52 protein-coding genes, 2 tRNA genes and 1 riboswitch (1 of these 55 only partly in view) are annotated in these 55,561 nt (G+C 69.9%); of the genes, 35 read left to right on the top strand and 19 right to left on the bottom strand.

The genetic code is table 11. The annotated features are described in order from the left end of the window. Both OG446_RS13305 and OG446_RS13300 read left to right on the top strand, forming a co-directional pair. Nucleotides 1–2,141, top strand: the 3' portion of a protein-coding gene (locus OG446_RS13305) for an immune inhibitor A domain-containing protein (protein ID WP_328894237.1). It extends 259 nt beyond the left edge of the window; 2,141 of the gene's 2,400 nt are visible here — the last part of the coding sequence; its start codon lies off the left edge, out of view; it ends in the stop codon at nt 2,139–2,141. A gap of 126 nt (nt 2,142–2,267) precedes the next feature. Further along, nucleotides 2,268–2,600, top strand: coding sequence for a hypothetical protein (locus tag OG446_RS13300; protein WP_187285161.1), 333 nt, complete (start codon nt 2,268–2,270; stop codon nt 2,598–2,600). A gap of 49 nt (nt 2,601–2,649) precedes the next feature. Here the strand turns inward: OG446_RS13300 and OG446_RS13295 are convergent, their stop codons facing one another. Then, nucleotides 2,650–3,237, bottom strand: coding sequence for an isochorismatase family protein (locus OG446_RS13295; protein WP_328894236.1), 588 nt, complete (start codon nt 3,235–3,237; stop codon nt 2,650–2,652). 194 nt (nt 3,238–3,431) lie between these two features. Next, nucleotides 3,432–4,760 (bottom strand): nicotinate phosphoribosyltransferase, encoded by a 1,329-nt coding sequence (locus OG446_RS13290; protein WP_328894235.1) that lies wholly within the window; start codon nt 4,758–4,760, stop codon nt 3,432–3,434. A gap of 123 nt (nt 4,761–4,883) precedes the next feature. Between OG446_RS13290 and clpS the strand changes: the two genes are divergently transcribed. The 8 genes from clpS (at nt 4,884) to OG446_RS13250 (ending at nt 10,897) form a co-directional block, all read left to right on the top strand. Beyond that, a complete protein-coding gene (gene clpS, locus OG446_RS13285) occupies nt 4,884–5,189 on the top strand; it encodes an ATP-dependent Clp protease adapter ClpS (protein WP_018555894.1) in 306 nt (101 codons plus the stop codon). 49 nt (nt 5,190–5,238) lie between these two features. Next, nucleotides 5,239–5,823, top strand: a complete 585-nt coding sequence (locus OG446_RS13280; RefSeq protein WP_328894234.1) for a DUF2017 domain-containing protein — start codon at nt 5,239–5,241, stop codon at nt 5,821–5,823. A 309-nt stretch (nt 5,824–6,132) separates the two neighbouring features. Next, nucleotides 6,133–7,569, top strand: a complete 1,437-nt coding sequence (locus tag OG446_RS13275) for an amino acid permease (protein ID WP_328894233.1) — start codon at nt 6,133–6,135, stop codon at nt 7,567–7,569. Between the two features lie 91 nt (nt 7,570–7,660). Next, nucleotides 7,661–8,092, top strand: a complete 432-nt coding sequence (locus OG446_RS13270; protein ID WP_327171405.1) for a M67 family metallopeptidase — start codon at nt 7,661–7,663, stop codon at nt 8,090–8,092. Between the two features lie 133 nt (nt 8,093–8,225). Further along, nucleotides 8,226–8,351 (top strand): putative leader peptide, encoded by a 126-nt coding sequence (locus OG446_RS13265; protein ID WP_261991849.1) that lies wholly within the window; start codon nt 8,226–8,228, stop codon nt 8,349–8,351. Nucleotides 8,352–8,476: 125 nt separating this feature from the next. Further along, entirely contained in the window at nt 8,477–8,755 is a 279-nt protein-coding gene (locus OG446_RS13260) for a MoaD/ThiS family protein (RefSeq protein ID WP_326661759.1), read from the top strand. Beyond that, nucleotides 8,755–9,705: a PLP-dependent cysteine synthase family protein gene (locus OG446_RS13255; protein ID WP_328894232.1), complete on the top strand. Its 951-nt coding sequence runs from the start codon at nt 8,755–8,757 to the stop codon at nt 9,703–9,705. The genes OG446_RS13260 and OG446_RS13255 overlap by 1 nt, the downstream gene beginning before the upstream one ends. Before the next feature lie 439 nt (nt 9,706–10,144). Beyond that, on the top strand, nt 10,145–10,897 hold the full coding sequence (locus OG446_RS13250) for an MBL fold metallo-hydrolase (protein ID WP_328894231.1): 753 nt from the start codon (nt 10,145–10,147) through the stop codon (nt 10,895–10,897). Between the two features lie 108 nt (nt 10,898–11,005). Here OG446_RS13250 and OG446_RS13245 read toward each other — a convergent pair whose 3' ends face one another. Together OG446_RS13245 and OG446_RS13240 are read right to left on the bottom strand one after the other, a co-directional pair. Further along, entirely contained in the window at nt 11,006–12,253 is a 1,248-nt protein-coding gene (locus OG446_RS13245; RefSeq protein WP_328894230.1) for a PTS transporter subunit EIIC, read from the bottom strand. 266 nt (nt 12,254–12,519) lie between these two features. Further along, on the bottom strand, nt 12,520–13,830 hold the full coding sequence (locus tag OG446_RS13240) for a PTS transporter subunit EIIC (protein WP_328894229.1): 1,311 nt from the start codon (nt 13,828–13,830) through the stop codon (nt 12,520–12,522). Nucleotides 13,831–14,052: 222 nt separating this feature from the next. On the opposite strand from OG446_RS13240, the gene OG446_RS13235 reads away from it, so the two are divergent. The 4 genes from OG446_RS13235 to rdgB all read left to right on the top strand — a co-directional run bounded on the left by OG446_RS13235 (nt 14,053) and on the right by rdgB (nt 16,300). Next, nucleotides 14,053–14,286: a glucose PTS transporter subunit EIIB gene (locus OG446_RS13235; protein WP_018517946.1), complete on the top strand. Its 234-nt coding sequence runs from the start codon at nt 14,053–14,055 to the stop codon at nt 14,284–14,286. Between the two features lie 132 nt (nt 14,287–14,418). Beyond that, a complete protein-coding gene (gene rph, locus OG446_RS13230) occupies nt 14,419–15,156 on the top strand; it encodes a ribonuclease PH (RefSeq protein ID WP_328894228.1) in 738 nt (245 codons plus the stop codon). A 113-nt stretch (nt 15,157–15,269) separates the two neighbouring features. Continuing rightward, a complete protein-coding gene (locus OG446_RS13225; protein WP_328894227.1) occupies nt 15,270–15,665 on the top strand; it encodes a hypothetical protein in 396 nt (131 codons plus the stop codon). Between the two features lie 32 nt (nt 15,666–15,697). Continuing rightward, the gene (gene rdgB / locus OG446_RS13220) at nt 15,698–16,300 is read left to right on the top strand and encodes an RdgB/HAM1 family non-canonical purine NTP pyrophosphatase (RefSeq protein WP_328894226.1); all 603 of its coding nucleotides are present in this window, start codon (nt 15,698–15,700) and stop codon (nt 16,298–16,300) included. A 48-nt stretch (nt 16,301–16,348) separates the two neighbouring features. Here rdgB and OG446_RS13215 read toward each other — a convergent pair. The 5 genes from OG446_RS13215 to bcp all read right to left on the bottom strand — a co-directional run bounded on the left by OG446_RS13215 (nt 16,349) and on the right by bcp (nt 20,187). Beyond that, nucleotides 16,349–16,423: transfer RNA gene (locus tag OG446_RS13215), tRNA-Leu, on the bottom strand. A gap of 15 nt (nt 16,424–16,438) precedes the next feature. After that, on the bottom strand, nt 16,439–17,281 hold the full coding sequence (locus OG446_RS13210; RefSeq protein WP_328894225.1) for an HNH endonuclease signature motif containing protein: 843 nt from the start codon (nt 17,279–17,281) through the stop codon (nt 16,439–16,441). Beyond that, a complete protein-coding gene (locus tag OG446_RS13205; RefSeq protein ID WP_443050102.1) occupies nt 17,278–17,778 on the bottom strand; it encodes an HNH endonuclease signature motif containing protein in 501 nt (166 codons plus the stop codon). The genes OG446_RS13210 and OG446_RS13205 overlap by 4 nt, the downstream gene beginning before the upstream one ends. 281 nt (nt 17,779–18,059) lie before the next feature. Further along, entirely contained in the window at nt 18,060–19,556 is a 1,497-nt protein-coding gene (gene proP / locus OG446_RS13200) for a glycine betaine/L-proline transporter ProP (protein WP_328894223.1), read from the bottom strand. Between the two features lie 163 nt (nt 19,557–19,719). Beyond that, nucleotides 19,720–20,187, bottom strand: a complete 468-nt coding sequence (gene bcp / locus OG446_RS13195; RefSeq protein WP_328894222.1) for a thioredoxin-dependent thiol peroxidase — start codon at nt 20,185–20,187, stop codon at nt 19,720–19,722. Between the two features lie 127 nt (nt 20,188–20,314). Between bcp and OG446_RS13190 the strand changes: the two genes are divergently transcribed. The 3 genes from OG446_RS13190 (at nt 20,315) to OG446_RS13180 (ending at nt 21,500) form a co-directional block, all read left to right on the top strand. After that, entirely contained in the window at nt 20,315–20,635 is a 321-nt protein-coding gene (locus OG446_RS13190; RefSeq protein WP_328894221.1) for a DUF3618 domain-containing protein, read from the top strand. Nucleotides 20,636–20,681: 46 nt separating this feature from the next. Next, nucleotides 20,682–21,020: a GroES family chaperonin gene (locus OG446_RS13185; RefSeq protein WP_136325477.1), complete on the top strand. Its 339-nt coding sequence runs from the start codon at nt 20,682–20,684 to the stop codon at nt 21,018–21,020. Nucleotides 21,021–21,076: 56 nt separating this feature from the next. Continuing rightward, a riboswitch (guanidine-III (ykkC-III) riboswitch) is annotated at nt 21,077–21,142 on the top strand. Nucleotides 21,143–21,179: 37 nt separating this feature from the next. Beyond that, nucleotides 21,180–21,500, top strand: coding sequence for a DMT family transporter (locus tag OG446_RS13180; protein WP_018555875.1), 321 nt, complete (start codon nt 21,180–21,182; stop codon nt 21,498–21,500). A gap of 42 nt (nt 21,501–21,542) precedes the next feature. Here OG446_RS13180 and OG446_RS13175 read toward each other — a convergent pair whose 3' ends face one another. Further along, on the bottom strand, nt 21,543–23,948 hold the full coding sequence (locus OG446_RS13175; RefSeq protein ID WP_328894220.1) for a transglycosylase domain-containing protein: 2,406 nt from the start codon (nt 23,946–23,948) through the stop codon (nt 21,543–21,545). A gap of 172 nt (nt 23,949–24,120) precedes the next feature. Between OG446_RS13175 and OG446_RS13170 the strand changes: the two genes are divergently transcribed. The 4 genes from OG446_RS13170 to OG446_RS13155 all read left to right on the top strand — a co-directional run bounded on the left by OG446_RS13170 (nt 24,121) and on the right by OG446_RS13155 (nt 27,562). Continuing rightward, nucleotides 24,121–24,921 (top strand): ABC transporter permease, encoded by an 801-nt coding sequence (locus tag OG446_RS13170; RefSeq protein ID WP_328894219.1) that lies wholly within the window; start codon nt 24,121–24,123, stop codon nt 24,919–24,921. Continuing rightward, a complete protein-coding gene (locus OG446_RS13165; protein ID WP_328894218.1) occupies nt 24,914–25,789 on the top strand; it encodes an ABC transporter permease in 876 nt (291 codons plus the stop codon). Before OG446_RS13170 ends, OG446_RS13165 begins: the two co-directional genes overlap by 8 nt. Nucleotides 25,790–25,818: 29 nt before the next feature. Further along, nucleotides 25,819–26,811, top strand: coding sequence for an ABC transporter ATP-binding protein (locus tag OG446_RS13160; RefSeq protein ID WP_328894217.1), 993 nt, complete (start codon nt 25,819–25,821; stop codon nt 26,809–26,811). A 61-nt stretch (nt 26,812–26,872) separates the two neighbouring features. Then, entirely contained in the window at nt 26,873–27,562 is a 690-nt protein-coding gene (locus OG446_RS13155) for a DUF1707 domain-containing protein (RefSeq protein ID WP_443050269.1), read from the top strand. 15 nt (nt 27,563–27,577) lie between these two features. On the opposite strand, the gene OG446_RS13150 is transcribed toward OG446_RS13155, so the two are convergent. Continuing rightward, a complete protein-coding gene (locus OG446_RS13150; protein WP_328894215.1) occupies nt 27,578–28,822 on the bottom strand; it encodes an SGNH/GDSL hydrolase family protein in 1,245 nt (414 codons plus the stop codon). Between the two features lie 155 nt (nt 28,823–28,977). Here OG446_RS13150 and OG446_RS13145 point away from each other — a divergent pair, with 155 nt between their 5' ends. Beyond that, nucleotides 28,978–30,366: a DUF445 domain-containing protein gene (locus OG446_RS13145; RefSeq protein WP_328894214.1), complete on the top strand. Its 1,389-nt coding sequence runs from the start codon at nt 28,978–28,980 to the stop codon at nt 30,364–30,366. Nucleotides 30,367–30,639: 273 nt separating this feature from the next. Here OG446_RS13145 and OG446_RS13140 read toward each other — a convergent pair whose 3' ends face one another. Next, nucleotides 30,640–30,942 (bottom strand): hypothetical protein, encoded by a 303-nt coding sequence (locus tag OG446_RS13140; protein WP_018517962.1) that lies wholly within the window; start codon nt 30,940–30,942, stop codon nt 30,640–30,642. A gap of 200 nt (nt 30,943–31,142) precedes the next feature. On the opposite strand from OG446_RS13140, the gene OG446_RS13135 reads away from it, so the two are divergent. From OG446_RS13135 to OG446_RS13125, 3 genes are all read left to right on the top strand, one after another. Then, nucleotides 31,143–32,654, top strand: coding sequence for an MFS transporter (locus tag OG446_RS13135; RefSeq protein WP_328894213.1), 1,512 nt, complete (start codon nt 31,143–31,145; stop codon nt 32,652–32,654). Next, nucleotides 32,651–33,229, top strand: a complete 579-nt coding sequence (locus tag OG446_RS13130; RefSeq protein WP_328894212.1) for a TetR/AcrR family transcriptional regulator — start codon at nt 32,651–32,653, stop codon at nt 33,227–33,229. The genes OG446_RS13135 and OG446_RS13130 overlap by 4 nt, the downstream gene beginning before the upstream one ends. 65 nt (nt 33,230–33,294) lie before the next feature. After that, on the top strand, nt 33,295–33,861 hold the full coding sequence (locus OG446_RS13125; protein ID WP_328894211.1) for a hypothetical protein: 567 nt from the start codon (nt 33,295–33,297) through the stop codon (nt 33,859–33,861). Nucleotides 33,862–33,935: 74 nt separating this feature from the next. On the opposite strand, the gene OG446_RS13120 is transcribed toward OG446_RS13125, so the two are convergent. Then, the gene (locus tag OG446_RS13120; protein ID WP_328894210.1) at nt 33,936–34,406 is read right to left on the bottom strand and encodes a GNAT family N-acetyltransferase; all 471 of its coding nucleotides are present in this window, start codon (nt 34,404–34,406) and stop codon (nt 33,936–33,938) included. A 111-nt stretch (nt 34,407–34,517) separates the two neighbouring features. On the opposite strand from OG446_RS13120, the gene OG446_RS13115 reads away from it, so the two are divergent. Continuing rightward, on the top strand, nt 34,518–35,504 hold the full coding sequence (locus tag OG446_RS13115; protein ID WP_328894209.1) for an acetamidase/formamidase family protein: 987 nt from the start codon (nt 34,518–34,520) through the stop codon (nt 35,502–35,504). Between the two features lie 92 nt (nt 35,505–35,596). Here the strand turns inward: OG446_RS13115 and OG446_RS13110 are convergent, their stop codons facing one another. Then, nucleotides 35,597–37,483, bottom strand: coding sequence for a serine/threonine-protein kinase (locus OG446_RS13110; protein ID WP_328894208.1), 1,887 nt, complete (start codon nt 37,481–37,483; stop codon nt 35,597–35,599). Between the two features lie 453 nt (nt 37,484–37,936). Here OG446_RS13110 and OG446_RS13105 point away from each other — a divergent pair, with 453 nt between their 5' ends. Both OG446_RS13105 and OG446_RS13100 read left to right on the top strand, forming a co-directional pair. After that, on the top strand, nt 37,937–38,323 hold the full coding sequence (locus tag OG446_RS13105) for a hypothetical protein (protein WP_328894207.1): 387 nt from the start codon (nt 37,937–37,939) through the stop codon (nt 38,321–38,323). A 200-nt stretch (nt 38,324–38,523) separates the two neighbouring features. Next, on the top strand, nt 38,524–39,138 hold the full coding sequence (locus OG446_RS13100; RefSeq protein WP_328894206.1) for a dihydrofolate reductase family protein: 615 nt from the start codon (nt 38,524–38,526) through the stop codon (nt 39,136–39,138). A gap of 63 nt (nt 39,139–39,201) precedes the next feature. On the opposite strand, the gene OG446_RS13095 is transcribed toward OG446_RS13100, so the two are convergent. Beyond that, nucleotides 39,202–40,872 carry a cellulase family glycosylhydrolase gene (locus OG446_RS13095; protein WP_328894205.1) on the bottom strand — a complete coding sequence of 557 codons (1,671 nt, stop codon included), beginning with the start codon at nt 40,870–40,872 and terminating at the stop codon, nt 39,202–39,204. A gap of 330 nt (nt 40,873–41,202) precedes the next feature. On the opposite strand from OG446_RS13095, the gene OG446_RS13090 reads away from it, so the two are divergent. Both OG446_RS13090 and OG446_RS13085 read left to right on the top strand, forming a co-directional pair. Next, nucleotides 41,203–41,321: transfer RNA gene (locus OG446_RS13090), tRNA-OTHER, on the top strand. A 256-nt stretch (nt 41,322–41,577) separates the two neighbouring features. Then, on the top strand, nt 41,578–42,054 hold the full coding sequence (locus tag OG446_RS13085; RefSeq protein WP_328894204.1) for a cytidine deaminase family protein: 477 nt from the start codon (nt 41,578–41,580) through the stop codon (nt 42,052–42,054). 76 nt (nt 42,055–42,130) lie between these two features. Here OG446_RS13085 and OG446_RS13080 read toward each other — a convergent pair whose 3' ends face one another. The 3 genes from OG446_RS13080 to OG446_RS13070 all read right to left on the bottom strand — a co-directional run bounded on the left by OG446_RS13080 (nt 42,131) and on the right by OG446_RS13070 (nt 48,603). Beyond that, nucleotides 42,131–43,186, bottom strand: coding sequence for a hypothetical protein (locus OG446_RS13080; protein ID WP_328894203.1), 1,056 nt, complete (start codon nt 43,184–43,186; stop codon nt 42,131–42,133). Between the two features lie 31 nt (nt 43,187–43,217). Continuing rightward, nucleotides 43,218–45,134, bottom strand: a complete 1,917-nt coding sequence (locus OG446_RS13075) for a DNA/RNA non-specific endonuclease (protein WP_328894202.1) — start codon at nt 45,132–45,134, stop codon at nt 43,218–43,220. 82 nt (nt 45,135–45,216) lie between these two features. Continuing rightward, nucleotides 45,217–48,603, bottom strand: a complete 3,387-nt coding sequence (locus OG446_RS13070; protein ID WP_328894201.1) for an ALF repeat-containing protein — start codon at nt 48,601–48,603, stop codon at nt 45,217–45,219. Nucleotides 48,604–49,186: 583 nt separating this feature from the next. On the opposite strand from OG446_RS13070, the gene OG446_RS13065 reads away from it, so the two are divergent. The 3 genes from OG446_RS13065 to OG446_RS13055 all read left to right on the top strand — a co-directional run bounded on the left by OG446_RS13065 (nt 49,187) and on the right by OG446_RS13055 (nt 52,444). Next, nucleotides 49,187–49,630 carry a hypothetical protein gene (locus tag OG446_RS13065; protein ID WP_328894200.1) on the top strand — a complete coding sequence of 148 codons (444 nt, stop codon included), beginning with the start codon at nt 49,187–49,189 and terminating at the stop codon, nt 49,628–49,630. Nucleotides 49,631–49,709: 79 nt separating this feature from the next. Continuing rightward, complete coding sequence (locus OG446_RS13060) at nt 49,710–51,923, top strand: trypsin-like serine protease (protein WP_328894199.1); 2,214 nt, start codon at nt 49,710–49,712, stop codon at nt 51,921–51,923. A 365-nt stretch (nt 51,924–52,288) separates the two neighbouring features. Next, nucleotides 52,289–52,444 (top strand): hypothetical protein, encoded by a 156-nt coding sequence (locus OG446_RS13055; protein WP_328894198.1) that lies wholly within the window; start codon nt 52,289–52,291, stop codon nt 52,442–52,444. Nucleotides 52,445–52,678: 234 nt separating this feature from the next. Here OG446_RS13055 and OG446_RS13050 read toward each other — a convergent pair whose 3' ends face one another. Further along, nucleotides 52,679–53,302 carry a histidine phosphatase family protein gene (locus tag OG446_RS13050; RefSeq protein ID WP_328894197.1) on the bottom strand — a complete coding sequence of 208 codons (624 nt, stop codon included), beginning with the start codon at nt 53,300–53,302 and terminating at the stop codon, nt 52,679–52,681. 309 nt (nt 53,303–53,611) lie between these two features. Between OG446_RS13050 and OG446_RS13045 the strand changes: the two genes are divergently transcribed. Both OG446_RS13045 and OG446_RS13040 read left to right on the top strand, forming a co-directional pair. Next, a complete protein-coding gene (locus tag OG446_RS13045; RefSeq protein WP_328894196.1) occupies nt 53,612–54,181 on the top strand; it encodes a peroxiredoxin in 570 nt (189 codons plus the stop codon). 166 nt (nt 54,182–54,347) lie between these two features. After that, nucleotides 54,348–55,373: a tetratricopeptide repeat protein gene (locus tag OG446_RS13040; RefSeq protein WP_328894195.1), complete on the top strand. Its 1,026-nt coding sequence runs from the start codon at nt 54,348–54,350 to the stop codon at nt 55,371–55,373. Nucleotides 55,374–55,561 lie beyond the last annotated feature (188 nt).

Below are 55,561 nucleotides of genomic sequence, written 5' to 3'. Positions count from 1 at the left end.
CGCGCAACGGCTCGAAGGTCGTCAAGCTCGACGACAACAAGTACGTCGAGTTGCAGCGGCAGAAGACCGACAAGATCTTCACCATCCTGGTGGAGTTCGGCGACCAGGTCGACAACACGACCATGTTCGACCCGGACGGCGCGGGCCCCAAGCCCGCCGTGCCGAAGTACGGCGGCAAGCCCGGACCGGCGCACAACAAGATAGCCCAGCCGGACCCCGAGAAGGACAACAGCACCGCCTGGCAGGCCGACTACAACCAGGCCCACTTCCAGGACCTGTACTTCGGTACGGGTGCCGGCAAGGACTCGCTCAAGACGTACTACGAGAAGACGTCCTCCGGGCGCTACTCGGTCGACGGCGAGGTCTCCGACTGGGTCAAGGTCCCGTACAACGAGGCACGCTACGGCTCGAACTACTGCGGTTCGACCAACTGCGCCAACGCCTGGGACATGATCAAGGACGGCACCAACGCCTGGGCCGCCGACCAGAAGGCCAAGGGCCGTACGCCCGAGCAGATCAAGGCCGATCTCGCTGAGTACGACCAGTGGGACCGTTACGACTTCGACGGTGACGGCAACTTCAACGAGCCCGACGGCTACATCGATCACTTCCAGATCGTGCACGCCGGTGAGGACGAGTCCGCGGGCGGCGGTGCCGAGGGCACCAACGCCATCTGGGCGCACCGCTGGTACGCCTACGGCACCAACGCGGGCGCGACCGGCCCGGCCGACAACAAGGCCGGCGGCACTCAGATCGGTGACACCGGCATCTGGGTCGGCGACTACACCGCACAGCCCGAGAACGGCGGCCTGGGCGTCTTCGCCCACGAGTACGGCCACGACCTCGGTCTGCCGGACCTGTACGACACGACCAACACCGCCGAGAACTCGGTCGGTTTCTGGTCGCTGATGTCGGCCGGTTCCTGGCTCGGCACCGGTAAGAACAGCATCGGTGACCTGCCCGGCGACATGACCGCCTGGGACAAGTTCCAGCTGGGCTGGCTGAACTACGACAAGGCCAAGGCCGCGACGAAGTCCACCCACAAGCTGGGCGTCTCCGAGTACAACACCGAGAACAAGCAGGCGCTCGTCGTCGAGCTGCCCGCCAAGGCCGTCACCACCGCCGTCACGACGCCCGCCGAGGGCGCCAAGCAGTGGTGGAGCGACATGGGTGACAACCTCAGCAACACCCTGTCCCGTCCGGTCGACCTGACCGGCAAGTCCAAGGCGTCCCTGGACCTCGCGGGCTGGTGGGACATCGAGAAGGACTACGACTACCTCTACACCGAGGTGTCGGACAACGGTGGCACCAGCTGGACCGCGATCGACGGCACCGCCGACGGCGTGGCCATCCCGCGCGACGCCAGTGACAAGCCGTCCCTGACCGACGTCTCCGGCAAGTACCAGAAGCTCTCGTACTCGCTGGACGCCTACGCCGGCAAGAAGATCGACGTCCGGTTCCGCTACGCCACCGACGGTGGCGCGGGTGGCATCGGCTTCGCGGCCGACACCATCACGGTCAACGCCGACGGCGCCGTGCTCTTCACGGACAACGCCGAGGGCGACGACAACGGCTGGACCGCCAAGGGCTTCTCGCGCGTGGGTGCGTCCTTCACCAAGGACTACGAGCAGTACTACCTCGCGGAGAACCGCCAGTACGTCTCGTACGACCGGACCCTGAAGGTCGGCCCGTACAACTTCGGGTTCTCCAACAGCCGTCCGGACTGGGTCGAGCACTACCCGTACCAGAACGGCCTGCTCATCTGGCTGTGGGACACCTCCCAGAAGGACAACAACGTCTCGGCCCACCCGGGTCAGGGCCTGATCCTGCCGATCGACGCGCACGCCAAGCCGCTGAAGTGGTCGGACGGCACGGTCATCCGCAACAAGATCCAGCCCTTCGACGCTCCGTTCAGCTGGTACCCCACCGACGGCTTCACGCTGCACAACGGTGACGTGGCCACGAAGATCAAGCCGCAGCTCGGCGTTCCGGTCTTCGACGACCACAAGGGCACCTACTGGTACAAGGAGAACAAGACCGGAAGCGTGCAGGTTACTGACACGAACACCCGGATCTCGATCGTCAGCGAGCCGCTCAGCGGCTCGACGATGACCGTCAAGGTGGGTCCGTCGCACAAGTAGTTCGGTAAAACCGCAGGTCAAAGCATGATCGGCCGTCGCCCTCTAGCGGGCGGCGGCCGATCGTGTTTAGGTGCCTCTTGTTCGGATTCTTATTGACACACGACGTCTCACGGGGGAGCGCGGAGCATGGCAGGCGGAGGATTCAGCAAATTGCCGAACGGCAGTGTGGTCGTCGCGATCACCCTGCCGAGCCCGGCGGAGGGCGTGGGACCGGACACTCCGGTACGCGTCCTGGTACACGCGGCGAACCGGGCCCGGGCCCTGACCAGGCTGCGCAATCTGGGCCTGCGCGCGGTCTACCTCCGCGGCAACGCGGAGCCGCCCACGCCGGACGAGATCACCGCCGTCCTGCACCACCCCGACGGCCTCCTGTGGCGCGCGAGACCCGAGCGGGCCCAGGAGCTCTGGCACCCGATACGCGCCCTCCTGAGGCCCGCCCTCCCGGCCCGGCAGAGCTGAGCCTGTCGTCACGCTGCCGTGCGACGCAGCGTGACGGCATACCCTGCCCTCAGCCGACCGCCGGCTTGCCGGAGAGCACCACACCGGCATCCCGCAGCTCGGCCAGCGCCCGGTCCGTCGTCGCCTCGGCGACGCCCGCGGTCAGATCCAGCAGTACGTGCGTGGCGAAGCCCTCACGGACGGCGTCGAGCGCGGTGGCCCGGACGCAGTGGTCGGTCGCGATACCGACCACGTCGACCTCCGTGACCCCGCGCTCACGCAGCCATGCGGCCAGCCCCGTCCCGTTCTCGTCCTGGCCCTCGAAGCCGCTGTACGCGGCGGCGTACGCACCCTTGTCGAAGACGGTGTCGATCGCCCCGGAGGCGACCGCGGGCGCGAAATTGGGGTGGAAGCCCACGCCCTCCGTACCGGCGACGCAGTGCTCCGGCCAGGAGTGCTCGAAGTCCGGTGCCGCGGAGAAGTGGTCACCCGGGTCGACGTGGTGGTCACGGGTGGCCACCACGTGCCGGTATCCCGGCTGGGCCTCACCGATCAGATCGGTGATGGCGGCGGCGACATCGGCGCCCCCGGCGACCGCGAGGCTCCCGCCTTCGCAGAAGTCGTTCTGGACGTCCACGACGATCAAGGCGCGGTGCATGACGGGTGTCCTTCGGTGGGGGAGGGGAGCAAGGGGCGGTTACTGGGTGGTGCCGAGCCTAGGGAATCGGGCCTGCGTTAGGGAGGGGGCGCCCGCGCAATTCAAGCCCGTCCGGGAAAATCAAGCCCGTCCGGAGATTGAGGACAAAGCGACCGCCGGGCGCCCCCGGCCTCGCATCGCGTCGCGCCGCCCCCTCACACGTACTCCGTGGGCAGCACCGGCTCCCCCCGCGACAACTGCATCGCCGACATCGGCAGCCCCGCCCGCGCGGCGATATGCCGCTCCCGGGCCGCATCCAGCGGCTCGCGCGCCACGACCTCGCCGCCCCTGACCAGCTCCACCAGCAGCTGCCGGCCGGCCAGCTCGGCAGGGACCGGGCCCGTGCCGATCACCTCGGCGTCGGCCACCCCGTCCTCGTCCAGCCGGCGGGCCGCCCACTTGCGACCGCCCTTCGAGGACTTCGCGCCCATCGACTTCTTCGCCACCGGCCGCAGCTCGTCCGCCGGGTCCGCCGAGGAGGCGCGGGCGACCAGCTTGTAGACCATCGAGCACGTGGGGTGCCCGCTGCCGGTCACCAGCTGCGTGCCCACCCCGTACGCGTCCACCGGCGCCGCGGCCAGCGAGGCGATGGCGTACTCGTCCAGGTCCGACGTCACCACGATCTTCGTGCCCGTGGCGCCCAGCTCGTCCAGCTGCTGGCGCACCCGGTGCGCGACGAGCAGCAGGTCGCCCGAGTCGATGCGGACCGCTCCCAGTTCCGGCCCGGCCACCTCGACCGCCGTACGGACCGCCGCGGTGACGTCGTACGTGTCGACCAGCAGCGTCGTGTCCCGGCCCAGCGAGTCGACCTGCGCCCGGAACGCGTCGCGCTCGGAGTCGTGCAGCAGGGTGAACGCGTGGGCGCTCGTGCCGACGGTCGGGATGTTGTAGCGGAAGCCCGCGGCCAGGTCGGACGTGGTGTCGAAGCCGCCGATGTACGCGGCACGGGCCGAGGCCACCGCCGACAGCTCGTGCGTGCGCCGGGCACCCATCTCGATCAGCCCGCGCCCGCCCGCCGCCGCCGACATCCGCGAGGCCGCCGCGGCGATCGCCGAGTCGTGGTTGAGGATCGACAGGATCACCGTCTCCAGCAGCACGCACTCGGCGAAGGAGCCCTCGACCCGCAGGACGGGCGAGCCCGGGAAGTACACCTCGCCCTCCGGGTAGCCCCAGATGTCGCCGCTGAAGCGGTAATCGGCCAGGTAGTCGAGGGTCGGCCCGTCGACCACGTTCTGGTCACGCAGGAAGGCGAGCATCTCGTCGTCGAAGTGGAAGTTCTCCACCGCGTCCAGGACCCGCCCGATGCCTGCGACGACGCCGTAGCGCCGCCCCTCGGGCAGCCGGCGGGTGAACGCCTCGAAGACCGAGCGCCGGTCGGCGGTGCCGGCCTTCAACGCGGCCTGCACCATCGTGAGCTCGTACTGGTCGGTGAAGAGTGCGGTCGACGGCACACCGACCCGTCGCCCAAGGTCCGCTGAGTTCATGCCGGGGATGCTACCCCTATTTCGTCAAAGTGACGAGATGGGGGGTGCCGGGCCTGTGTCGGGCCCGCCGCGCCACCGGCCCCGTGTGTGCGATGGACCCTCCCGAGTGGCAGCATGGGGTAGGTGAGCGTCGCCCCCGTAGAGATCGAACGTCCCGAATCGGCCGAGGAGAACCTCGTCGTCCCCGAGCCCGACGTCCCCTGGGTGACGCTGGTCCACAACGACCCGGTCAACCTCATGAGCTACGTGACCTATGTCTTCCAGGCCTACTTCGGCTACTCCAAGGACAAGGCCCACAAGCTGATGCTGGACGTCCACCAGAAGGGCCGCGCCGTCGTCTCCAGCGGCAGCCGCGAAGAGATGGAGCGCGACGTCCAGGCCATGCACGGCTACGGACTGTGGGCCACCCTCACCCAGGACCGCAACTGACCCCCTGATTCCCCCGCCCCGCCCGCCCGAACACCATCGGAGTCAACCCATGGCCGGCCACTTCGAGGCCACCCCCGGCGGCGGCGCGGCCGTCGCGCTCGACGAGGTGGAGATCGCGATCCTGCGCTCCCTCGCCGTCCAGCTGCTCGAACTCATCGGACCCGGCGACGAACCCGCCGAGGGCGAGGACCCGCTCGCCGCCCTCTTCGCCGAGGGCCCCAGCGAACCGCCCTCCGACCCGGCCCTCGCCCGCCTCTTCCCGGAGGCCTACGGCGACGACGACACCGAACTGCGCGCCGCTTCCGCCGAGTTCCGCCGCTTCACCGAGAACGACCTGCGCACCCGCAAGCGCGAGGACGCACTCGTCGTCGTCCGCACCCTCGACGCGCTCACACCCGCCGGGGACGGCGCCGCCGTACTCGGCCTCACCGCCGACGAGTGCCGCAGCTGGCTGGGCTCCCTCAACGACCTCCGCCTCACCATCGGCACCCGCCTTGAGGTCTCCGACGAGGACGGCGGCGAGGACGGCTCCCTCTACCGGCTGCCGGACAGCGATCCGCGCAAGCCCATGGTCATGGCCTATCTCTGGCTGGGCGCGCTCCAGGAAACGCTCGTCGAAACGCTGATGCCGTAAGCGACCGGTGACCGGGCGTTCGCTCAACGGACGCTCAAATCCGAATAACGATCGCGTCACCTGATCGGTCTTTTTTGCAGCGCCTGAACACCGTTGTCCGCTTTTTCCTGTGGTGTGCGCCACATAATGTCCGGTGGATCACCGATGTGCCCGTGATAAATCTTCACGACCACTCGGGGACGCCACCCCTGTTCCCGGGTAGGCGCGACGAGTCCGGCAACCACCGGCAGCACTCCATCCATATCCGGGGGGATCAGGACCTGATCCGCAGCCGCAAGGCTCGGATCAGCGTGGAGAAAGGCGCAGCACATGACATCGGCGCAGGTCGACGACAAGGGACAGGGCCCGCACGGCGCAGCCGCGGATGCCACCACGTCCGCCGAGGGCTATCAGCGGGCACTCGGCGCCCGCCAGATCCAGATGATCGCGATCGGCGGGGCCATCGGCACCGGCCTCTTCCTCGGCGCGGGCAAAGCCATCGCCAAGGCCGGACCCAGCCTCATCCTGGCGTACGCCATCGCAGGCCTGGTGATCTTCTTCATCATGCGGGCCCTGGGCGAACTCCTCATGTACCGCCCGGTCTCGGGCTCCTTCTCGGAGTACGCCCGCGAATTCATCGGCCCCTTCGCAGGATTCGTCACCGGCTGGACCTACTGGCTGTTCTGGGTCGTCACCGGAATCACCGAAGTCACCGCGGCAGCCCAGTACATGACGTTCTGGTTCGACATTCCCCAATGGGTGTCCGCGCTGATCTTCACGATCATCCTGTACGGCGTGAACCTGATCTCCGTAAAGCTGTTCGGTGAACTCGAATTCTGGTTCTCGATGGTCAAGGTCACCGCCATCGTCGGCATGATCCTCATCTGCGCCGGAATCCTCACCCTCGGCTTCTCCGACGCCGGCGACACCGCGTCCGTCACCCACCTCTGGTCCGACGGCGGATTCTTCCCGCACGGCATCAAGGGCACCCTGATGACGCTGCAGATCGTGATGTTCGCCTTCCTCGCCGTCGAACTCGTCGGCGTCACCGCAGGCGAGTCCAAGGACCCCAAGACCGTCCTGCCCAAGGCCATCAACACCGTGCCGTGGCGCATCGCCGTCTTCTACGTCGGCGCCCTCATCATGATCCTCTCGGTCGTCCCCTGGACCGAGTTCTCGCCGGGCGTCTCCCCGTTCGTCGAGGCCTTCGAGAAGATGGGCCTCGGCGTCGGCGCGGGCATCGTCAACTTCGTCGTCCTGACCGCCGCGCTCTCCTCCTGCAACTCCGGGATGTACTCCACCGGCCGCATGCTGCGCGACCTCGCGCTCAACGGACAGGGCCCGAAGTTCTTCACCAAACTGACCAGGAGCGGCACCCCGCTGGTCGGCACCACCTTCTCCGCCGCCCTCATGCTCGTCGGCGTCTGGATCAACTACCAGTGGCCCGGTGACGCCTTCACCTACGTCGTCTCCTTCGCCACCATCTCCGGCATGTGGGCCTGGATCATGATCCTGATCAGCCAGATCCGCTACCGCCGCCTCGCCGACCGGGGCGTCCTCCCGCAGTCCACCTTCCGGGCCCCCGGAGCCCCGTACACCAGCGTCTTCGCCCTCGCCTTCATCGGCGTCGTCATCGTCATGATGGGCATCGACAAGGACACCAGGATCTCGCTCTACTGCGCCCCGCTCTGGGCCCTGATCCTGGGCGTCTCCTATCTGGTCCTCAAGGCCCGCAACCCCGAGAACAAGGCCTTCGCCGGCCGCTGAACCCCAGGCCTCGCAGAGGTCGCGTCCACGATGCGGGCCCCCGCGTACCACTCCTCGGTACGCGAGGGCCCGTCGTCCTATCCTGGGCGCCATGCTGACCATCACCCAGGCGCTGTACGACCAGATCGTCGCGCACTCCCGCGCCGACCACCCCGACGAGGCGTGCGGCGTGGTCGCCGGGCCCGCCGGAACCGGCCGCCCCGAACGCTTCATCCCCATGCTCAACGCGGCCCGCTCGCCCACGTTCTACGAATTCGACTCGGCCGACCTCCTCAAGCTCTACCGCGACATGGACGACCGCGACGAGGAACCCGTGATCGTCTATCACTCGCACACCGCGACCGAGGCCTACCCCTCCCGCACCGACGTCACGTACGCCAACGAGCCCGGCGCCCACTACGTCCTCGTCTCGACCGCCGACGCCGACGAGGCCGGGCCCTTCCAGTTCCGCTCGTACCGCATCGTGGACGGCGAGATCACCGAGGAGGACGTCGAGGTCGTCGAGGCGTACGCCGCCTCCTGACCTCGACACCGGCACCCGCCCGCCGCGCCCGGACAGGGCCGCCCGCCCGGCCCTGTCCACCTGTCGAACGCCAACCATCCAGCAGGTGAGATCACATTCCGGATCCCGGACCGGGAATCGATACGATGAGCGCATGGTTCCCCATGACGTGAGCGACAAGACGCCGGGCACGCTGCTCGTGGCGCGCCTGCACGTCGACCTGTGCCGGCTCGCCAGCGCGATCTGTACGAACCACCGGACCGCCGGCCGCGAGGCCTGAGCCGGGCCGAGGCCCGGCGCGCCGCCCCACCGGACGCCGCTCTTCACGCACCGACCCCTGCGCGGGGGCAGAGCCGCGCGCCCCACGCCCACCGCCACCACTCAGCTTCGACAGGAGCCCACGCCATGGCCATCGAGGTCCGCATCCCGACCATCCTCCGCACCTACACCGACGGCGCCAAGGCCGTCGAAGGCAACGGGGACACCCTCGCCGACCTCTTCACGGACCTGGAGACCCGCCACACCGGCATCCGGGAGCGCATCGTCGACGGTGAGCAGCTCCGCCGCTTCGTGAACGTCTACCTGAACGACGAGGACGTCCGCTTCCTGGACGGCATCTCCACCAAGCTCAGCGACGGCGACAACATCACCATCCTCCCGGCCGTCGCCGGCGGCATGAACTGATGCGCTATGACAGCCCGCTCGCCGCAGTGGGCAACACCCCGCTCGTCCGCCTGCCGCGGCTGTCACCGGCGGACGACGTCCGCATCTGGGCCAAGCTGGAGGACCGCAACCCCACCGGCTCGATCAAGGACCGCCCCGCGCTCCACATGGTCGAGCAGGCCGAGAAGGACGGCCGGCTCACTCCCGGCTGCACCATCCTCGAACCCACCAGCGGCAACACCGGCATCTCGCTGGCCATGGCGGCCAAGCTCAAGGGCTACCGCATCGTCTGCGTGATGCCGGAGAACACCTCCCAGGAGCGGCGCGACCTCCTCGCCATGTGGGGCGCCGAGATCATCTCCTCCCCGGCGGCGGGCGGCTCCAACACCGCCGTACGCGTCGCCAAGGAACTGTCGGCGGAGCACCCGGACTGGGTGATGCTCTACCAGTACGGCAACCCCGACAACGCCGGCGCCCACTACGCCACCACCGGCCCCGAGATCCTCACCGACCTCCCCTCCATCACCCACTTCGTGGCCGGCCTCGGCACCACCGGCACCCTCATGGGCGTCGGCCGCTACCTGCGCGAACACGTCGACGGCATCAAGATCGTCGCCGCCGAACCGCGCTACGACGACCTCGTCTACGGCCTGCGCAACCTCGACGAGGGCTTCGTCCCCGAGCTCTACGACGCCTCGGTCCTCACCACCCGCTTCTCCGTCGGCTCCGCCGACGCCGTCACCCGCACCCGCGAACTCCTCCAGCAGGAGGGCATCTTCGCGGGCGTCTCCACCGGCGCGGCACTCCACGCCGCGATCGGTGTCGGCAACAAGGCGGTCAAGGCGGGCGAGAGCGCCGACATCGTCTTCGTCGTCGCCGACGGCGGCTGGAAGTACCTGTCCACGGGCGTCTACACCGCCCCCACGACGGAAGCGGCCATCGAAACGCTGCAGGGCCAGCTCTGGGCGTAACCGCCCGCGCAGTACGCACCCCGGACGCCGGGGGCCAGGACCACACAGGTCCGGGCCCCCGGCGTCCGCCGTTTAGCGGGGGCTCCGCCCCCACACCCCCGCGCCTCAAGCGCCGGCGGGGCTGAGTTTCCCGCCGATGGCCTGCGCTCGGCGAGGGGCCGAATCAAGCCCCTCCGGCGATTGAGGAGCGGGGGCCCGGGGGCGGAGCCCCCGGTACGGGAAGGGGCGGGCAGGGGAACAGGCCCGCCGCAGGCGCACACCCCCCACCCGCGCCCCGAAGGGCGCCCCGCTTCCATCGAACCGGTGACAGCACAGGTGAGTTCCCCCACAACGGCACACTCCGAAGGAGCGACCACCTGTTTCGCGCCTTACGCTCAACAAACCGCTCAACGAACCGCACGAACCCTCCCCGTTCCCACGTCTCGGAGGTTCACGCTCCATGAAGCTCACCGTCGTCGGCTGCTCCGGCTCGTTCCCGTCCGCGGGATCGGCATGCTCGAGCTACCTCGTAGAGGCCGACGGCTTCAGGCTGCTCCTCGACATGGGCAACGGAGCCCTCGGCGAGCTGCAGCGCCACGTCGGTCTGTACGACCTCGACGCCATCTTCCTCAGCCACCTCCATGCCGACCACTGCATCGACATGTGCGCGTACTTCGTCGTCCGGTACTACCCGCCCGACGGCGGACGCCCGGCCCGCATCCCGGTCTACGGCCCCGACGGCACGGAGCAGCGGCTCACCACCGCGCACGCCGACACCCCGTCCGACCACGCGATGAGCGAGGTCTTCGACTTCCACACGCTGAAGCCGGGCTCCTTCGACATCGGCCCCTTCTCGGTCCGTACCGAGAAGCTCTGCCACCCCGTCGAGACGTTCGGCATCCGCATCGAGCACGGCGGCAGCTCGCTCACGTACTCGGGCGACACCGGCACCTGCGAGGCCCTGGACGAGCTCGCGGAGGGCACCGACCTCTTCCTCTGCGAGGCGTCGTTCGTGCACGGCAAGGAGGACATCCCGGACCTCCACCTCAACGGCCGCGAAGCGGGCGAACTCGCGGCCCGGGCGCAGGTGGGCCGCCTGGTGCTCACCCACATCCCGCCGTGGACCGACGCCGACCGCAACCTCTCCGACGCCCGCGAGGCCTTCGACGGGCCGACGGAGCTGGCGGTCCCGGGCGCGGTCTACGAGATCTAGTCCACGCAGCACGCACGAGGCAGCGCGCCCCGCGCCCCACGCACGACGAAGCCCTCACCTTCCGCCGGGAAGGTGAGGGCTTCGAGCTGTCGTGGGACGGACCCCGGCCTACTTGGTCAGGTCCTCGACCTCTTCCTCGGGCTCGCGGCCCGGGGTGGTGAGGTTGAACTTGGTGATCGCGAAGCGGAAGAGCACGTAGTAGACCACTCCGAAGACCAGACCGATCGGGATGATCAGCCACGGCTTGGTCGCCAGGTTCCAGTTCAGCGCGTAGTCGATGAAGCCCGCGGAGAAGGTGAATCCGGCGTGCACGCCCAGTGCCCAGGTGATGGCCATCGACAGGGCGGTCAGAACCGCGTGGATCGCGTAGAGGACCGGCGCGATGAACATGAACGAGAACTCGATCGGCTCGGTCACACCGGTGACGAACGAGGTCAGCGCCAGAGAGACCATCATGCCCATCACGGCCTTGCGGCGCTCGGGGCGAGCGGCGTGGGCGATGGCGATGGCGGCGGCCGGGAGGCCGAACATCATGATCGGGAAGAAGCCCGACATGAACTGGCCCGAGGTCGGGTCACCGGCGAAGAAGCGGTTCAGGTCGCCGTGCACGACCGCGCCCGTGGCGTCGGTGAAGTCACCCAGCTGGAACCACGAAACGGTGTTGACGAACTGGTGCATGCCGACGGGGATCAGCGCACGGTTGATCAGGCCGAACAGACCGGCACCGACGGAACCGAGACCCGTCATCCACTCGCCGAAGTTGGATATGCCCTCACCGATGGGCTCCCAGACCAGGCCGAAGAACACACCGAAGAGCACGCCGACGAAGGCCATGATGATCGGGACGAGGCGGCGGCCGTTGAAGAAGCCCAGCCAGTCGACCAGCTTGGTGCGGTGGAACTTCTGCCACAGGATCGCCGTGACGAGACCCATCAGGATGCCGCCGAGGACGCCGGGGTTGTTGTACACCGCCGGAGTGTCCGCGCCCTTCTGGACCACCGCTTCGGCGACCGGGAAGGCCTTGAGCACATTGCTGTAGACGAGGAAGCCGACCAGGGCGGCCAGCGCGGTCGAGCCGTCCGACTTCTTGGCGAACCCGATCGCGACACCGATGCAGAACAGCATCGGCAGGTTGTCGAAGACCGCGCTGCCCGCCGTGGCGAACACGGACGCGACCTTGTGCCAGCCGAGACCGTCGTCACCGAAGACGTCGGGCTGGCCGAGACGGAGCAGAATGCCCGCGGCTGGCAGCACGGCGATCGGCAGCTGGAGGCTGCGTCCCACCTTCTGCAGGCCCTGGAACAGGCCGGAGCCCCGCTTCTTCGCGGGGGCCGCCGTGGCGGTGGCCGTACTCATCAACTTCCTCCAGTAGGCAAGGCGCCGCCAAGGACAGGGTGTTCTGGGGGTGGGCGACGACTCGAGAAACGCGCCGCTGCGCGGCGCGTGGTCTGGACCACTGAGTGGTGTAGACCAGTTGTAGCACGGTGAGGGTTAGATAAGGAACCTGCAATTTCCGACTACTTCGCAGTGGCCTTCGCGCACGCACAGTGACATGCCGAAGGCCCTCGGACCGGAAGTCCGAGGGCCTTCGTCGTCCAGGATATAAGCCCTGGTCGGAGGGGTTACTTCGTGAGGTTCTTCTCGATCTCCTCCTCCACCTCGTCGGGCTCACGGCCCGGCGTCTGGAGGTTGAACCTGGTGATCGCGAACCGGAAGATCACGTAATACACGACGGCGAACGCCAGCCCGATCGGGATGATCAGCCAGGGTTTCGTCGCCAGACTCCAGTTGATGACGTAGTCGATCAGACCCGCCGAGAAGCTGAAGCCGTCCTTCACCCCGAGCGCCCACGTTACCGCCATCGACACACCCGTGAGCACCGCGTGGATCGCGTACAGCAGGGGTGCGACGAAGAGGAACGAGTACTCGATCGGTTCCGTGATTCCCGTCACGAACGACGTCAGACCGACCGAGACCATCATGCCGCCGACCGCCTTGCGCCGGTGCGGCTTCGCGCAGTGGTAGATCGCCAGCGCCGCCGCCGGCAGCGCGAACATCATGATCGGGAAGAAGCCCGTCGTGAACTGACCGGCCGTCGGGTCACCCGCCAGGAACCGGTTGATGTCACCGTGCACCATCGTCCCGTCCGGCTTCGTGTAATCACCGAACTGGAACCAGACGAACGTGTTCAGGAACTGGTGCAGACCGATCACCAGCAACGCACGGTTGGCCACACCGAAGATGCCCGAACCCGCCCAGTCCAGGTCCACCAGCCACTTCGAGAAGCTCGTCAGGCCGTCACCGATCGGCTGCCACAGCCACGCACACAACGCCGCGAAGAGCAGGCCGACGAACGCCATGATGATCGGGACCAGCCGCCGGCCGTTGAAGAAGCCCAGCCAGTCCACCAGCTTCACCCGGTGATACCGCTGCCAGAACCAGGCCGACAGCAGGCCCATCACGATGCCGCCGAACACCCCCGGGTTCTGGTACTCGGCCGCCGTCACCTGGGCGTCACCCGTGACACACGTACCGAACCACGTACCGCCCGAGGTGAACGTGGAACCGCTGGGGCAGTCCACCGGGAAGGCGTGCAGCACCGCGTAGAAGACGAGGAAGCCGGTCACGGCGGCCAGTGCCGTCGAACCGTCCGACTTCTTCGCCATGCCGATCGCGACACCCACGCAGAACAACAGCGGGAGCCCGAGCCCCGAGTCCAGCAGCGCACCACCGGCCGCCGCGAACACCTTGGCGATGTTGTTCCAGCCGAGACCGTCGTCGCCGAACACATCCGGCTGGCCGAGCCGGTTCAGAATGCCTGCCGCCGGCAGTACGGCGATCGGGAGCTGAAGGCTGCGCCCCATCTTCTGCAGGCCCTGGAAGAGGCCGTTCCACCACTTTTTCTGTGGGATCGCTGCGCTGCTTGAGCTCATCGGCGTCCTCCCGGAACAGGCCACGTTTGGCGGGTGTTGCAGACTGGTGTAGACCAGTTGCGGTACGGTGCGGAGCCCGCCCGGAAGACAGGGCGCCGGTGATCGTCATCTTTGGTGATGGATCGGCTACTCGCTCGCGAAGTTGGGCCAACCGTGCGTTACCGTGACGAAACGGACCCAGGGTGGGCCGTCGCAAGTACGTGAAGAACCAGGGAGAAGGCCATGGCCAGCAAGGCTGAGAAGATCGTCGCCGGGCTCGGCGGAATCGAGAACATCGAAGAGGTCGAAGGCTGCATCACCCGCCTCCGCACCGAGGTCATCGACCCGAGCAAGGTCGACGAAGCCGCGCTCAAGGCCGCCGGAGCCCACGGCGTCGTCAAGATGGGCACCGCGATCCAGGTCGTCATCGGCACCGACGCCGACCCCATCGCCGCCGACATCGAAGACATGATGTGACCCACCGCTGAACCCCTCGGGCCCCGGCCCGACACCCCGCAGGCCCCGCCCCACCAGGACGGGGCCTGCGGCACACCCGAAGCCAGCCGGCACCGGAACGGCCCACACCCCGCACCCGATAAAGTCGACGCCATGTCTCGTATCGACGGCCGCACCCCCGACCAGCTCCGCCCCGTCACCATCGAACGCGGATGGAGCAAGCACGCCGAAGGATCCGTACTCATCTCCTTCGGCGACACCAAAGTCTTCTGCACCGCCTCCGTCACCGAAGGCGTACCGCGCTGGCGCAAGGGCAGCGGCGAAGGCTGGGTCACCGCCGAATACTCCATGCTGCCCCGCTCCACCAACACCCGCGGCGACCGCGAATCCGTACGCGGCAAGATCGGCGGCCGCACCCACGAGATCAGCCGCCTCATCGGCCGCTCGCTGCGCGCCGTCATCGACTACAAGGCCCTCGGCGAGAACACCGTCGTCCTCGACTGCGACGTCCTCCAGGCCGACGGCGGCACCCGCACCGCCGCCATCACCGGCGCCTACGTCGCCCTCGCCGACGCCATCACCTGGGCCCAGGGCAAGAAGATCATCAAGCACGGACGCAAGCCGCTCACCGGCACCGTCTCCGCCATCAGCGTCGGCATCGTCGACGGCACCCCCCTCCTCGACCTCTGCTACGAGGAGGACGTCCGCGCCGAGACCGACATGAACGTCGTCTGCACCGGCGACGGCCGCTTCGTCGAGGTCCAGGGCACCGCCGAGGCCGAGCCCTTCGACCGCAAGGAGCTCAACGCCCTCCTCGACCTCGCCACCGCCGGCTGCGTCGACCTCACCGCCTTCCAGAACGACGCCCTCGCCCGCACCCTCGGCGAGTAGAGCCGGCAGGTAAAGAAGCAACCAAGTCCCTCCGCACAGCGTCGATACGAGTACGGGCGCACGGGTCGAACCGTGCGCCCGTCCACGTGTCCGCACCAGGGGAGGGACCCACCATGGCCACGCGCCACCGACGCCACCGCCGCACCGCACTGGCCATCGCCGCCACGCTGCTCACCGTCACCGCCGCAGCCGGCTGCAGCGCCCTCGACAAGACCCTCGACTGCGTCCGCACCGCCGATGCCATCGCCACCAGCGTCGACAACCTCCAGCAGGCCGTCGCCAACGCCTCCAGCGACCCCACCCAGGCCTCGGAGTCACTCGACGAGATCCAGAAGGAACTCAACAGCCTGGGCGACAAGACCGACGACGCCGACCTCAGCAAGGCCGTCGACGACCTCCAGGCCGGCGTCGCCAACGTCCGCGACTCCATCGACAAGGGCGACGCCACCCCTGACATCACCCCCGTCACCGACGCCGCAACCGAGATCGGCAAGGTCTGCACCCCGTAACGACCTGACCCCGGCGCGGCGATAATCGATCCATGACCCGCCTCATCCTCGCCACCCGCAACGCCGGGAAGATCACCGAACTCCACGCGATCCTCGCCGACGCAGGCCTCACCCACGAGCTCGTCGGCGCGGACGCGTACCCGGAGATCCCCGACGTCAAGGAAACCGGCGTCACCTTCGCCGAGAACGCCCTCCTCAAGGCCCACGCCCTCGCCCAGGCCACCGGCCACCCCGCCATCGCCGACGACTCCGGCCTCTGCGTCGACGTCCTCGGCGGCGCCCCCGGCATCTTCTCGGCCCGCTGGGCCGGCACCCACGGCAACGACCAGGCCAACCTGGACCTGCTCCTGGCCCAGCTCGGTGACATCTCCGACCCCCATCGCGGGGCCCACTTCGCCTGCGCGGCCGCCCTCGCCCTCCCGGACGGCACGGAACGCGTGGTCGAGGGCCGCCTGCTCGGCACCCTGCGCCACGTCCCCGCCGGTGCGGGCGGCTTCGGCTACGACCCGATCCTCCAGCCGGAGGGCGATACCCGGACGTGTGCGGAGCTGACCCCGGCGGAGAAGAACGCGATCAGCCACCGGGGGAAGGCGTTCCGGGCGTTGGTGCCGGTGGTGCGGGAACTGGTGGGGTGACGCAGTGATGCCCGGCCCCTCGGAGGGGCCGGGCATCTCGCTGTCGGGTACGCCCGGTCGGATTCGAACCGACATACACGGCCACCTAAAGGCCGCCGCTCAAACCAGTTGGCGTGCGGGCGCATATCGCCGACTAGCTTACCGCTTCGGGGAGGCCGAGCGGGTGCGAGTGGAGAAAGTAGCTGTTTGGCTGTGGCATGAAGGGCAGAGATAGCGAAGGTTCTCGAGCCGGTTGTCCAAGCGGTCGCCACTGATGTGATCGATCTCCAGGACGAGCCGGCCTCCCCGCCATGTCTCGCCAGTTCCGCATCTCGCGCATTCCCGAGGAACCCCGACGTCGTCAAGTGCTCGTCTCAGGAACGGCGTACGCGTTCGGTATGCCCCGTCTTCCAGGCGGACGAGGATGCTGGCGGCGGATTTGCGGTGCGAGGAGCGTGTGCCGGCCGAATGGCCTTGGCCGGTGAAGTGGTCGATTGACAGGCCATACGCCTCAATATCCCGTTTCAGGCGGGCGCGAGCGCCGCCGTTGTCTACTTGACCCAGAGCACTCAGCACACCGGCGAGGCTTTGTGACTCGCCTACCGCGGCGGCCAGCTTGTGACGCGGCGTGCAGGGAGTCCCGTATCGGCGCCCGCTGGTGAAGTGGGACGTATCAATCCCGAGTCGATCGAGCTTCCTGCGTACGTAGCCGTAGGGGCTGTCGCTTGGTGGCAGGCCCATGTACTCGAACATCTCCCGGATGCTGTGGGAGTGGGCGGCGGCTTCGGCAAGGACCTCTTCCGGGTACGCGTGGTGCTCTCGATCCGGTAAGGCCTCCTCGACGAAGTGGGACGTGTCGATGGCGTAGTGCCGGAGCCGGTCGCGCACGTAGCGGCAGGACCTGGTGCCCAGCGGCGCGTCGAGGCGGCGCAGGACGTCGACGAGGCTGGTTGCGGCAGCGGCGGTTCGTGCGAGCACATCACGGGGGTACTTGCCGCTCATAGCGCCTTCCTGCGCTTGCGGCCGCGATAAGTATCGGTCGCGGCATGGCAGTTGGGGCACAGGATCCGGAGATTCTCCGGGCGGTTGTCCCACCAGTCGCCATTGATGTGATCCACTTCGAGCCGGAGAGGATCGCCTTGCCACTCGCCTTCGTTGCCGCAGACGGCACATTCATCGCCAATCCCCGTTTGGACGAGTTCCCGACGCAGTCGTTGGCCGGGGACCCGGCCCTCCGAAGGGGAGCCGAGCGTCAGGCGGCTCCCCAGCGTCCCTTTGGGGCGACGAGGCGGTGTGCGCACGAAATGTGATGTGTCGATCCCGAGCGCTGTGATGCGGCGGCTGATATGTGCGTGATTGCCGCCCACCGGATTGATGCCCAGGCGACGCACGACCTCGGCCACGCTCCCGGAACTGGCGGCAAGTTCGCGCAGCTTCTCTTTGGTGTGGCGCACCCTCGTGTCGACGAAGTGCGAGATGTCGATGTCCCACTCCGCCATCTTCCCCCGCAGATAACTCCGGCTCCCGGGCGTAGGCGTGCCTCCGCACCACCGCACAGCATCATTGGCGTTCGTCGTCTCGCGCGCTGCCTCGTGGAGCAGTTCACGCGTGTACCGAATCGGCACGTTCCCCTCCGTATCCGGCCGCCCGTTCGCGACCTCGTACGGAGTAACGAACCGTTTATCGGAGAGTCACGTCCGATATCCGACAAGATGCGGAATGGCCCGCCCCGCTTCGACGGCAATCGAAGCGGGGCGGGCCATTCGCCGTACCGAGCGGGTCAGAACTTCGGGTCCGGGGTCTGGGCCGCGACCAGTTCCTCCGCCTCCGCGCTCGTCTCCACCGAAGGGGGCGAGCCCGCCAGCGGCTTGTTCGCGGTCTCCTTCATGCAGGCCACCGCGATCACGCCCACCAGCGCCGCCGCCATCGCGTAGTACGCCGGCATCAGGTTGCTGCCCGACCAGCTGATCAGGGCCGTGATGACCAGCGGGGTCGTGCCGCCGAAGATCGACGCCGACAGGTTGTAGCCCACCGACAGGGACCCGTAGCGGACGTTCGTCGGGAACAGGGCCGGGAGCGCCGCCGACATCGTGCCGAGCATGCAGACCAGGGAGAGGCCCAGCATCAGCATGCCGATCGTGATGGCGGGGATGCTGCCCTGGCGGATCAGGAGGAAGGCGGGGAGGGAGAGGACCAGGAAGCCGATCATGCCCGTCATGAGGAGGGGCTTGCGGCCGAAGTGGTCGGAGAGCTTGCCGACCTGGCTGATGATCAGCATCAGGAAGACCATGACGGCGAGCAGGATCAGCAGGCCGTGGGTCTCGCTGTAGCCGAGTTCGTCGGAGAGGTACGTCGGCATGTACGACAGCAGCATGTAGTCGGTGATGTTGTACGCGCCGACCAGGCAGATGCAGAGGATGAGCGTCGGCCAGTAGTTGCGGAAGATCTTGGCGAGGTCGCCCTTCGCGGTGGTCTCCACGTGGTCCGCCGCCTCGGTGGCGTGTGCGGTGCCGCCCTCCAGTTTCTGGAAGGCGGGGGTCTCGTCGAGGCGCAGTCGCAGGTAGAGGCCGACGAGGCCGAGGGGGCCGGCGACGAGGAAGGGGATGCGCCAGCCCCAGGCTTCCATCTGGGTGTCGTTGAGGAGGGCGTAGAGCGCGGTGACGAGGCCGGCGGCGCCGACGTATCCGGCGAGGGTGCCGAATTCGAGGAAGCTGCCGAAGTAGCCGCGGCGCTTGTCGGGGGCGTACTCGGCGATGAACGTGGACGCGCCGCCGTACTCGCCGCCGGTGGAGAAGCCCTGGAGCATCCGGAAGACGATGAGGAGGATGGGGGCGCCTACGCCGATGGTGTCGTGGGAGGGGATGACGCCGATGGCGAAGGTGCCGACCGCCATGAGGATCATGGTGAGGGCGAGGACCTTCTTGCGGCCGATCTTGTCGCCCATGGGGCCGAAGAACATGCCGCCGAGCGGGCGTACGAGGAAGGCGACGGCGAAGGTGGCGAAGGAGGAGAGGAGCTGGGTGGTGTCGTTCCCGGACGGGAAGAAGACATGGCCCAGGGTGGCGGCGAGGTAGGAGTAGATGCCGAAGTCGAACCACTCCATGGCGTTACCGAGCGACGCCGCCTTGACCGCGCGCTTGACCGCCTGGTCGTCCGTGATGGTGATGTCCGTCCGGCGCAGCTTGGGGTTCTGGCGCTTTCGGATGGCACGGAAGAGGGCGGGGTGGCGTTTGACCGCTTCGGGGTCGGCCGCCTGGTGGGGGTCGGAGGCCGCCATGGCCGGGTCCTTTCCTCGGTGGGTGTTCCAGGAAAGGCTTCTGCGCGGTCATGGCGGGTGCAAACCGAATCGGCCGGGGATTGGGATGTCCATCACATGTTTTCGGCCGTTCGGCCCAATCCCCGGGGGTTTCCGGACGGTTTCCGGATGGTTTGGCCTGCGGTCAGATGCCGAGGTCCTTGATGATCTTGGCGACGTGGCCGGTGGCGCGCACGTTGTAGAAGGCGTGCTCGACCTTGCCGTTCTCGTCGACGACGATCGTGGAGCGGATGACGCCCATCACCGTTTTGCCGTAGTTCTGCTTCTCGCCGAAGGCGCCGTAGGCCTCCAGGGTCTCCTTGGCGGGGTCGCCGACCAGGGTGACCTTGAGGTTTTCCTCGTCGCGGAATTTGGCGAGCTTCTCCGGCTTGTCGGGGGAGACGCCGATGACGTCGTATCCGGCGGTGGCCAGGAGGTCGAGGTTGTCGGTGAAGTCGCAGGCCTGCTTGGTGCAGCCGGGGGTGAGGGCGCGGGGGTAGAAGTAGACGATGACCTTGCGGCCTTTGTGGTCCGCGAGCGAGACGTCGTTCCCGTCGGCGTCGGGGAGGGTGAAGGCGGGGGCGGTGTCGCCGGGCTTGAGTCGCTCGCTCATGGTTCTCCTCGTTGGTACGTGGGGTGTACGGGACCGAGCGTAATAGGGGTGCCGCCGGGTGCGGGAGCGGTCGAGCTGACAGACTGTCGATGAAGGTTTACCGGACGAGGACCACGGAGGCGGCGCAGTGTCGGATGCCAGGAGCCCTGCGCAGATCGAGGCGGACATCATCAGCAGGCGCGAGCAGCTCGCGGTGGTGCTCGATGAGATCGGGGTGCGGGTGCACCCGAAGACGATCGTTGGTGACGCGAAGGCGAAGGCGGCCGAGGCCGTGGACCGGACGGCCGGGCGGGCGTTCGTCGCGGTGAACCGGACGGTGTCGGACGTGAAGGCGCAGTTCGTGTCGGAGGATGGTGCGCCGCGTCTGGAGCGGGTGATTCCGGCGGCGTTGCTGGTGGTGGGTGTGGTGGGTCTGGTCGTCGTGTCGGGGCGGCGCAGGAAGCGGTGACCCCCGAGGGAGTGCGCTCGCCTCGCGGCCGGGTAGGTTGCGGGGCGTGAGCGAGAACAGCGACGACAAGCTGCCCATCCGGATGCTGCACGACCGTGTGCTGGTCCGGTCCGATTCGCCCGAGGGCGAGCGGCGTTCGGGCGGCGGCATTCTGATTCCGGCGACGGCTGCGGTCGGGCGCCGGCTGGGGTGGGCCGTGGTGGTTGCGGTGGGGCAGAACGTGCGGACGGTGGAGCCGGGGGACCGGGTGCTGTACGACCCCGAGGACCGGGCCGAGGTCGAGGTGCGGGGCGTGGCGTATGTGCTGATGCGGGAGCGGGATCTGCATGCGGTGGCTGCGGACCGCTTCGAGGGTTCGGTGGATTCGACCGGCTTGTACCTGTAGTCCCCGGTGGTGGTGTGCGAGGCCTGGTGACCGTGGTCACCAGGCCTTTTGCCTGTTCTTTGCTACGGTGGTGGGACCCCGACGAGACGCGCCGTACCGGGTTTCCGTAAAGACGACGCACCCGTTTTGTTCGTGTGTTCTGTCGTCGGAGGTGCCGTCATGGCGTGGGTTCTGTTGGTGGTCGCGGGTCTGCTGGAAGTGGCCTGGTCGATCGGGATGAAGTACACCGAGGGGTTCACGCGGCTGTGGCCGAGTGTGTTCACGGGGCTGGGGATCGTGGCGAGCATGCTGTTGTTGTCGCATGCGGCGCGGACGTTGCCGATCGGTACGGCGTACGGGGTGTGGGTCGGTATCGGTGCGGCGGGTGCGGCGGTGCTGGGCATGGTGGTGCTGCATGAGCCGGTGACGGCGGCCCGGATCTTCTTCGTGTGTCTGCTGCTGGTGGCCGTGGTGGGGCTGAAGGCGACTTCGGGTCACTGACGTCACCTGATGTGACCTGACGCCAACCGACGCCAACCGACGTCATGGACGGGTGGCGGGGGCGCGGGTGCCGCGGGCGCCTTCGAGGATGCCGCCGCCGTTGTCTCCGCCACCGTTGTCGTTTCCCCCGTTGTCTCCGCCGCCGTCGTCCTCGCCGCCTGTGTCGCCGCCGTTGGCGCCGCCTTCGGTGTCCGTGCCGCCGTTCGTGAGGCCGCCGATGGGGTTGTCGGTGGTGCCGGGGGTGGTCTCCGGGGTCGACGGGGTGGTGGGCGGGGCGCTGGAGGACGTGGTGGGTGCGGTGCTGGAGGGGGTGCGGGAGGGCTGTCCGGTGGTGCCGGGTGCGGTGTCCTCCTCGCTGGGGAGTTCGGTCTCGTCGGTTCCGCTCTCCAGATTGAGGTGGAAGTTGGCGACCGGGGTGCCGCGCAGGGCGGTGCGGGTGTACTGGGCCCAGGTCTGGGCGGGGGCGCCGCCGCCGTTGATGCGGGGCAGGCCGAGCGCTCCGTAGAGGGACTCCTGGGCGCCGGTGTCGGGGTCCTGGCCCATGACGGCGATGACGGTGGCGAGGTCGGGGGTGTAGCCGGCGAACCAGGCGGCCCTGTCCTCCTCGGCGGTGCCGGTCTTTCCGGCGGAGGGGCGGCCGGAGCCCTGGGCGGCGGTGCCGGTGCCGCCGTCGACGACGCTCTGGAGGATTGACGTGGTGGTGTCGGCGGCTTCGCGGGTGACGGCCTGCTTGGTGGTGCGGCCGGGGAGCCTGACGCTCTCGCCGTCCTTGGTGACCTGGTCGACGAGGACGTGGTCGCCGTGCCTGCCGTGGTCGGCGAGGGTGGCGTAGGCCTCGGTCATGTCGAGGACGCTGGCGGTGGAGGGGCCCAGGGCGATCGACGGTGATGCGGTGAGGTCGGGGGTGTCCTTCGGGATGCCGAGGTCGATGGCGGTGGTGCGTACCTTCTCGGGGCCGACGTCCTCGGCCATCTGCGCGTAGACGGCGTTGACGGACTTGTCGGTGGCGGTGCGGACGGTGATGGGGCCGTAGCTGACGTCGTCCTCGTTGGCGGGGTCGTATCCGGTGGGTCCGTCGGGTCCCTGGACCATGCGTTTGTTGGTGCCGTCGTAGATGGTGCTGGGGGTGATGCGGCGGCCGTCCTGGGTGGTGGAGCGGTTGGCGACGGCGGAGGTGAAGACGAACGGTTTGAAGGTGGAGCCGACCTGGTAGTCGCGGCGGGTCGCGTTGTTGACGTACTGCCGGGTGTAGTCGATGCCGCCGTACAGGGCGAGGACGCGGCCGGTGGCGGGGTCGATGGAGGCGCCGCCGACGCGGACGTTGCGGTCGGCCTTGTTCTTCTTGCTGGTCTTGGACATGACGTTGTCGTCGACGGCTTCGACGAGGGCGTCCTGTTTCTTCTTCTCCAGCGTGGTGGTGATGCGGTAGCCGCGGGTGGCGAGGGTCTTCTCGTCGAGGATGTCGTTCTGGATCAGGTAGTCCTCGACGGCCTGGACGATGTAGCCGCGCTGTCCGGAGAGGCTGTTGGCGGGCTTGACGGGGCCGGGCAGGGGGAAGGTGAGGGCGGCGCGTTCGCCGGCGCCGAGCCAGTCCTCCTTGACCATGCCGTCGAGTACGTAGTTCCAGCGGGCGAGGGCCGCGGGTTTGTTCTCGGGGTGGGTGATGACGTCGTAGGCGCTGGGGGCGTTGAGCAGGGAGGCGAGGTAGGCGCCTTCGGCGGTGGTGATGTCGCCGATGTCCTTGCTGTAGTAGGCCTGGGCGGCGGCCTGGATGCCGTAGGCGTTGCGGCCGAAGTAGCTGGTGTTGAGGTAGCCCTCGAAGATCTGGTCCTTGGTCTCCTCGCGGTTGAGCTTGATCGCGATGAAGAATTCCTTGATCTTGCGGACGACGGTCTGTTCCTGGCCCAGGTAGTAGTTCTTGACGTACTGCTGGGTGATGGTGGAGCCGCCCTGTTTGCCCTTGCCGGTGAGGGTGTTCCAGCCGGCCCGGACCATCGCCTTGATGTCGACAGCGCGTTCGGAGTAGAAGTCGCGGTCCTCGGCGGCGAGGACGGCGTGCTGGACGGTGCGGGGGACCTGGGCGAGTCTGACGTTCTCCCGGTTCACCTCGCCGTCGCGGGCGATGACGCTGCCGTCCTTGTAGAGGTAGACGTTGGACTGGGCGGTGGCGCTGGCGTTGGCGGGCGGGATGTCGACGAGTTGGTAGCCGGCGATGAATCCGCCGATCAGGACCAGTGCGACGAGGAGGACGGCGCCGAGGACCATGCGCCAGGTGGGGATCGCGCGGCGCCAGCCGGTGCGTTTGGGGCGTTTGGGCTTCTTCTGCTTTCCCGCGCCCTTGGCCTGGGTGCCCTGATCCGCGGGGGCGGCGGCGTCGGCAGACAGGTCCCTGGGGGTCCAGCCCGGGTCTGCCGGGTCCCCGTTCGGCTGCTGTGGCTCGTCGCTCATGTCGGTGCAGACTCCTCGGCCGCGGTCAGTTCCCCCATACTGCACTTTTCTGCGGAATAACCACCGGATCGACCTCGGAAAAGCGGTCGCGGCGGTTCCCCCGGCTGGACTAGGCTCCTGCGCTTTGGTGTCCGCGCACGGCGAGGCACCCCGATCGTGGGGGGTGGTTGAGGTGCGGCTCTATGCCGTGGTGGCGGCGGGCGGGTTCCGGCGCTATGCCACGTACCGGATCGAGACGGCCGCGGGGGTGTTCACCAACACCGTCTTCGGTTTCATTCTGGCGTACACGTACATGGCGCTGTGGGACGAGCGTCCGCAGCTCGGCGGGTACGACATGTCGCAGGCGCTCACGTATGTGTGGCTGGGCCAGGCGCTGCTGATGACGTGCGTGATGATGGGCGGCGGCTTCGAGGACGAGCTGATCGAGCGGATCCGTACGGGTGATGTGGCGGTCGATCTCTACCGGCCGGTCGATCTTCAACTGTGGTGGCTGGCTGGTGACTTGGGACGGGCGGCGTTTCACCTCCTGGGGCGCGGCATCGTGCCGATGGTCTTCGGCTCGCTCGTCTTCGATCTGGCGATGCCCGGGTCGCCGGGGACCTGGGTGGCTTTCCTGGTCGCGGTGGCGCTGGGGGTCGTGGTGAGTTTCGCGATCCGCTATCTGGTCGCGCTGTCGGCGTTCTGGCTGCTGGACGGGGCGGGGGCGGCGCAGATGGCGTTCCTGGCGGGGATGTTCTTCTCGGGGATGCTGCTGCCGCTGAACCTGTTCCCGGGGCTGCTGGGTGAGGTGGCGCGGGCGCTGCCGTGGTCGGCGCTGCTCCAGGTGCCGGCGGATGTGTTCCTCGGGAAGCACACGGGCTGGGGTCTGGTGCGGGTGTACGCGTTCCAGGCGGGCTGGGCGCTGGTGCTGTTGCTGGCGGGGCGGCTGTTGCAGTCGGTGGCGACGCGGAGGGTGGTGGTTCAGGGTGGCTGAGTCGGTGGAGTCGGCGGCTGTGGGGGAGGAGCTCGGGGCGGCGGTGTTCGTCCCGCGTTCGCGGTGGGTCGAGGGGGTGCGGGCGTACGGGCTGATCGTGGCGATGTGGCTGCGCTCGACGATGGCCTACCGGACGTCGTTCGTGCTGACGACGTTCGGGAACTTCGCGGCGACGGCGTTCGACTTCGTCACGATCCTGCTGATGTTCTCCCACATCGACGTGCTGGGCGGTTACACGCTGCCGGAGATCGCCCTGCTGTACGGGTCCGCGGGTACGGCGTTCGGGCTGGCGGATCTGCTGATGGGGTCGATGGACCGGCTGGGCCGGCGGGTGCGGGACGGCACGCTGGACACGTTGCTGGTGCGGCCGGTGCCGGTGCTCGCGCAGGTGGCGGCGGACCGGTTCGCGCTGCGCAGGCTGGGGCGGGTGTCGCAGGGGGCGCTGGTGCTCGGCTATGCGCTGGTGACGCTGGACATCGAATGGACGGTGGCGAAGGTGCTGCTGGTGCCGTTGATGGTGCTGAGCGGTACGGCGATCTTCGCCGCGGTGTTCGTGGCCGGGGCGGCGTTCCAGTTCGTGGCGCAGGACGCCTCGCAGGTGCAGAACTCCTTCACGTACGGAGGCGCCACGCTGCTCCAGTACCCGCCGACGGTCTTCGCGACGGATCTGGTGCGCGGGGTGACGTTCGTCGTGCCGCTGGCCTTCGTGAACTGGCTGCCGGCGCTGTATGTGCTGGGCCGGGACTACCCGCTGGGTCTGCCGGACTGGGTGGCGTTCCTGCCGCCGCTGGTGGCGGGTGCGTGCTGGGCGGTCGCGGGCCTGGCGTGGCGGGCGGGGCTGCGGGCGTACCGGAGTACGGGAAGTTGACGCGGGGCGAGCGGGAAGAGGCGACGGACATGGGCGTGAGTGTGGATACGGATACGGACTTCATCGAGCTCGACGGGGTCGAGAAGGTTTTCGACGTCCGTCGCAGGACGGGCTTCCTGCGCAGCGAACGGCGTGAGGTGCGGGCCGTCGACGGGATCAGTTTCCGGGTGGGGCGCGGTGAGATGGTCGGCTACATCGGCCCGAACGGGGCGGGGAAGTCGACGACGATCAAGATGCTGACCGGGATCCTCACCCCGAGTGCCGGTTCGCTGCGGGTGGCGGGCATCGACCCGTCCCGGGAGCGTACGAGGCTGGCGCAGCGCATCGGTGTGGTCTTCGGGCAGCGCACCACGCTGTGGTGGGACCTGCCGCTGCGTGACTCGTACCGGCTGATGCACCGGATGTACCGGATTCCCGATGACCGCTTCCGGGTGAACATGGACCGCTGCATCGAACTCCTCGATCTGGCCGAGCTGTTGGATGTGCCGGTGCGTCAGTTGTCGTTGGGGCAGCGGATGCGGGGCGATATCGCGGCGGCGCTGCTGCACGATCCGGAGGTGCTGTACCTGGATGAGCCGACGATCGGTCTCGATGTGGTGTCGAAGGCCAAGGTGCGTGGTTTTCTACGGGACTTGAATGCGGAGCGCGGTACGACGGTGCTGCTCACCACCCACGATCTGACCGATATCGAGCAGCTGTGCAAGCGGGTGATGGTGATCGATCACGGGCGTCTGATGTATGACGGCGCGCTTGCCGGGCTGCATGAGGTGGGGGAGAGCGAGCGGATGCTCGTGGTGGATCTGGAGCGTGAACTCCCGCCGATCGTGCTGGAGTCGGAGCACTCGGTGCGCACGGTGAAGGTCGAGGGGGCGCGGCAGTGGCTGGCGTTTCCGGCGTCCGCTTCGGCGGCGCCGCTGGTGGCGCGGATCGCCGCGGAGTACCCGTTGTCGGATCTTTCGGTGCGGGAGCCGGACATCGAGGCGGTGATCGCGAAGATGTACGCGTCGGCTCCCGGCCTGTAGTGCGGTGACGGGAGCGGACACGTTCAATAGGCTGCTCGGTATGACAAGCGAACTTCCGGAGATGCGTGCCTCCGATGCCGAGCGTGAACGGGTCGCCGAGGTTCTGCGTGAGGCGGTGGCCGAGGGCCGTCTGCAGATGGAGGAGTTCGAGCAGCGGCTCGACGCGACGTACAGGGCTCGCACGCACGGTGAGCTCGAACCGCTCGTCCGCGATCTGCCGGCCCCCGGTGGCGGGGCGGTGGCGCCGGCCGTCGCGGGGCAGCGGCCCCCGACGGGTTCGCTGGCCCGCTGGTCGGACCGGGTGGGCAAGCCCGCCACGTCGAGGGGCGCTTTCGCGTTCTGGGGCGGGTTCTCCCGTCGGGGGAACTGGACGGTCAGCCGGGTGTTCACCGCGTTCGCGATGTGGGGCGGCGGCGAGATCGATCTGCGCGAGGCGAACTTCGAGGACGGCGAGGTGGTCGTCCGCTGTTTCGCGATCATGGGTGGCATGCAGGTGACGGTTCCGCCGGAGCTGAACGTCGAGGTTCGCGGGATCGGCATCATGGGCGGTTTCGGGGAGCACACGAAGGACGACGGGTTCCCCGCACCCGATGCTCCCCGGGTGCGGGTCACCGGCCTGGCGCTGATGGGCGGTGTCGGTGTGGAGCGCAAGCGGAGCAAGGCCGAGAAGCAGCGTGAGCGCGATGCCGAGCGGCGGCGGCTGAGCGACGCGGAGCGTCCGCGGCTGGAGAAGGGCGACGGCGACCGTTAAGAACAGGCCTTTCGCCTACAGCGCGTCCGACGACGGCTGGGCGCGCAGCAGGGAGGCCACGTCGGCGAGGGAGCCCAGGCGCTGGTAGCCGTCGTCGTTCAGGTGGAGGTGGTCGCCGGAGTCGTAGGCGGGCAGCAGCCGGTTCGGCCGCGACGGGTCCTGGACCGCGAGGTCGAAGTCGAGGAACTCGTCGAAGACTCCGCCGGCCCGGATGGCCTCGTTGACGTGTTCGCGTACGGCGTTCCGGGCGGGGGTCCAGTTGCCCTGGCCCTCGTACGGCATCAGGGTCGCGCCGATGACCCGTAGCCCGCGGGCGTGTGCGCGCTCGGTCAGGGTGTGCAGGGCGTCCACGATCCGTGCGGGGTTGCCTTCCTGGGGGAAGGCCTGGATGTCGTTGATGCCGAGGGCGATGACGACGGTCTTCACCCCGGTGACGGCCAGGACGTCACGGTCGAAGCGGTCGAGGGCGCGCGGTCCGACGCCGCCCAGCAGGATGCGGTTGCCCCCGATGCCCTGGTTCACGACCGCGTACCGGCCGGCCAGCCGGTCGGCGAGGACGTCGGGCCAGCGGCTGTTCGCGTCGGTGGTGGAGCCGCTGCCCGCGGTGAGCGAGTCGCCGAACGCCACGAGTGTTCCGGTGGCGGCCCTGCCCCGCACGTCGACGGCGGTGAGGTAGCGCCAGTCGGTGGTGGGCCTGGTTCCCTGCGGGCCCTCGGTGGAGGACGTCTGGTGGCTGTTGGGGTGGACGGTGACCGGGCCCCGGGCGGTGGGAGTGCGCAGCGTGACGACGAGATCGGCGTCGGCGGCGACCGGGACGACGACCGCGTCGCTGATGATCTGGCCCCCGGCGGGGATCGTGACGTAGGCGGCGTTGCGGAACGTCACCGGGACGGCGTTCACGGTGACGTGGTCGACGAGCAGCGGGTGCGTACCGAAGAGGTTGGAGAGGGTGATGCGGGCCGCGTCGCCGCCGATGCTGGTGTGCACGACGTTACGGATGGTGCGCAGGCTCGGGTCCGGGCCCTGTTCCGGGTCGGTCGCGCCGAGGACGGGTGCCGCGGCCCAGGTGGCGAGCCAGAGGCCGGTGGAGCGAGCCGGGGCGGCGGGGGTGCGGGCCACGCCCTGCGGGCCTGCGGCGGCCTCGGCCTTCGCCCGGGGCTCGGTGAACAGCAGGGAGCCGGTGAACGCCACGAGGGCGGCGAGCGCGGCGGTGCCCACCAGGAGGGCTATGAGCAGGGCGGATCCCTGGCGCCTGGGCATGGACGGTGTGTCTCCTCAATCGTTCGTGGGCCGGACCCATGATGCGGCAGGGCTCGGGGAACTCGACGTGCGGCCCGGGAGTAGGTCAGGTAGGCACAATGCGTACGGGGCGCCGGGGGCGCCGGGGGCGACGGTTACGCGGACGGGTGGAGCGGATGGAACGGATCGAAGGCACGGCCGAGGACGCGGCGGCCGGCACGGCGGACACCGGCACGGGCCCGGGCGGCCCCGGGGAAGGGCCGGGGCGCCGAACGGGGCCCCGCCCGTCGGCGTCCCTGGCCTCGTTCGCGTACACGGCCGCCGACGAGGAGAAGCGTCGTGGCGTACGCCGTATGAAGACCACGGCCACTGGCCTCCTTCTGTTGGTCGCACTGGTGTACGTCCTCGCCACCTGGGCGAAGAACGAGGGGGTGGGCGGCTGGCCGGGCTTCGTCGCAGCGGCCGCCGAGGCGGGAATGGTGGGTGCGCTGGCCGACTGGTTCGCGGTCACCGCTCTCTTCAAGCGTCCGCTCGGACTGCCGATTCCGCACACCGCCATTATTCCCAACAAGAAGGACCAGCTGGGGGCCTCGCTCGGTTCCTTCGTCGGTGAGAACTTTCTGTCGGGCGGGGTCGTCCGTGACCGGATCCATTCCCTCGCCATCGGAGGCCGGGTGGGCGCCTGGCTCGCGGAGCCGGAGCACGCGGACCGGGTCACGGCCGAGCTGGCGACCGCGCTGCGGGGCGCGCTCACCGTGCTCCGCGACTCGGATGTGCAGGCGGTGGTCGGTGAGGCGATCACCCGGCGGGCGAACGCGGCGGAGGTCGGCCCGGGTCTCGGCAAGATGCTGGAGAAGGTCGTCGCCGACGGCGGCCACCGCAAGGTGGTGGACCTGGTCTGTGTGCGGGCGCACGACTGGCTGGTGCAGCACGGCGACTCGGTGATGGACGCGGTGCAGGGCGGTGCGCCGGGCTGGACCCCGCGGTTCGTGGACAAGCGGGTGGGCGAGCGGGTCTACAAGGAGCTGCTGCGGTTCATCACCGAGATGCGTGACATGCCGGGGCACCCGGCGCGCGGCTCGATCGACACGTTCCTGACCGACTTCGCGGCCGACCTCCAGACGGATTCGGAGACCCGGGCCCGGGTGGAGCGGCTGAAGTCGGAGATCCTGGGGCGCGGCGAGGTCCAGGACGTCATCGCGTCCGCCTGGTCGTCCGTCCGGCAGATGGTGATCGCGGCCGCGGAGGACGAGCGGAGCGAGCTGCGGCTGCGGGCCCGTGCCTCGCTGATGTCGCTGGGCGCCAGGCTGGCGACGGACGGGCGGCTCCAGGCGAAGGTAGAGGGCTGGCTGGAGGACGCGGCGGTGTATGTCGTGACGACGTACCGGGCGGAGATCACGTCGCTGATCAGTGACACGGTGGCCGGCTGGGACGCGGACCAGACGTCGAAGAAGATCGAGGCCCACATCGGCCGTGACCTGCAGTTCATCCGGATCAACGGCACGGTGGTGGGTGCACTGGCGGGACTGGTGATCTATTCGGTGTCGCGGGCGTTCGGCGCCTGAGAGCGCCTGAGAGCGCCTGAGAGCGCCTGAGAGCGCCTGAGAGCGCCCGCGAGGTGCCCGCGAGGTGCTCGCGAGGCGCTTGAGAGGCGTGTGAGATGCGTCCGACAGGCGTGTGAACGGCGCCTCAGGTTGGCCTGAAAGCAGTCCTCCGGGGGACCGGGTGCGTATCCGCCCTGTCGATTCGTTCGGATACGCACCCGGGTTACGCGGGGGAGTGCCCATCAGTACGCGTGCCGGGCCGCCCGCGTTCACCCCGGCCGAAAAAGTCTCCGCTCAGGCGGCGCGGCGGGTGACGGCCCAGGACGCGGCGGCCACGGTGCCCGCCACGGTGAACACCGCGGGCCAGGCGCCGACCTTCTTCGCCAGCGGGTGCGATCCCGCGAAGGCGGCCACATAGGCGGTGGTCAGGGCGACGGCGGCCCGCGGCCCCGCCTGCCGGTTCCACTCGTACGCGGCGACGCCTCCCGCGGCGGCGAGCGCGACCCCGCCCAGCGGCCGCTTCCTGGTCCACCGCGCGACGGCGTAACCACCGACCAGTCCGCCCGCCGCCACCGCCGCTGCCGGAACCTTCGCCATCGCAGCCACCTCAGCCTTCTCGTAGATCGTCACCGGACCTGCGGCGTGTCCGCCCGTACCGGCTCTCGGATCCGAGGCTAACGCGGTCTTCGGGCATCCCGTCGCCGAGGGGGTGCACAAGCGTTTACCCTGGGGGTGAACGCTTGTGCACCCCTCCTGCCCCTGCTTCCTTCCGGCAGCCGAGCACCGTACGGAGACACATGCCCGCGGACCTACCCGTCCCAGCGCCCCCCGCCCCTTCCGGCGTCCGGCCTCCGCACCCCCGCTTCGCGGTCGGCGTGCTGGCCTTCTGCGGGGTCGTCGTCGCGGTCATGCAGACCATCGTCGTGCCGCTGCTCCCGCACATCCCCGAGCTGACCGGCGCCACCCCCGCCGCCGCGAGCTGGCTGGTCACCGTCACGCTCCTCACCGGTGCGGTCTTCACCCCGGTCCTCGGCCGGGTCGGCGACATGTACGGCAAACGCCGGGTGCTGGTGGCCTCGCTCGCGGTCCTGGTCGTGGGCTCGGTGCTGTGCGCGGTCAGCTCCCACATCGGGGTGCTGATCACCGGCCGCGCCCTGCAGGGCGCGGCGATCGCCGTCGTACCGCTGGGCATCAGCATCCTGCGCGACGAACTGCCGCCCGAACGCGTCCTGTCCGCCGTCGCCCTGATGAGCTCGACGCTCGGCATCGGCGCGGCGATCGGCCTGCCCGTCGCCGCCCTCGTCGTGGAGAACTTCGACTGGCACACGATGTTCTGGGTCTCCGGCCTGATCGGCCTCGTCGACATCGTGCTGGTGCTGCGCTGCGTACCCGAATCCCCGCTGCGCACCCGTGGCCGCTTCGACGCGGTCGGCGCGCTGGGCCTGTCGGCCGCCCTCGTCTGTCTGCTGCTCGCGGTCACCCAGGGCGCCGACTGGGGCTGGGGCTCGGTCCGCACGGTCGGCCTGCTCGCGACCGCCGTGGTCGTGGCGCTGCTCTGGGGTGCGTACGAGCTCCGCGTGACCACACCCATGGTCGACCTGAGGGTCTCGGCGCGCCCGGCCGTCCTGCTGACCAACGTCGCCGCCCTGCTGATCGGCTTCGCGTTCTACGCGAACTCGCTGGTCACCGCACAGATGGTGCAGGAGCCGAAGTCCACGGGGTACGGGCTCGGCGCCTCGCTCGTCGTCAGCGGACTGTGCCTGCTGCCGGGCGGGGTGGCGATGGTGGCGCTGTCACCCGTCTCGGCCCGGATATCGGCCAGGCACGGCCCGAAGGTCAGCCTCGCGCTCGCCGCCGGGATCATCGCCGTCGGCTACGGGGTGCGGTACTTCACCAGCCACAGCCTGTGGCTGATCATCGCGGGTGCCACGGTCGTCGCCTCCGGCACGGCCATCGCGTACTCGGCGCTGCCCGCCCTCGTGATGCGCGGAGTGCCGGCCGGCGAGACCGGTGCGGCGAACGGTCTCAACACCCTCATGCGGTCGATCGGCCAGGCCTTCTGCAGTGCGACGGTCGCCGCGGTCCTGGCCAACATCACGTTCCGGGCGGGCGGCAGAACGGCTCCGACGCTCCACGCGTACCAACTGGTCTTCGTCATCGCGGCGGGCGCGGCACTCGCCGCCCTGGCCGTGACGCTGTTCCTGCCGGGCGGGAAGCCGGCCCGGACGGGTACGGTCGAGGAGAACGGCAAGGCGCCGGACGCCCGTAAGGAGGGTGTGCGGACGGCAGAATTCAAGGAGGGCGCATGACCGGTGGCCAGGCCATCGCGACGGCCCCCGTCCCCGCGGACGCGGGCAGCGGCCGGGACGCGATCCTGCGCGCTGCGCGACGGGCGTTCACCCAGCGTCCGTACGCCGAGGTGACGATCCGCAAGATCGCCGCGGACGCCGGCGTGAGCCCGTCCCTCGTGGTCAAGCACTTCGGCCGCAAGGAGGAACTCTTCAACACCGTGGCCGACTTCGGCCCGGCGGCCGCGGAACTCTTCGACGCCCCGCTCGACGTCCTGGGCCGCCACATGGTCGTCACGGTGGTGACGCACCGCCGCGAACTCAAGTCCGACCCTCTGCTGCGCGTCGTGTTCTCCCTCGGCAACCAGGACGAGCGCTCCCTGCTCCGCGACCGCTTCCACGAACAGGTCACCGGCGCCCTGACCGCCCGGCTCCCCGGCCATGACCGCGCCCTGCGCGCCGAACTCCTGGCCGGCCTCCTCCTGGGCCTCGGCGCGACGCTCGGCCTCCACCGCGAGGGCGCGGGCGCGAGTGCCACCCCGGAACGCATCGCCGACCTCTACGCGCCCGCCCTCCAGAAGCTGATCACGGGCTGATCGCGGACGGCTCGCCGACCGGGACCGCGCGGTATGGTCTGGGCCAACCGACGAGGGGGCCCCACATGTCTGTTCGCGTCCGCATCCGCACGTCCACGGCCGCACTGGCGATGACAACCGCTCTGGTGGGGGCCCTGGCCGGCTGCACCGGGGCGAGTACGTCACAGGGCCCCGGGGGCGATGTCCCGTACGTCCCACCCTCGGCGAACGCGTCGGCGGTGAACAAGGAGATCGAGCAGGACGAGGCCGAGGCGGCGGCCGACGCGGAGGCCTCGGAGGCGGCTGCGGCGAGCGCGGCACAGGAGGAGGCCATGAACAGGCCTCAGGAGGTACGCAGCGCCTTCGCCGGCCTCCAGGCCACGTACCAGGACGGCTGCGCACCCGGGGACGGCAACTGTGCCTACTTCCTCGGCCGGGTGAACGACGAACTGAACGGCCTGGACAGGTCGATGAGGGCCGACGGCGGCGGGCCGAACCACTTCAAGGAGCCGATGGGCTGGATCAGCGTGCTGCGCACCAAGCTGGCCGGTGACAGCACAACGGCCAACCTGGAGAAGCACCGTAAGCAACTGCTGGGCACGCGCGACCGCGTCAACACCTGGATGCAGGGCCACCCGGAGGACTACCGCTGAGCCCGGAAGGGGCGGGTAGGGGACGGCAAGCCCGCCGTAGGCCTGCGCCCGCCCCCGTGGACAGCTCCCGCCGGCTACGCCAACTCCCGCTCCGCGACCACCTGATCCCCGCTCAACTCACCGGTGGGCCGGAAACCGAGCTTCCGGTAGAACTCCTCGGGCCCACGCGCACCAGGCACGTACGTCACGGTCGTCCGTGTGCTCCCCCGCCCCCGCAGCTCGTCGTTGACGGCCTCCACGGCGAACCGCCCGTATCCGCGCCCCTGGTGTCCGGCGTCGATGTTCAGCCGCCAGAGCCCGGAACGGAAGGGGTCGTCGGGCGTCCCGGGGGCGAACTGCACGCCGATGAACGCCATGACGAAGCCCACGAACGTCTCGCCGTCGGCGATCAGCCGGGGCCACGCGATGTCGGGCGTGGTGTAGGCCTGGGCCAGCGACCAGGCGACGGGCTCCACGAGCTTGCTCTGGTCGGGCCGGACCGTGAGTGCGCAGGCTGCTTCGACGTTGTCGGATGTGACCGGCACGAGCCGGAGCGATGAGGACATCCCGGCAACCTACATTCGGGCGCGGGATCCGCGCCCGGAATTAACTCCCGAGAAGCCCCCCGGCGGACCGTGTTGTGTCACCCGCGCACCCGCGTAAGGATCGACGGTGCCGTGCGGCGGGCCGGCCACCGGACGGACGGCCACCGCACCGAACTCGACCTGGAGGCCGGACCGTTCATGACTGACTTCAGCATCCACCGCGGACAGGCGCACCACACCTGGGACCGGACCATCGCCCCTGTCGCCACGCTCGCCCCCGGCGACGAGGCCGTCCTGGAGTTCCAGGACGCGAGCGGCGGGCAGCTGGGCAGGGCGTCGACCGCCGCGGAGCTCACCACGCTCGACTTCGCCACCCTCAACCCCGTCACCGGACCGCTGCACGTGGCCGGGGCCGAGCCGGGGGACGCGCTCGTCATCGACATCCTCGACGTACAGGTGGGGGAGTGGGGCTGGACCGCCTGTCTGCCGGGCTTCGGGCTGCTCGCCGACGACTTCCCCGACCCCCACCTGCGGATCTCGTCCATCGGCGACGGCCACGCCGAACTGCTGCCGGGTCTGCGGATCCCCGTCGTGCCGATGATCGGCACGATCGGCGTCGCCCCTCCCGAGCCCGGACCGCACTCGGTCATCCCGCCCCGCCGCTGGGGCGGCAACATGGACATCCGCCACATCGGCCCCGGCGCCCGGCTGATCCTGCCCGTCGGTGTGGAGGGCGCCCTGCTCTCGGCGGGCGACGCGCACGCCGCGATGGGCGACGGCGAGGTGTGCGGTACGGGGGTCGAGACCCGGGCGACGGCACGGCTGCGTGTGGACGTGCGCAAGGGCGCGGCGCCCCGGACGCCCGTGATCGAGACCGACCCGGTGAGCGCCCGCGCCGGAGCTGCCCTGGCGACGACCGGTATCGTCCCGGACCTGATGGAGGCGGCCAGGGACGCCGTCCGTGCGCTGATCGACGAGATCACGGCCCGCACGGGACTCGCCCCGCAGGACGCGTACCTGCTGGCGAGCGTGGCGGCGGACCTGCGGATCTCCGAGGTGGTGGACGCGCCGAACTGGGTGGTCACGGCCCATGTGGAGCGGGACCTGCTGGGCGCGTAGGCGCGCGGCGGACGCGGACGGGGACGCGGACGGGGGCGGCGGGCGCGCGGTTCACGCGGTCCGCCGCCTCCGGACTCCCTGCAGCGCGCCCGTCACCTGGCCGCGTTGCGCCAGACGGTCAGGTCGATCGTCATGTAGTCACTGGGCGAGTCGTCGGCGGAGTGGCCCTGGTACGTCAGGAGCGCCAGGTGCCCCGTACCCGTGATGACGCAGACCTGCCGGCCCTTGGTGAGCTTCTCCAGACCGATGTCGTCGGCGAACCGGGTCTCCGTCCGGCAGATGTCCAACGACCCCTGCTGCCCCGGGTCGAGCAGGATGAGCTTCCCGCCTTCGGCCTCGGCTTCGAGATAACCGCCGGAGTCGTAGGTGAGTTCGTACCCGGCGTCCTCGCCGTCCTGCGGGCGGACGTCCTCGTCCCCCAGCGTCAGGTGGTAGCCCTGGGTGAGGTTGATGCCGGTGAAGTCGACGGGTTCGGGGTCCGACGTCGCGGACGGCATCGGATCCGTCGCGGCACCCGAGCTCCCGTCCCCCTCCGCAGCCGGGGTCGGCGTCGAGTTGTTCTTCTTCGTCGGGGTGCTGCCGCCCTTGGGCGAGTCGCTGCTCTGCGACGACTTCCCCTCATCCTTGAGCAGGAAGTACGCCGTCCCGCCGCCCGCGACGCCGACGACGAGTGCGACGGCGATGGCGATGGCGGCGACCCGGCCACCGCGGCGCTTCGGGGGCTGCGGCGCGGCGGGGCCCTGGGGCGGGAGATGCCCGGGGTGCGTCTGGGCCTGCGCCGGGTACGCGGCGGGGAACGGCGCCGGTGTGTGCGCCTGCGCGGCCTGCCCGGCCGGCGGCTGCACCGGATAAGGACTCTGAGGAGCCGGGGGCTGCGGGTTCTGAGGAGCCTGCGGGCCCTGCGCAACCAGCGGCACCTGGCCGGGCGGCGGCGTGACCGGCGGGCCGAACCCCGGGGGCGGCGTACTCGGAGCCGCCGGGGCCGTGGGCGCGTACCCGGCCGACGGGGCGGTGGCCGGGGCGGTGGCCGGAGGCGGCGGGGTCTGGACGGGGGCCGGGGCCGCCGCCCGTACGGTGATGTCGGCGGCCACCGGGCTCGGCAGCCAGTCCTCGGGGCGCCGCAGCACCGTCTCCGCGTTCGCGGTCTGGCACAGCGCGATGACCTCGGCGACCGAGGGCCTGGCCTCCGCGTCCTTGGCCAGGCAACGGCTGACGAGCTCCATCAGCCGCTCCGGCACACCGGTGAGGTCCGGCTCCTCGTGGACGATCCGGTAGAGCACCCCGTGCGAGGTCCCCTCACCGAAGGCCGGTGAGCCCGTGGCCGCGAACGCCGCGACCTGACCGAGCGCGAAGATGTCGGTGGCCGGAGTGACCCGGCGCCCCGCGGCCTGCTCCGGGGCCATGAACGACGGGGTGCCGATGGTGACGCCGCTGCCGGTGAGCGAGGTCGCGTCGGCCGCGTACGCGATACCGAAGTCGATGACGCGCGGGCCGTCGGCGGCCAGCAGCACGTTCGACGGCTTGAGGTCGCGGTGCACGATGCCCGCCCCGTGGATGACGTGCAGCGCCTCCGCCATACCGGCGATCAGCAGCAGCACGGCCTCGACCGGCAGCGCCCCGTGGGCGACGACCGCGTCGGCGAGGGAGGGCCCCGGCACGTACGCGGTGGCGAGCCACGGCTGCGCGCCGTTGGTGTCGGCGTCGATGACGGGCGCGGTGAACAGCCCCTGCACACGCTGCGCGGACTGCACCTCCTGCGCGAACCGCCGCCGGAACTCGGGGTCCTCGCCGAACTCGGGACGGATCACCTTGATGGCGACGGGCCGTCCGCCGGGTGTGTACGACAGGTACACCTTGCCCATGCCGCCCGCACCGAGCTTGGCGGCGAGCCGGTATCCGGCGATGGTGACCGGGTCGTCACCCGCCAGTGGCTGGAAGACCTGGGAGGCGCTGCCGCGCTGTGGCTGCTGACCGCTCATGAACTCATAACTCCCCCGGAGAGCACTGCTGTAGAACCGGCACCCTATCCAAATCCGGCCGGGCGCAGTACGTGTGTTCCGGGCGGTTCGTACGTTCCTGCGGGCGGGGCTGTGACAAAGCCCGGTCATGCCGTTCCTGGTCGCTCCCGCGCACTCGCGCCGGTGCGCCGCGCAGGTCCGCCACCCCGCCCGGCCCGATGGACTCGCCGCCCCGCGCGCCGGGGTCGGTCGCCGCGTACGACTGCGACGGGGCGGCGCCGGACGCGCCAACGGGGGGCCGCCCCGGCCTCCTCCGGGATCGGCATCGCCGAGGGGTGTCGTCCTGGTGCCGATGCTCGGACTGCCCATGCCTGCAAGGGACTTATGCGCTGGACCCCTTGCCCCGGGCTGCGGCATGATCACGTGTTCGAGGGGCGGCATGCTCGGTCGCCCCGATGGGAGGGAGACGGTCTGATGCGTATCGGCTCGAAGACCAAGGCGATCGGCACGGTCCTGGCGAGCGGAGTGCTCGTGCTCGGGATGTCGACGGCTGCCTCGGCGGCCACCATTCCGGCGGCCGGCTACGGCTACGCCGAGTGGAACGCAGACCCGTCCGGTTCGACACCGGGCGACGCGCTCAGGGCCTGTGACAACAACGCCGATGGCTACGGTGTCACGGCGAAGCTGCTGAACTCGAACTACGACATCCTTCGCACGGCGACCACGTCGGGACTCAGTGCTGGGCACTGCAGCGTCTGGAAGACCGGCAACCTGCCCGAGGGCAACAGGTACCTGATCATCACCTATCGGACCAAGGGCGGCGACGAGCTGACGCTCGACCACGGGTTCGTCTCCTCCTGACCGTGTGTCCCGCGGGCGCCGCGGCCCTCATCGCACGGTGGGTCCGCGGCGTTCCGGTGTGAGCGATCGCCCGGGAGTCCGGGACGACGCCGCCCATGCGGAAGGTGCCGTTCCCGTTGCGTGGCGGGCACGTCTGTTTGATCATGACTGCCGACGGGCGCCGAGCCGGCGGCGTCCGGCCGACGGACGAAAGGTCCTACGTGCGCAAGCTCGTGTACTTCATCGCCTCCACCCTCGACGGCTTCATCGCCGGTCCGGACGGCGCCGACCCGACCGGTCCGGACGGGTTCTGGCCGATTCCGGAGGACTACGTCGCGCACTTGATCGCCGAGTACCCGGAGACCCTTCCCGGGCCGGCCCGCGCCGCGCTGTCGATCACGGCGGAGGGCACACACTTCGACACGGTCGTCGAAGGGCGCCGCTCCTACGAGATCGGTCTCAAGGCCGGTGTCACGGACGCCTATCCGCATCTGCGGCACCTCGTCTTCTCCCGCACGCTGGGCGAGAGCCCCGACCCCGCCGTGGAGATCGTCGCGACCGATCCGGTCGCGCGCGTGAAGGAGCTGAAGCAGGAGGACGGCAAGGACATCTGGCTCGTCGGCGGTGGCGAGCTGGCCGCTTCCCTGTACACCGAGATCGACACGCTCATCGTCAAGTTGAGCCCGATGACGATCGGTGCGGGCATCCCGCTGTTCGGCCGGGAGGCCTCGTTCGAGCCGGCCGCCTGGGCGCTCGGGAGCCACAAGGTCCTGGCGAGCGGGGCCGCGTACCTGACGTACGAGCGCAACGCCACGACGCTCACCGTCAGCAACTGACCGGCCCGGCCGGGGCGTGTGCCTCCACAGCGGCGCGGCACTTGTGGAGGCACACGCGCCGGATCAGCTCGCGGCGCAGGTGGCGCCGCTGAGGGTGAACGCGGCCGGGGCCGCGTTCGTACCGCTCTGGCTGCCGGTGAAGCCGACCGTGACCGAGCCGTTCGCGGCGATCGTGGAGGTGTACGACGCGGGCGCGACGTTCACCGAACCGCCGGTCTGGGTGGGGGTTCCGCCCCACATGTTGGTGACGGTCTGGCCGTTGGCGAAGGCGAAGCCGAGCGTCCAGCCGTCGATCGTGGTGGTGCCGGTGTTGCGGATGGTGATCTCACCCTGGAAGCCACCCGACCACTGGTTCACGACGCGGTAGCCGACGGAGCAGCCGACGCCCGGTGTGGTGCCGCCCTCGTCCGTGGTGACGGTCACCGTGGCCGAGCGCGCCGAGCGGTTCCCCGCCGCGTCGCGGGCGTACACGGCGAACGTGTACGCGGTGTCGGCGGTGAGGCCGGTGACGGAGACGCCGGTGGTGGCGGAGGCGGCGACGGCCGTCTCCGTGGTGCCGTTGACGCGGACGACGGCGTAGCCGGCGACGGCAACGTTGTCGGACGACGCGGTCCAGGTCAGGGCGGCGGAGGTGTCCGTCACCGCGGAGGCGACCGGGGTACCCGGAGCGGTGGGGGCCTCGGTGTCCTCGGAGGCGCCGCCGAAGACGGTCGCCTCGCGGGAGGTCTGGGCGATGCCGTTGGCGCCGTGGAAGATGCGCTCACCCCAGGAGCTGAGCTGCGTGGGGTCGAAACCGATCGTCAGGTCGAGGATCGGGTCGGTGTTGCCGCTCCAGGACCAGGCGATGTAACCGAGCTGCAGCTGCTCGGCGGTGGCCATCATCGTGTCCTCGTCGGGGTCGCCGTACTGGTCGGCCGGTCCCCCGAACTCCCCGATGAGCAGCGGCAGTCCGGCGTCCACGAAGGCGTTCAGGTAGTCGGTGACCTTCTGGGCCGTGTTGTAGACGCTGTACATGTGGATCGAGAAGATCAGGTTGCCGGTGGTGTCGGCGTCGTACACGGCCTGGGCGTTGTCCCGCATGACGCCCTGCCAGTCCTGGCCCCAGTTGGGCGCGTCCACCATGATCGTGTGCGCGAACCCGGCGGTGCGCAGCTTCTGGATCGCGGCGGTCGTGGGTGCGGTCCAGCCGGCCGGATTCGTGTTGCCCCAGGGCTCGTTGCCGATGTTGATGATGACGTAGTCCTCCTGGCCGGCGAGGACGTCCTTCAGGCTGATCCAGTAGTCGGCGGCGTGATCGAGCGTGCCGGCCGCGGCGTCCTCCCCGTACCCCGTGGTGTCGTGCACCTCGAGTACGCAGATGAGCCGGTTGGCCTTGCACTGGGCGATGACGGCGGCCACGTCGTCGGGCCCGTTCCTGGTCCAGCGGAAGCCGTCGGAGAGCACGACGCGGACGGTGTTGGCGCCCGTCGCCTTGATGTCGGCCAGCGACTGGGTCTCGCCGGGGTACCAGGTATGGGCGTGGTTGACCCCGCGCATGACGAAGTCGTTGCCGTTGCCCTCGACCAGCCGGCCGTCGCTGATGTGCAGCCCGGTCGCGGCGGATGTGGCGGCCTGCGCCGGGGCGAGGCCGCCGAGGGCGAGGAGCCCGAGGAGGGTGACCAGGGCGGTCAGGAGGGCGGTGACGGGATGCTTGTGCGCCGGGTTCTTCTTCGTCGTGCTTCTTGCTGTTCTCACTGCGGCTCCAGGGGGTGAGCGGGATCAAGAGCTGAGCATCGACAGACGTTTCCAAGCTGTGTGGGAGCGCTCCCACAGTTATGCGCTCCTATGAAGCCATTGAGTCAGGGGCACGTCAATACATCGGACGGATTCGGGGTTGGCGACCTCCGCGGCAGCGGTCATGGGCCAACGGGCCCGGCTGATGTTCACGAGAAGTCGTTCCGTCGTTCCGGCGCAACTTCCGTGGCACTTCAGCAGTGGCCGCCGGTGCCGGACAACGGCTCGCCGTACACCGGACGGTCGTCTACCTTGAGGCGGAGCGGGATGGCGCGCCGTCTCGCAGGCCGTGGTGCCGTGGCAGAGCGGCCCATTGCGATCGGCGTGAGCGAGGTCCCGCTCACGGCGACTGATGGGGACGGGGCGGGCCTGCCCCTATCCGTCCGCGGGTTCGAATCCCGTCGGCACCGCGGCCGGCATCGCTGCTTTCCGGGAGAGCCGGTAGAGCCGGGAGAGCCGGGACTTCTGGGACGGTCCTGGTCCGGCGGCGACTGCGGCGGCCGCGGCGGCCGGGGAAGAGTTGGAGGCAGCTCTCATCTCTCACTCGTCACGGTGCGGTGCCGGCCAAGCGTTGGGGTGGGCGACGCCTCCACGCTGCCGAAGTGAGCACCCGCACGGACGTTGAGCGGGAACCGCTGCTTGAGGGCGCGGCCTATCATGCGCGGCATGGACATTCCCTGCCGCGAGCTGACATCCGAGGACCTCGAACTCATCGCCTTCGCCAAGCGCATTGTCGACGCGAACACCGATGGTGAGGAGGGGGCGCACACCATGGGCGCCGCCGTGCGCGGGGCCGACGGAAAGATCTACGGCGGCATCAACGTCTACCACTTCACCGGCGGCCCGTGCGCCGAACTCGTCGCGCTGGGGCACGCCCGCGCGTCCGGTGCCAGGGAGCTCACGACGATCGTCGCGGTGGGCAATCTCGAACGGGGCGTCTTCGACCCGTGCGGCCGGGACCGTCAGGTGCTCTTCGACTACCACCCGGGTATCAGGGTCATTCTTCCCACGGCCGACGGCCTGCGGAGCGTCCGGATCAGGGACCTCATGCCGCTTGCCGCCGGGTGGACCATCGACGGCGGGGCGCACGCCTTCGGCGTGAACTCCACCGAAGGGGCCGGGGCCGACCGCCCGGCCGTGTGAGCGGCGCGGACGGGGATTCTCCCGGGCCGGCGGCGAGCGGCGAGCGCGACATGTCAGGCGGCTCCCGGCGTACCGGCTACTGGATCAGTTCGATGTGGGGATGGTCGACCGAGACCGGGCAGGCGTGGAGCTGCAGGTTGTAGCCGCGGGCGATGTCGAGCTCGGTGGGATGTTGGGACGTGGGCAGTGGGAGGGGCGAGGTGGGGTTTGCCCCGTCCTCGTCAGGGGCCCAGTCCTTGGTGTTCGCACTCCATTCGGAGCCGGCGATGGTCAGCAGCGGGTCTGTGGAGGTGCCGCATTCCGGGCAGTGCCGGGGCATGGGGTCGGTGAGCCCCCAGCGGGTCCAGCCGCCGACCTTCCAGCCGGGGGCGACGGACAGTTGGCTCGCGTAGAAGTCACCCGGATCGACCCAGTAGGAAATGTCGACCGCCGCTCCGGCCGCCTGCCAGTTGGACCAGTCGAGCAGTATCTCTCGCAGCTCCTTGCTCAGCTCCAAGGGGTCGGGGTATTCGGTGATCTGTTCCGGTGCGAGCAGGCACGGCTCCGGCAGGTAGCCGCGGGATTGCATCGCGGACGGCTCCGGTGGTGCGTCGAGTACGTTGGTGATCTCGGCGGTGGACCGCCAGCGCAATGTGGTCGTGGGGTTCGCCGGGTGGTCGAAGGGACACCAGAGCACCTGGAGCAGATCGGCCTCGGACTGCCCGGGCGGGCGCAGGCCGGGAACATCGCGCACGTACAGCTGGGCCATGGGAAGCATGGCGACGGGCCCCTCGGGCCATGGGCGTCCAGCCTTGATCCGCTTCGCGATCGCTGCTTCTTCAGGCGTGTACCGGGCGGCCAGGGGGAGATCGGGGTCGCTGCACGGCCGGCCGGTCAGTTCCGCCCGGATGCGCCGCTCCCACCGGACGTCGGCCGGGGAGAGGGCCAGCTGCCGTCCGTACCGTACGTGGGGCCCCGCGCAGTGGGGCCATGGCTCGTCGGCGGGCCACAGGAGTGGTCCGCCGACGGAGCTGTCGTGCATGGTCGGCGACCCGGGCCGCGGGTGCAGGCGGGTCGCCGTGCGTGCCAGCGGGGCAAGTTGAGGGAAGAGCGCGGTCACGTCGTGCGGCCGCGGTGGCGTAGTGATACTCATGATTGCTCCCGATGGCACGAACTGACCTAAGTCAGTTTCCCAGGTTGTAACTTCCGCTATTGCCCTGGGTATTGGGGATGAATTCGTCGTCGAAAACCGGATGTGACCATCCGTTCGCCCGCACCAGCGTACCGGTCATGTTCACCCCAATGGGGATCGTACTGTCGGCGCTCTCGTAGACGGGTGTCACCTCATAGAAGATCGAGTCGTTCGGACCGAAATCGTCGGCATCCAGCTCGTTGACCACTTCGGCCTCGTGGGTCCGCATACTCGGTGTTCCCGTATTCATTCCCACCTGCCAGCAGGGAACGAGGTTGGTCAGCCCGCCGTCTCCGACCAGGCCGGTGCCACCGAAGACATTGGCGATCAGGTGGCATCGGGCGAGCCCGGCCGTAGGCACGCCGGGGAGCGCGGCGAACGCCTGGGCATCCTGCCACCCGGTGATCTCCCCGCCCGTGGCGTCGCTTCCCAGCTCGTACGGGTTACCGAGGCAGGCCTGAGCCACGCTCGCCCGCTCCCCGGCCGGGCTGGACGGGTCGGTCCTGTTGATGTGGGGGACCGTCTCAGTGGTGTTCTTGATCCACCCGCGGCCGGACTGCCGGGAGCCTGACGGCGGGCTGTTCAGGCAGGAGCCGGGGGATGTCGCCGTGACCTTCAGCTCGAACTGATCGGCGTCGATCACTCTCTGGGCCTGGAATCCCGAGGTGAGTTGGGTATCGGCGAAACTCTTGTTGCCGGCCGGGACGTGGGCCCGCACGCAAGGGGTGGTGGGATCCAGGTCCGAACCGCCGTTCAGCGCGGTGAAATCCCAACCGCCGTTGCTGAAGCTGGGAATGACCTCGGCACACTGGGAGCCGTCGATGCCGCCTTCCTGTGTCTCCGCGAAGGGAAAGCCGGCGCAGGTGTCGTCCGGAATGATGTCGATGGCCGTGAAGCTGCCGCAGGTCCTGTTCGCGCGATCAGAAATGCCGCTCGTCGCCCGGGTCAGGAGCTTGTCGCGCCCCCAGTGATCGTCCAGGTTCGTCTGGGCCCACACGTAGGCGGCCACCGCGGCGCCCTGGCCCGAGGTGCGGGTGTCCATCGGCACGACAGGCGTGATCGAGGGGACCGCACACCCCGCCACCGAAGTGCCCCCGACCGCGTCGTCGCACCTGATCTGACGCGCGTTCTTCCATGACGCGTTCGGGTCGACCGCCGTCGCACCCGGGGACGTCACGTACATCGCGTACGACGTGAGGAAGGAGGCGGAGGAGCCCGTCGTCTGCGGCGAGGAGTAGGTGACGGTGCCGGTGAGGGTCTTCCCGACGACGAGGTCGCTGTTGTACCAGGGGGCGGTCTTGGTGGCGGTGCAGCCGGCGGTGCAGGAGGCGCGGAACTTGGCGTCCAGGGCGGTGACATCGCCGGCGGCGCTGGTCATCGTGACGGTGACCTGTTCGCTCCAGGTCGTGGCGGTCGCGGAGAGGTCGCCGCCGGTGGAGACCGCCAGGGTGCCGCGGCCGATCTCCACGCCGTTGGCGTTGCGGAGGATGTAGGTGACGTTGATTCCGGTCACGCAGTACGAGAAGCGCTCGTAGCTGTAGCTGCCGGGGTTGGTGATGTCGCAGCTTCCGACGTCGCCGGTGGCGGTGGCGGCGAAACCGGTGCGGGCCTCGGCCTTCGCCGGGGCGGGGGTGACCGTCACACAGGACTCGACGGCACCGGCGCGGCGCTCCTTGGAGCCCGGCGCGGTGGCGGTGCAGTCCTCACCGGAGCCGACCGCGAGTGTGCTGGTCTCGCTACTGGTGCCGGCGGCCTTCGTGGCCGACGTCGTGGTCGCCGGGGAGGGGGGCTGCTCTGCCGCCTGGCCCGTGACGGCCGTCGTGAGAACGAGGGTCAGGGCGGTGAGGCCGGTCAGGGCCGCTGAGCGGACGCGTCTTCCGGAGGCGCGCCCGGTACGTATTCCGTGCATGAAGGCAGGAACTTTCCGTGAAGGGGGATGGGGAGGGGCAGGGGGCGCCGCACGACGGCGGCGCCCCCTGGGCGGGAGGGGATCAGGCGGCCAGGCCCCAGATGTCGCTGAGGCCCTTCGTGATGCCGGAGACCAGGTCCTCGCCGGTGTCGGTGATCTTGCTGACGACGGGCTTGACGAGGCCGCCGCCGAGTGCCTTGTCGGCGGCGCCGACCCACTTGTAGGCGCCGAAGGAGACCAGGCTGAGGCCGGTGCCGACGGCGGACTCGAAGAAGGCGCCGCTGGTGAAGCCGTGCTCGATGCCCGTGAAGAGAGAGCCCAGGGCGCCCGCGCCCGCGGAGACGCCCGCGAAGAAGCCGGCCGCCGCGAGGGCCGGCGGGAAGACGAACGCGGCGAGGGCACAGCCGGCCGCCAGGAACCCGGCGCCGATGCTGACCACGTTGGCGGCGTCCGCGTAGAACTGGGCGTCGTTCCACCACTCGTCGGCGTCGCCGTCCGCGGTGCCGTTGGGGTTGACCTGGTTGTTCTTGTCGTTGTTGGCCGGGTCCTGCTTCGCCTCGCGTTCTTCCTGGGCCTTGAGGGCGGCAGCCTTGGCCTTGGCGATCTCCTCGGCCCGCTTCTTGTCGGCGGCGATCTGCTTGGCCTGGGAGTACGCGGCGGCGGCGGCCTTCGCGTCGGCGCTTGCCGCGAGCTCGGAGGCGCGGGCGGCGGCGGCCGACCGCTGGGCCGCGGCGGAGGAGGCCGCGGCGGCGCGGGCGGAGTCGATGGCCTTGTTCGCCGAGTAGTTGGCGGAACGGGAGGCGGAGCGGGCGGTCGCGGCGGCGTTCTTCGCCGTGGTGGCGGAGGCCTGGGCGTCGGCGGCCGACTTGTCGGCGGCGGTCGCGTTGTCCCGCGCCTGCTGGGCGTAGTCGTCGGCCTTGGCGGCGGAGTCGAGGGCCTTCTGCGCCCACTCCTGGGCCTCGGCGGCGGCGTTACGGGCGTCGGCGGCGGCCTTCGAGGCGAGGGCCGCGTCCTCCTGTGCCTTCTCGGCGATCTTCGCGGCCGCGGCGATGGCTCCGCGGACCGCGGCGACATGGGTGGCGGTGTCGAAATCGAGCTGCGCGGTGCGGTACTGGATCACGGTGATGAAGTTGCGCAGCATCCACGCCGGGCCCTCCAGCGCGACCTCCGCGTAGGCCTTGGTGAACGCACCGGCGGTGACGAGCAGTTGGTTGGCGCGGACCCGGTCGTCCTCCTGGACGGCCAGGGGGTAGTCGTGGTCGAAGAAGTAGTTGAGGGATTCGGTGGTGTTGGCGTCCAGCGCCTTGTTGCCGGCTTCCTTGACGGCCTTGCCCGCCGCCTCATCAGCCATGATCTTGTTGATCGCGACGCGCAGTTCCTCGTCCGAGGCGCGCTTCATCCCGCTGGTGAGGAAGTCCCCGACGGCGAGCGAGTCGTTGCTCTCCAGCGCGGCCGCGGCGGCCTCGGCGACCTTGGGTGCGCCGATCGTCGCCACGTGGAGGGTTGTCTCGCGGTCGTCCTGCCCCTGGGCGAGGGACCGGTCGAGGTCGATCCAGGCGAAGACGTCGTCGTCGGAACCGGCCAGCGCGTGCTGGGCCGCCTGACGGGTGTGGGCGCCGCGGGCGTCGATCAGGGCGACCGCGGCCTTGCGGCCCAGGGTCGCGGCGAGCGTCATGTCGCCGGAGTACAGGGCCGTTTCCGCGTTCGCGATGACGTCCTTGGTCTGCTGGCTGGTGCGCTCGGCCATCAGCCGCTTCTCGCGGACGTCGGACAGCTCGGTCTGCTCGATGGCGGCGAGCTGCTGGGCCTCCTCGATGGCCTGCTGCTTGTCCTGCTCCAGGGTCTGGGCCTCGGCGGCGCGGGCGTTCTTCTCCACCTCCAGGGCGTCGGTGATGGCCTGGGTGGCGAGGTTGGCCGCCTTCACGGCCTCGCCGGCGTGGGCGGTCGACTTGTTGGCGTAGTCGATGGCCTTGCCCGCGTTGAGGACGGCCTCGTCGGCGGCGGCTGCCGCCTTCTCGGCGTGGTCGGCCGCGGAGTTGGCGGCGACGGAGGCGGCGCGGGCCGCGGCCGCGGCGGTGGTCGCCAGGGCCTGGGCGGTGGAGGCGGCGTTGGTGGCGCGGTTGGCGGCGCTGGTGGCGATGGCGGCCTGGCGCTTGGCCTCGGCGGCCTCGGCCTGGGAGGCACCGGCCGCGACGGCGGCCTGGGCGGCGGCGGTGGCCGCGGCGGCCGAGTTCCGTGCGGCGGAGGCGGCGGAGTTGCCGGCGGCCTTGCACGCGTCGCCGGCGAGGGCCGCCTTCAGAGCGGCGGCGGCGGCCGAACGGGCCTTGGAGGCGGCGTTCTTGGCGGCGACCGCGGCGTCCTTGGCGATCTGCGTCTTGCCGGCGTCCTTGGACGCGGCGATCGCGGCGTTGTAGGCGCGGGCCGCGGCGTTGCCCGCCTTCGAGGCGGCCTGTGCGGCGCCGACGGCCGCCCAGGAGGCACGGCGGGACGCCTTCACCGCGGCGTTGGAGGCGTTGATGGCGTTGCGTGCGGCGTCCGCCGCGCCCTTGGCCGCGCTTGCCGCCTTGCGCGCCGCGGCTGCCGACTTCTGTACGTCGTTCTGGGCGGCGGACGCCTCGGCGGCGGCCTTCTCCGCGGCTTCCTTGGCCTTCGCGGCGGCGGTCTCGGCGCGGGCTCCTGCCTCGACGGCCAGGTTGGTCTCGCGTTCGGCGCGCTTGCCCTCGCGCTCGACGACGGCCACCAGTTCCTCGATGGTCGCCGACTCCTGGTCGCGGGCGCGCGCGATGTGCTGGCCGGTCTCCATGAACCACTCGGCATCGGCCGCGGTGCCGCTGAGCGCGCGGTCCGCGTACTTCTGCACCTCCGGACCACCGGACATCAGCATGGCGCTGACCTGGACCCGGGTGTCCTCCAGGCGCGCGTCGTACTGCTGGTCGGCGAGGAAGGCGGTGAGCGCCGGAGCGGTGCCGGTGTCGAGGGCGGCGTTGGCCTCGCGTACCACCGCCTTGTCACCGGTGGACGCGACGATGCTGGTGGCGACCTGGAGGTCCTCGAGGATGGCGGGGCCGAAGCCGTCCTTGAGGAAGTCGGCTATGGAGGTGTCGCCGTTGTCCAGAGCGGCGACGGCCTCCCGGCGCAGGCCCTTGCCCGCGCGGTCCAGGCTGCGGACGATCGCGACCCGGTTGTCCTCCACGGTCTGCTTCGGCAGCGTCTCGGCGAGGAAGGTCTGGATGTCGGCTTCCGCGCCGTAGAGGGCCTCGGCGGCGGCGGCCTTGACGGCCTTGCCGCCGGTCAGCCACGCGCCGACGACCCGGGCGCGGTCGGTGTCCGGCAGCGGTACGGGTTCGGGCGCGGTGCCTTCGGTGGCAGCGGCGGTGGCCGGCATCAGGACCGAAGGGGTGGCCGCGACGGCGGTCACGGCGGCGAGAGCGCCGAGCACGCGGCGTCTGCTCCAGAACGTTGTCTGCATAAGGGAATTCCTCGCGAAGGCAGTGGGGTGAGGCCCGTCGCAATCCTGTGGGCAGGGCTCGCCACGGAATGCGGTGGGGGCATTCACTGGATTCCGGTGACCCTATCAACGCGAGCCGAGGAAAGCCGAGTTGCGTATCCCGGATATGCAACTCGGCCGCCATGCAGGCATTTACGTAGCCGTATCTGGACAATTCAGTTCGGCTGCACATTAAGCATTTACGTGACCCGCACAACTGTCCGTACAACCTTTTCGCGAGATGGTGAAGGTCACATCCGGTGCGCGGTCAATGCCCGATTTTGAGTGGATCAAGGCGCTGGACCAGGCCTTTTCTTCGTGCTGGCATGGCGGGTGCCCACCGCGATGACGCAGTGTCATGACCCTTGCCACGGGGTCGGACGAGCCATCCCAAGGCAGCGCCACAGCCCTTGGATGCAGGGCCTGTTTCGTATGTCCGTGATTCCGTTTCGAACTGAGGAATGCCATGAGGAGACACAGCACAATGACCGTGCGGCAGCGGAGAAACCGGCTTGCGGTAAGGATTCTCGGCACTGCGGCGACCGGTGCTCTCGCGATCCTTGCGATGACCACCGGATTCCTTGGGACGCCCGCCCATGAGACGTCCCCCGGGCTGGTCGCGGACGGAACCCCGGGCTATGCCGTCGAGGACTACAACTACCCGCAGGCCGACAAGATCCTGGCGGAGAAGAACCTCGTCCTGAAGCGCGGCGACGGCCACATCACGCTCGCCGACTGTGCGACCGGCACCGGGCAGCTCGAGCTCCTGGCCCGTGACAACGCTGCCAAGATCTGCTTCGACGTCATCGGCAACGAGGGCTGGCTGACCCTGGAGATCCCCGCCGTCTACTCGATCAAGGGCAACGACTACTCCACCACCGTCGACATGACCGTCGGCACCGAGGAGAAGTCCTTCGACATCACCAAGAACACCTGGACCCCGGTGGGCGAGTCCGCGGACGCGGAGGGCCGGGAGCACATGCTCGTGGAGATCCGGGCAGCCAAGTAGCCGCGCTCAGGGCCCCCGACGGCGCCCTGTTCAGCACCGCAGACCCCTCGTCCACGTCCAGCAAGGAACCCTGAATCCCATGCGCCTTACCAGACGCTCCCGCGTTCTCGCCGCGGCCACCTCCCTCGTGGCCGTGCCGCTCGCGCTGTGCGCCGTACCCGCCGCCGCCGTCACCGGACCGGCCTCCGCGGCCTCCGACACCACCCACGCCTACACCGCGCAGATCATCGTCGGAGCGAACGACCGCGGCTGCTCCGGTGTCCTGGTCGACGCCGAATGGCTGCTCACCGCCGCGAGCTGCTTCGCCGCCGACCCGGCGCAGAGCCTCTCCGTGACCGCCGGGGTCCCGGCGTCGAACGTGACCGCGACGATCGGCCGCACCGACCTCACCTCGACCTCCGGTGCCCAGCGCAAGATCGTCGAACTGGTGCCGCGCACCGACCGTGACGTGGTCCTGGCCCGCCTCGACCGGCCCGTCACCGACGTCGCCCCCGCCACCCTGGCCACCGCGGCCCCGGCCGCGGGCGAGGAGCTGAAGTTCGCGGGATACGGCCGCACCAAGGACGAATGGGCGCCGCTGAACCTGCACACCGGCACCTACACCGTGGACTCGGCCACCGCGACCACGGCGGCCGTCACCGGCAAGGACGCCGCCGCGTGCATGGGTGACTCCGGCGGCCCGGTCCTCCGCGGCACCGGCACCGCGGCACAGCTGGTGGCGCTGAACAGCCAGTCCTTCCAGGGCGGTTGCTTCGGCAGCGACGAGACGCAGACCAGCACCGCGGGCGTCACCGCCCGCGTCGACGACCTGAAGTCCTGGATCGACTCCAAGGTCGGCGCCACCGCCATCACCGACTTCAACGGGGACGGCGTCGAGGACATCGCCGTCGCCGACGCCAAGGCGACCGTGGGCGGCGACGCCGGAGCCGGCCTCGTCCGGATCGTGTACGGCGCCGGCAAGGGCATCGCGCAGATCGACCAGGACCTGGACTGGGTGGCCGGCTCGGGCGAGGCGAACGACGGTTTCGGCGAGGCGCTCGCCACCGTCGACTACAACCAGGACGGCTACACCGACCTGGTGGTCGCGACCCCGGGTGAAGCGGTGGACGGCGCCTCGGACGCCGGCATGGTCGACATACTCTTCGGCGGCGCCGGCGGCCTGGGCACCGGCGCGGTGAAGAGTCAGCACCTCGAGCAGGGCGCGGGCACCGGCGCACTCTCCGTCTCGGCCTCCGAGGCCGGCGACAACATGGGCAAGGCCCTTGCGGCCGGCACCACGGCCGCGGGCCGCCCGTGGATCCTCATCGGCGTACCGGGCGAGTCCGTCGGCACCGAGGACGCCGCCGGGATGGCCTTCTACGTCTACGGTGACACCAGCCGCTCCCTCCACCAGGACCTGCCGACCGGGGTGCCCGGAGCGCCCGAGGCGGGCGACAGGTTCGGCGCCTCCGTCACCGGTGACGGGAACTTCTTCGCCATCGGCGCTCCCGGCGAGGACCTCGACACCGCAGCCGACGCCGGCCAGGTGGCCCTGTTCAACCACACCCTGGACGCGGACGGCCGGCCCACCAGCATCGGCGGTGTCGACCAGGGCAACGACGCGGTGAGCGGCGCCGCCGAGACGGGCGACGAGTTCGGCGCCGCCCTGGCCATGACCGCGTACCGCGCCTCCGCCACGGCCGGCGCCACCACCTCGATGCTGGCGATCGGTTCGCCGGGCGAGACCACCGCCTCCGGCGGCGTCGACCACGCGGACGCCGGACGGGCCGTCCTGGTGCGGATCAACGCCGACAACACCTGGACCTACCTGCGCGAACTGCGGCAGGGCGAAGCGGACGACACGGTCTCGGGTACCTCGGAGACCGGCGACCGGATGGGCGAGAGCCTGACCGCGATCAACACCGCGCCGCGCCAGGTGGCCACCGCCTCCTCCCTGCTCGTCGCCGTCGGAACCCCGGGCGAGGCCATCGGCACGGAGAAGGAATCCGGCGCGATCCACGTCTTCTCGATGCTGGGCGCGGCCGGTGACAACGATCTGTGGATCGAGGCCGGCGACGGCGACGGCATCCCCGGCACCTCCAAGGCGGGCCAGCGCCTGGGCGAGAGCATCCACTTCACCGGCACCCGCCTCTACGCCGGCCTGCCCTACGGCCCCAGCACCTACGGTGCGCTGTACGCCCTGCCGGTCGGCAACGTCATCCCCGGCGGCACCGACGGCACGGTGACCACGTACCAGCCCGGCACCGGCGGCCTGCCCGCAGCCGGCAGCGCCTTCGGCCACGCCGCGCGCTGAGCCACCACCCGGAGGGCGCGGGGCGAGAATCACCATCGCCCCGCGCCCTTCGGGCATGCACGGGGCCACGGGACCGTGACGCGCCCCCTCGGTATACACAGAGTCACCGCGACGCCCGCCCCCGACTCCTCGCCCGGGTGAGCCCAGGGCTGCGGCCGAACCCCTGCGCCCCGGACGAAGCGCCTGGCACGTGCGTGAAGGGCGCCGTGACCGATCACCGGAATTCGGACGCCGATCTCGGCCCGGCATCATGCAACGACCGGAAGAGGCCCGGCCGGCCCGGGGCTGCTACCGTCACGCGGCACCGTCCCCAGAAGTGAGGAACCTCGTCCGTGATCGGTCAACTGTCCCGATATACCCGGCATATGGCCATGCTGGTCATCCTCGGCATCCTGATGATCCTGCTCTCGCAGATGGGCTCGTCGTCGTCGGGCTTCCTTCTTACGGGGATCGTCACCACCCTGGTCGGGGTGGGTCTCATCGTCCTTACGGTCGTGGGCGGACGCCGGCAGCGCCGATAGTCGTCACCCGCGTACGGGCCCGCCGATAGCCGTCACCCGCGTACGGGCCCGCCGTCCATGCCCCGGTACGCTCCTGCGCCTCTTGCCCCTGCTCGGGGCAGGAGGCGCACTGCATCGGTGCGCGTCGCGCCCGTGGTCGCGGGGCCGGATCCGGCCGGGCCGTAATCCGGGGTTGGAGTGGCCGCCGCGGACGAGGCCGCGCCCCGCCGACGCATACGCCTCCTCGACGCACCCTCAGAGGTGAAGGTCGGCCGGAAAGCAGGCCGCGCGCAGCTCCGTGGGCAGGTGCCCGGTGTCGTTGTAGAGGAGCACGGCCGCGGGCCGGCCGGGCTCGTACCGGATCACGGTCAGGGCGGCGTTGGCGTGGTAGAGGCCCATCCACCGCCACTTCGGAGCGTCGAGGGCATCCCGGACGAGCCAGCCGGTGAGGAAGTTGTGGGTGACGAGCAGTTCGTGACGCGGCTGCTCCCCGTCCACCGGCCCCGTGAACCGTACGAGGGCTTCCCGGGCCAACTCTGGCCCCCGTTCGCGCTCCTGGGCGGGAAACCCGGCCAGGCGGGCGACCATGGCGGCGGCCGATTCCGGAGGCAGCTCGTGTCGTTGCGGCAGGTACGGAACGTAGTCCCCAGCCGGCTCGGACACCTGAAGGGGAACGCCGTCGAGCTGTTCACGGATCAGCCGGGCGGTCTGCGCGGCCCGGGGAAGGGGGCCGTGGTGGATGGCCGTGAGAGGGCAGCCCCGGAGCCGCTGACCCAGAAGTACCGCTTGCCGTCGACCGCTCTCCGTCAGCTCGCTCTCGTCCGGTGAGGCTTCGCCGTGGCGCGTGAGGTAGAGGTAACGGGTGGCTGTTGCGGTCATGGAGGCGAGGTCCTCTGGAAGCGTGTCGGTGATCGTCCGAGTCCTTGAAAGGACGCCGCCGGGTGCCCTCGTGGTTCCCGCCGCGGGCGTGGACGTGGCGCGGAGCCGGGGGCCGGCAGACCTCGCCCGGCAGGCCCTTGACGTTGCCCCCGGGGGCAGGGTTTACGGTCGTCGGACCATGAGGATCAGTGAGGTCGCGCGCTGCGGATCGAGGAACTCACCGCCCGCCGGTCCGTACCGGCCCGGCATCCGCACGAGGCAGCCCACCGCAACAGCCGCGCCCACGCCGAGGGCGCCGAGGAGAACACCGTGAGCCACCTGACCGATCTGCCCGCAGACCTCCCCGTCCCCGAGGACGACGGAGCGGCCGCCCATCTCCCGGGCCGCCCGGTCCCGGACGTCGAACTGCCCGACACCACCGGGGGCAACGTCGCGCTGCACGATCTGGGCGAGGGCCGGTCGATCGTCTACTGCTACCCGCTCACCGGACGCCCCGACACCGACCTTCCCGAAGGCTGGAACAGCATCCCCGGAGCACGCGGGTGCACCAGCGAGGCGTGCGACTTCCGCGACCACCACGACGACCTCAAGGCCGCCGGGGTGACCCATGTGTTCGGGCTGTCCAGCCAGGACACCGCGTACCAGCAGGAGGTCGTGGACCGGCTCCGGCTCCCGTTCCCGATGCTCTCCGACACCGGCTTCCGGCTCTCCGCCCTGCTCGGGCTGCCCACCTTCCGGGCCGACGGGGTGCCCCTGTACAAGCGCATCACCCTCGTCATCCGTGACGGCGTGATCGAGCACGTCTTCTATCCGGTCTTCCCGCCGAACACCCACGCACAGCAGGTACTGGAATGGCTCAGGGAGAGGGATGAGGGATGAGGGAGGCCTCATGGCTGTCCGTGCGTGAGCGGGACCACCCGACGGGCGTCCCGCGCCCGCCATCCGCACCTGCGGTGCGGCCGGCCGGGGCCGGAACCGCGCGAGCCGCCGTCGCCGTCTCACAGCACGCACGATCGGCGCACCACTGACGCGTAAGGGGCGTCTCATGCGGGGGAGTTCAAGGAACGAGGGGACGGGCGGCGACGAGGACGGCGGTCTGCGTGCGGACGTCGAGGCCCGGCGTCTGCGTGAGCGTGCCGAGGACGGCCGTCTGCGTGAGGCCGCCGAGGCGGGGGATACCGAGGCGATGTTCTGGTACGGCCTGTATCTCGGTACGCACAACGACCGGCCCGGCGGCGAACGTTGGCTGCGCCTGGCCGCCGAGATGAGGCATCCCGATGCGGCCGCCGCCCTCGGGGCGATGATCGGGGAGTGGGGACGGTACGCCGAGGCCGAGGCACTGCTGCGGGAGGCTGCCGGGGGCGGGCACGTGCGCGCGATGGAGATGCTCGGGTATCTCCTGAGGCGGCGCGGCGAGCACGTCGAGTCCGAGCGCTGGTACCGGCGTTCGGCGGATGGCGGCAACACGCACGCGATGGCCGTCCTCGGCGAGCTGTGTCAGAAGCGGGGCGCCGAAGCAGGGGCCGAGAGCTGGTACCGCCGGGCCGCCGAGGCGGGTCTCGCCGACGCGGCCTACGCCCTCGGGCAGCTGCTGTACCAGCGGGGCGACGTCGACGAGTCCGCACGGTGGGCCCGGCAGGCGGCGGACGGCGGATCCACCGCAGCGATGAACGCCCTGGGCGCACTGTCCCTGGAGAAGGGCGACCAGGAGGCGGCGAAGTCCTGGTACCGCAAGTCGGCCAGGGCCGGCGACGACGAGGGCGCCCGCCGGCTCACGGACCTGCTCAGCCGCTCCGAGCTGGCCGCCGAACTCGACGCATGGATGACCGAACGTGCCCGGAAGGGGGACGCCAAAGCGGCGTACGAGTTGGGGCGTTCCAGGGAACGGGCTCGTGATCTGCACGCGGCGCAGGGCTGGTACGAGAAGGCCGCCGAGGCCGGGCACATCGACGCGATGGTCCGGCTGGCGAACCTCTCGGAGCGGGAGGGACACACGCGGCAGGCGCAGGAGTGGTGCCGGCGAGCCGAAGAGGCGATGTCGCAGCAGGGGGACGAGGGCCAGGGCCAGTAGACACCCGTGGCCGGACCGGCCGGCCGACCCTCGCCGCGCGCGGCCGACCGTTCGCCGCCCAGGCGGTTACCGCGCGCGGCCTACCGTTCTCTGCCCAGGCGCGTGCCGCGCGAGACCGGCCGCTGTCCGCCAGGCGGGGTACCGCGCAGGGCTTACCGCTTCTCTGCCCAGGCGCGTGCCGCGCGAGA

The sequence above is a fragment of the Streptomyces sp. NBC_00236 genome, assembly GCF_036195045.1.
Lineage (GTDB): Bacteria > Actinomycetota > Actinomycetes > Streptomycetales > Streptomycetaceae > Streptomyces.
Note: the sequence above shows the minus strand (reverse complement) of the source record. Positions and strands in the feature narration are given on the sequence as shown.

What these genes read in the sequence shown, in the direction of transcription:
- OG446_RS13250 (WP_328894231.1), top strand. Translation starts at nt 10,145, where the DNA reads ATGAAGCTCACCGTCGTCGGCTGCTCCGGCTCGTTCCCGTCCGCGGGA.
- OG446_RS13065 (WP_328894200.1), top strand. Translation starts at nt 49,187, where the DNA reads ATGACCACCGGATTCCTTGGGACGCCCGCCCATGAGACGTCCCCCGGG.
- OG446_RS13105 (WP_328894207.1), top strand. Translation starts at nt 37,937, where the DNA reads ATGCGTATCGGCTCGAAGACCAAGGCGATCGGCACGGTCCTGGCGAGC.
- OG446_RS13255 (WP_328894232.1), top strand. Translation starts at nt 8,755, where the DNA reads ATGCGCTATGACAGCCCGCTCGCCGCAGTGGGCAACACCCCGCTCGTC.
- OG446_RS13135 (WP_328894213.1), top strand. Translation starts at nt 31,143, where the DNA reads ATGCCCGCGGACCTACCCGTCCCAGCGCCCCCCGCCCCTTCCGGCGTC.
- OG446_RS13280 (WP_328894234.1), top strand. Translation starts at nt 5,239, where the DNA reads ATGGCCGGCCACTTCGAGGCCACCCCCGGCGGCGGCGCGGCCGTCGCG.
- OG446_RS13260 (WP_326661759.1), top strand. Translation starts at nt 8,477, where the DNA reads ATGGCCATCGAGGTCCGCATCCCGACCATCCTCCGCACCTACACCGAC.
- OG446_RS13245 (WP_328894230.1), bottom strand. Translation starts at nt 12,253, where the DNA reads ATGAGTACGGCCACCGCCACGGCGGCCCCCGCGAAGAAGCGGGGCTCC.
- OG446_RS13205 (WP_443050102.1), bottom strand. Translation starts at nt 17,778, where the DNA reads ATGGCGGAGTGGGACATCGACATCTCGCACTTCGTCGACACGAGGGTG.
- OG446_RS13235 (WP_018517946.1), top strand. Translation starts at nt 14,053, where the DNA reads ATGGCCAGCAAGGCTGAGAAGATCGTCGCCGGGCTCGGCGGAATCGAG.
- OG446_RS13055 (WP_328894198.1), top strand. Translation starts at nt 52,289, where the DNA reads ATGGCCATGCTGGTCATCCTCGGCATCCTGATGATCCTGCTCTCGCAG.
- OG446_RS13040 (WP_328894195.1), top strand. Translation starts at nt 54,348, where the DNA reads ATGCGGGGGAGTTCAAGGAACGAGGGGACGGGCGGCGACGAGGACGGC.
- rph (WP_328894228.1), top strand. Translation starts at nt 14,419, where the DNA reads ATGTCTCGTATCGACGGCCGCACCCCCGACCAGCTCCGCCCCGTCACC.
- OG446_RS13155 (WP_443050269.1), top strand. Translation starts at nt 26,873, where the DNA reads ATGCGTGCCTCCGATGCCGAGCGTGAACGGGTCGCCGAGGTTCTGCGT.
- OG446_RS13140 (WP_018517962.1), bottom strand. Translation starts at nt 30,942, where the DNA reads ATGGCGAAGGTTCCGGCAGCGGCGGTGGCGGCGGGCGGACTGGTCGGT.
- OG446_RS13080 (WP_328894203.1), bottom strand. Translation starts at nt 43,186, where the DNA reads ATGAGTATCACTACGCCACCGCGGCCGCACGACGTGACCGCGCTCTTC.
- OG446_RS13225 (WP_328894227.1), top strand. Translation starts at nt 15,270, where the DNA reads ATGGCCACGCGCCACCGACGCCACCGCCGCACCGCACTGGCCATCGCC.
- OG446_RS13175 (WP_328894220.1), bottom strand. Translation starts at nt 23,948, where the DNA reads ATGAGCGACGAGCCACAGCAGCCGAACGGGGACCCGGCAGACCCGGGC.
- proP (WP_328894223.1), bottom strand. Translation starts at nt 19,556, where the DNA reads ATGGCGGCCTCCGACCCCCACCAGGCGGCCGACCCCGAAGCGGTCAAA.
- OG446_RS13060 (WP_328894199.1), top strand. Translation starts at nt 49,710, where the DNA reads ATGCGCCTTACCAGACGCTCCCGCGTTCTCGCCGCGGCCACCTCCCTC.
- OG446_RS13125 (WP_328894211.1), top strand. Translation starts at nt 33,295, where the DNA reads ATGTCTGTTCGCGTCCGCATCCGCACGTCCACGGCCGCACTGGCGATG.
- bcp (WP_328894222.1), bottom strand. Translation starts at nt 20,187, where the DNA reads ATGAGCGAGCGACTCAAGCCCGGCGACACCGCCCCCGCCTTCACCCTC.
- OG446_RS13130 (WP_328894212.1), top strand. Translation starts at nt 32,651, where the DNA reads ATGACCGGTGGCCAGGCCATCGCGACGGCCCCCGTCCCCGCGGACGCG.
- OG446_RS13150 (WP_328894215.1), bottom strand. Translation starts at nt 28,822, where the DNA reads ATGCCCAGGCGCCAGGGATCCGCCCTGCTCATAGCCCTCCTGGTGGGC.
- OG446_RS13050 (WP_328894197.1), bottom strand. Translation starts at nt 53,302, where the DNA reads ATGACCGCAACAGCCACCCGTTACCTCTACCTCACGCGCCACGGCGAA.
- OG446_RS13120 (WP_328894210.1), bottom strand. Translation starts at nt 34,406, where the DNA reads ATGTCCTCATCGCTCCGGCTCGTGCCGGTCACATCCGACAACGTCGAA.
- OG446_RS13295 (WP_328894236.1), bottom strand. Translation starts at nt 3,237, where the DNA reads ATGCACCGCGCCTTGATCGTCGTGGACGTCCAGAACGACTTCTGCGAA.
- OG446_RS13300 (WP_187285161.1), top strand. Translation starts at nt 2,268, where the DNA reads ATGGCAGGCGGAGGATTCAGCAAATTGCCGAACGGCAGTGTGGTCGTC.
- OG446_RS13275 (WP_328894233.1), top strand. Translation starts at nt 6,133, where the DNA reads ATGACATCGGCGCAGGTCGACGACAAGGGACAGGGCCCGCACGGCGCA.
- OG446_RS13290 (WP_328894235.1), bottom strand. Translation starts at nt 4,760, where the DNA reads ATGAACTCAGCGGACCTTGGGCGACGGGTCGGTGTGCCGTCGACCGCA.
- OG446_RS13160 (WP_328894217.1), top strand. Translation starts at nt 25,819, where the DNA reads ATGGGCGTGAGTGTGGATACGGATACGGACTTCATCGAGCTCGACGGG.
- OG446_RS13070 (WP_328894201.1), bottom strand. Translation starts at nt 48,603, where the DNA reads ATGCAGACAACGTTCTGGAGCAGACGCCGCGTGCTCGGCGCTCTCGCC.
- OG446_RS13180 (WP_018555875.1), top strand. Translation starts at nt 21,180, where the DNA reads ATGGCGTGGGTTCTGTTGGTGGTCGCGGGTCTGCTGGAAGTGGCCTGG.
- OG446_RS13210 (WP_328894225.1), bottom strand. Translation starts at nt 17,281, where the DNA reads ATGAGCGGCAAGTACCCCCGTGATGTGCTCGCACGAACCGCCGCTGCC.
- OG446_RS13075 (WP_328894202.1), bottom strand. Translation starts at nt 45,134, where the DNA reads ATGCACGGAATACGTACCGGGCGCGCCTCCGGAAGACGCGTCCGCTCA.
- OG446_RS13145 (WP_328894214.1), top strand. Translation starts at nt 28,978, where the DNA reads ATGGAACGGATCGAAGGCACGGCCGAGGACGCGGCGGCCGGCACGGCG.
- OG446_RS13110 (WP_328894208.1), bottom strand. Translation starts at nt 37,483, where the DNA reads ATGAGCGGTCAGCAGCCACAGCGCGGCAGCGCCTCCCAGGTCTTCCAG.
- OG446_RS13085 (WP_328894204.1), top strand. Translation starts at nt 41,578, where the DNA reads ATGGACATTCCCTGCCGCGAGCTGACATCCGAGGACCTCGAACTCATC.
- OG446_RS13265 (WP_261991849.1), top strand. Translation starts at nt 8,226, where the DNA reads ATGGTTCCCCATGACGTGAGCGACAAGACGCCGGGCACGCTGCTCGTG.
- rdgB (WP_328894226.1), top strand. Translation starts at nt 15,698, where the DNA reads ATGACCCGCCTCATCCTCGCCACCCGCAACGCCGGGAAGATCACCGAA.
- OG446_RS13270 (WP_327171405.1), top strand. Translation starts at nt 7,661, where the DNA reads ATGCTGACCATCACCCAGGCGCTGTACGACCAGATCGTCGCGCACTCC.
- OG446_RS13240 (WP_328894229.1), bottom strand. Translation starts at nt 13,830, where the DNA reads ATGAGCTCAAGCAGCGCAGCGATCCCACAGAAAAAGTGGTGGAACGGC.